This window comes from Methylocystis sp. L43 (assembly GCF_015709525.1).
Taxonomy (GTDB): Bacteria; Pseudomonadota; Alphaproteobacteria; order Rhizobiales; family Beijerinckiaceae; genus Methylocystis.
In genome coordinates, this window is the sequence record NZ_JADNRA010000015.1 from 1 (window position 1) to 55,185 (window position 55,185).

Genomic DNA, 55,185 nt, shown 5'->3' on the forward strand with positions numbered 1-55,185 from the left:
GGCGGAACGAATGCGATGACGCCGCCACAGCCGACAGTCTCACGCGCCATCTCGCCTGGCTCGACAAGGAGATCGAAGCGCTCGAGGACGGCATTCGCGCCGCCATTGCCGCCGACGAGTCCTTGCGCAAAGCCGAGCGGCGTCTGCGAAGCGTGCCCGGCATTGGTCCCGTCGCCGCCGTCACCTTGTTGGCGCTGATGCCAGAACTTGGGCGCCGCTCGCCAAAAGCCATTGCGGCGCTCGCAGGGCTTGCGCCCTTCAACAACGATAGTGGAAAGCGTCGTGGTCAGCGCATGATCAAAGGCGGGCGGACGCGTGTGCGCAAAGCCCTCTACATGGCGGCGCTGGCCGCCGCCAATTCGAAGACGCGTTTGGGCGATTTTGCCCGCAAACTACGCGCCGCCGGAAAACCGCCAAAACTGGTTCTCATTGCGCTCGCACGAAAAATCCTCGTTATTCTCAATGCCATCTGCCGCGAAAATGCGTCCTTCGCATGCTAACCAATACACAGTTGCCCGATCGCGCGTCATACGCGCGTCGGGAATGACAGGCGAGCGGAATGCGTCTGAGACGCTCGCGCCAGCGAACCTCGCTACGTGCCGACTTTGCGAAGCAGCGCCTCGAGCCCTTCGGGGAAAATCAGATCGTGCGAGACCGCGATCTCGTCCGCGCTCCACCAGCGCCAGCCGAGCACATGGATTTTTTCCTCCTCGGTCAGGTCGCGTGGCTCAATCGCGAAGCGTTCGGTGCGGATGAGATAATAGCGCTCCACCGCCTGATGCCAGTCGTCGCCGATCTCCATCGGAAATTCGCGCGTCGCGACGACCGGACCGGGATCGAGAAGCGAGAGGCCCGTCTCTTCATAGACCTCCCGACGCAGCGCCGACTTGAAGCTCTCGCCCTCCATGACCGCGCCGCCCGGCGTCGCCCAGAAGTGATGATGTCCGAGCGCCAGAAAATGCGGCGTGAGCCCACCGGCGTAGCGCATCAGCAGGACGTCGTTATCCTGATCGACGATCAAGGCGCGCGCGGCTTCGCGACGCGGCAGTTCACGGCCGTCCCATGGCGCGGCGATTTCGGCGCGTCCCTCCGGCGTCGCCCAGTCGACGAGCGACCATTTTCCGTCCTCATAGGCGATCCAATTCGGCGTGGCGTTGAGCACCGGATGCTCGCGCTTTTCGTCGAGCTTCTTGCCGGCGGCGAGGCGCCAGGCGATGTCGAGCACGCCGGCATGGGCGACGACCAGCACGGTCTCGCCGGCGCTCTCCTTGGCGATCTGGGTCAAGGCCTTGCGCACCCGCTCGGCGAAATGTTCCAGGCTTTCGCCTTGCGGCGCGGCGAAATCCGGCCGGCGAGTCAGATAGTTCGGATAGATGTCGGCGTGCGTCGCCTGCACTTCCGCATGGGTGTGGCCCTGCCAAACGCCGTCGTCTTTCTCGCGCAGCGCCGGGGTCTTGGCGACGTCGAGTCCCCGCGCGCCGGCGATCGGCCTCGCTGTCGCGAGCGCGCGGCGCAGGTCGCTCGAATAGACTCTGTCGAAATGCGCGCCGGCGAGCTCCTTCGCCAGGGCCGCCGCCTGCGCGCGTCCGCGGGCGTTCAGCGCAATGTCGAACTGGCCCTGAAAGCGCCTTTCGATATTCCAGTTGGTCTCGCCGTGCCGTGCGAGACACAGAAGCGTGCGGGGCATGTCGTTTCGGATTTAAGGCGCAGGAGTCGCTGTGCAAAGTCGCCGGGCGTCTACGCCCGCGGCGTCCGGCGTTCTAGGGCCTTGCAGTGCAAAAGTCAGTCCGCATTCGCGGGGTCGCGGCGAATAACCGCAAGCGCGTTGGCGCGCGCTGCGCAGAAGTGGCGGCTTTCCAGGCGGGAAAGCGCGGCATAAACTTATGGGATTAATGGCTTATTGGGCCATTTACCCAGATGCGGCGTGATCTAATGTCTCAGGCCGGTGGTGAATTCCCCCGCCCGCAGCCTTGCGGGCAGCGTTTCGGCGAAGGCCGCCACCGATTCCTCTCCATAGGTCGCCACCAGTTCGCGCAGCGCCGCGCAGAGGGCGGCATGCGCGAAGGAATCGCTTTCAATCCCCGCGAGAATCGCCTCGGCGAAGGCCTCGGTGACATAGGCGAGGGCGGCTCGGTGCTGGTCCCCGCCCAAGTCGTAGAGCGAGGCGACGTTCAATTCGTTCATGACGCCACTCTAGAGAAGCCGCCCGCGCCGCGCGAGGCGACGCTCGCCGAAAGGTTAATTTCGCACATCGGCGCTTAGAGCAGGTTCCGAAAAAGTTGACAGACTTTTTCGATGAGAACCTGCTCCAATATTTTGACTTTGAGCGATTCCTTATCGATCACATGATTCCATGCGATCGGGAAGCGCTCTAAGGGTTTCCGTAGCGATAGGTGATGTCGCGGGTCAGCCGGGAGGCCTCCGCCAGATAGCGGGAGATCACCGTCTTGGCGTTGGGCGTGCAGGCGCGATAGGTCAGCTCATAGCCGCGAAATCCGTGGTTGAAGGACGCCATGAGCCTCTGGCGGCGCGCGCCGTTGGGGGCGTCGGCGTCGAGCAGGGCCGACATCTTCCCCCGCCATTCCTCGCCGTCGCCCGACCCGCAGAGGTCGCGCAGGAAGGCCAGCGCGCCGAGGACTTCCGAGAGCCGCGTGATCTGCGGATCATAGGGCGGCGGCGGCCCCTCCGGTCCGCTCGGCGTCGCCGGCGCTCCGGTCGTCCCTGGCGCGCCGGGCGCCCCGGGCGCCTGCTGATTTTGGCGCTTCGTCTGGGTCTGCGCGGCGCCGTCCCGCTTGCGCGGCGGCGGACGCTCGGACCGCCGCGGCGCGCTGGGCGCGCGCCTGGCGCGGCGGGGGCCGTCGTAGCCGCCGCCGAAGAGGAAATCGAAAGGATCCTGCGCGGCGGCCTCGGCCGAAAAAAGCGCCGCGGCCGCCGCCACAACGAGCGCCGCCGTCGCGCGCTTTGCTTGCCCTGTCATGGATAGAGCCGCTCCTTTTGCCAATCTTGACCCGGCTCGGCCCGGAAAAAGCGGACGCGGTCGTGGAGCCGGAACGGCCGATCGGACCAGAATTCCATCGCGACCGGCGCAATTCGAAAGCCGCGCCAATAAGGCGGGCGAGGGATGCCGCCCAACGCATATTTTGCGGCGAAGACGGCGACGGACCTTTCGAGCGCGAACCGGCTTTCCAGCGGGCGCGACTGCTGGCTCGCCCAGGCGCCGATGCGAGAATCCCGCGGCCGGCTGGCGAAATATTCGTCCGCCTCGGCGTCGCTGACGCGGCTGACGGGTCCGCGCAGCCGCACCTGCCGGCGAAGCGACTTCCAGTGAAAAAGCCCCGCCGCCTGCATATTGGCCTCAAGTTGGCGCCCCTTGGCGCTCTCGGCGTTGGTGTAGAAGACGAAGCCCTCTGGCGTCCATTCCTTCAGAAGCACCATGCGCGCGTCGGGCAGGCCCTGAGCGTCGGCCGTCGCCAAGACCATCGCCTCGGGATCGTTCGGCTCCTTGAGTTGAGCCTCCTGGAACCATTGACCAAACAATGCGAAAGGTTCGGCGGCCTCGACAAAGTCACCCGACGTTAACGCGTTCAAGCGAGAATCCTTTCTCAAGCCGAGTCAAAGATCGGCGCTTCAAAGGTGGCGCTTTGCAGTTTCAGTGCGTCAGACATACCGCCGCTTGCGTCATTGCTCAAATGTCGCGCGGCGCAAAGCTCATTGTCCTGACGGCGACGGCCGGCAGCCTCGCCGGCTGCTCGATCGCCGTGCCCATGGCCTCGGACCCTTCCGTCATGTGGAATTCGGAACGCGTCGCCTCGGACGTCACAAGCGCGATTCCAAAGTCTCCTCCGAAACTGTCCGGCGCGCTCGATTCGGAAGATCAACGCCGCGCCATCGCCGCGCTAAGCACCGCGCTCGACCCGCAAGGAAGCGGGACGAGCGTCAATTGGGACAATCCGCAGAGCGGCGCCAAGGGCTCCTTCACCCCGGTGGGCCAGCCCTATCCGCTGGAAGGCAGGATCTGCCGCGCCTTTCATGGCGACGTCGTCGTGAAAGAGACTGAGGAAAGCTTTCAGGGCGCGGCCTGTCGCGAAAAAACCGCTGAATGGGCGCTCACCGAGGTGAAACGCTCCAGGAAAGGATGACATGTCGGCGCCCTTTGGCAAACGACTTATTGTGGCGACCATCGCCGCGCTCCTCGCGATTCCGGCGTTCTTTTTCGTCGCGCGCGCCATCACGGCGTGGCGGCAAGGCTACGACTGGGCGGAAATGGATTGGGACGACAAGGGCCATACGTCGATGACGGATTTCCTGCGCGCCGCTGACGTGGGCAAGCGGCCGATCGACGTCAATGGTCAGTCTTGCGTCGAATATTTCATCTACAGGGACGGGATCACGGTGAAGATCGTCTGTCCGCAACGCCGAAGCTAAAGCAACACGCCCGGATTGAGGATGCCGTTCGGGTCGAGCGCCGCCTTGATGGCGCGCATGGCGTCGAGCGCGACCGGATCTTTTGTCTCTCGTAAAAGATCGCGTTTTAGACGCCCAATTCCATGTTCGGCGGAAATCGAGCCGCCGAACTCATGCACGACGCCGTGGACGATGGCGTTGACCTCCGCCCAGCGCGCGATGAATTCCGCCTTGTCGGCGCCGATAGGCTGCGAGACGTTATAGTGGATGTTGCCGTCGCCCATATGGCCGAAGGGCACCGGCCGCGCCTGCGGGAAGGCGGCGCGCAGCCTTTGCCCCGCCTCCTCGATGAAGTTGGGAATTACATTCACGGGAACGGCGATGTCGTGCTTGATCGAGCCGCCTTCGCGCTTTTGCGATTCGGACAGGCTTTCGCGCAGCTTCCACAGCGCGCGCGCCTGATCCAGCGATTGCGCGAGGGTTGCGTCCTGGGCCAAATCCGCCTCGATCGCCGCGGTGAGAATCTCGGCGGCGGCGCGCTCCGCTTCGCCATCGGCGAAGGCGGCAAGCTCGATCAGCGCATACCAATCGTGCGGCTGCGCCAGAGGATCGCGCGTCCCGGGAATGTGACGCAGGACGAGTTCGAGCCCCACTCGCGACACGAGTTCGAAGGCGTGGAGCATCGGACCCGCGCGGCCTTTGACGAAGTTCAGCAGTTGCAGCGCCTGAGCGGGATCGCGAAGCCCGAGAAAGGCGACGGCGTGGGAGCGCGGTGAGGGGAAAAGCTTTAGCGTTGCCGCGGTAATGACGCCGAGCGTGCCTTCCGAACCGACAAAAAGCCGCGTCAGATCATAGCCGGTGTTGTCTTTGCGCAGCGCGCCGAGCGTCGAGAGCAGCCGGCCGTCGGCAAGCGCGACTTCGACGCCCAGCACAAGGTCGCGCATTGAGCCATAGGCGAGGACATGCACGCCGCCGGCGTTGGTCGAGAGATTGCCGCCGATGGTGCAGCTACCTTCGGACGCGAGCGAAAGCGGGAAGTAGCGGTCGGCGACCTGCGCGGCGTCTTGCGCCTGCGACAGCGTTACGCCGGCCTCGACCGTCATCGCGTCGGCCGTCCCATCGACGGCGCGAATCTGATTGAGCTTTTCCAGCGAAAGCACGACGGATGCGCCGCTTGGGTCGGGGGTCTGGCCGCCGACGAGTCCGGTATTGCCGCCTTGGGGCGTTACGGACGCGCCCGTTTCATTGCACAGCGCCAGGACGCCGGCGACTTCTTGCGGGCTTTTTGGCTTGAGAACGCAGAGCGCGCGGCCATGATAGAGGTCGCGAGGCTCAGCTAGATAGGGGGACATCGCCGTCGCATCCGTTACGACGGCCGCCTCGCCGACAATGGCCGCGAGACGAGAAAGCAAAAGAGGCGCGTCAGACCGAATGGCTGTCACAGCAGTAAGATGCGCCCTTTTTGTCGCGCTGTCTTAGCGATAGTGACGGCGGCGATCATCTTTGCGGCGGGCATAGACATAAGCGCGCATGGCGACCGGCGCGCTTGCGAGGACGATACTGCATAATGTCGCGGCGATAAGCGCATTCATCATGACGTTCTCCTTCCAGATCACGGAAATCATTTGAATTTCCGGCTACGCTGGATCACTCGCAAATCCTATGCCTGATTTGGGCGGCCGGCAACTGCTCAGGGCGGAGCCGCTGCGTCGCAATGTCGCTTCTTGACGCTCCTGTGACATTCTTGGCACGCAAGAGCGGCGCAGGCGCCGACAATTTCATCCAAGCAGCCGACGTTTCGCGGATTTGCGTCCACTCGACTTCTCAAAAACCGCCACGATCTCGACATGCGCCGCATAGCGGAACTGGTCGAGCGGCGTGATTTCCCGGATGACGTACCCGCCCTTGAGCAAAATTGCGGCGTCGCGGGCGAAACTTTGTGCATGGCAGGAGACGGCGACGACGATCGGAACGTCCGATCGCGCGATTTCAGCCGCCTGCGCGGCGGCGCCGGCGCGCGGCGGATCGAACACGACGGCGTCGAACCCATTGAGTTCGCTGGCGCTGAGCGGTCGCGTAAAGAGATCGCGGGCGACGCCTTCGAGTGTGCGCAGGCCTGGCGTCGCATGCGCCGCGCCGCGCATCGCCGCCAGTGCGCCGGCGTCTGTATCATAGGCTTTCACTTGCGCGCGCCGCGCCAGCCGAAGCGCGAAGGCGCCGACGCCGCAAAACAGATCGGCGACGTTTTGCGCTTTCGCCGTCGCGCTCAGAACGCGGGCCGCGAGCGTTTGTTCGCCGGCCTCCGTCGCCTGCAGGAAGGCGCCAGGGGGAAGCGTGAGCGTCGCTTCGCCGATTTTGATCTGCGGCGCCCGGCGGAGCGCGACAAGCTTGCCGTGATTCGTCAGCCGCGCGAGATCAAGCGCCTCAGCCGCGGCGAGCAGCGCGCCGGTTTCCGTCTCGGAGAGCGGCCCGCCGCCGCGCAGCTCGACGTCCAAACCGCCGAGGGTCGCCGTGACCGCGATGTCGAGCGGCTTGCCGCGCGACGCGAGAATCGCCGCGATCGCGCGGGCGGCGGGCAGCGCTCCGGCAAGTTCGGGCGCGAGCACTGGACAGGTCTCGATCTCGACGATTCGATGCGAGCGCGCCGCCATATAGCCGACGCGCGCCTTGCCGGCGTCGAACCGCGCATGGAAGGTCACGCGGCGCCGGCCGGCGCCATGCGCGTCGACGATCGGCGCGACGTCGAGCGTCAGCCCCGCATTTGCGAGCGCCGTCTCGACGAGACTGCGCTTCCACGCCGCATAGGCGTCGGCGCGCAGCGTTTGAACGGCGCAGCCGCCACAATCCTCAAAGTGCGGACAGATCGGCGCGATGCGCTGCGGCGACGCTTCGACGATGTCGACGAGGCGCGCGTGCTCGCCGTCGACCTCCGCCGTCACGGTCTCGCCGGATAGCGCATAGGGAATGAAGACGCGCCGCTCGCCAAGCAGCGCCACGCCCTCGCCGCGATTGCCGAGCCGCTCGATGACGAGTCGCTGCGGGCCAATCACCAAGCCCCTCACCTTACCTCTCCCCGCAAGCGGGGAGAGGGGACGGCAGGCGTTCCGCGAAATAATCGCGCGCTTGCTCTGTCCCGAAGGCGTGGCGCCGATATCCCTTCTCCCCGCTTGCGGGGAGAAGTGAGATGAGGGGCCGAGGGTTTGGCCTGACTTTCAAACAATCCGTTTGTCCTAACCAAACGTGGCGTGAACGAGAAACTCACGATTGCCGTCGCCGCCCTCGATCGGGGACGACACGACGCCCGAAACGCGCCAGCCAAGAGCTTCGATTTCGTCTTCGATACGCGCGCAGACTTGTGCGTGAATCTTCTCGTCGCGCACCACGCCCTTCTTCACCGCCGTGCGCCCGGCTTCGAACTGCGGCTTGATCAGCGCGACAAGATCGGCGCGCGGCCCCGCGAGCGAAAGAACATGCGGCAGCAGGACGCTAAGCGAAATGAAGCTTGCGTCGATCACGATCAGGCTCGGCGCCTCGGTCATATGCGCCGCCGTCAGCGCCCGCGCGTCCTGCCCTTCAAACGACGTGACACGCGGATCTCCACGCAGCCTTTCGTGCAATTGCCCGTGACCGACGTCGGCCGCGACGACATGGCGCGCGCCGCGATTCAGCAGTAAGTCGGTAAAGCCGCCCGTCGAGGCGCCGACGTCGAGACAGAAGCGCCCTTCGGGATCAACGCCGAAATGATCGAGCGCGTGGGCAAGCTTCACGCCGCCGCGCGACACCCAGGGGTAGGCCGCTTGCGCGACAATATGGGCGTCGGCGGCGATCGGCTCGGAGGGCTTTTTGACAATGCGTCCGTCGACGGTGACAAGCCCGGCTTCGATCGCCTCGCGCGCCTTGGCGCGACTCTCGAAAAGCCCTCGCGCGTGGAGAGCTGTGTCGGCGCGGCTCGCGGCCATCGTCATTCTCCCGTCTGCAGCAGCGTGCCGGCCCGCCGCGCGCTTTTCAGCAGCAGGCCGAACGCCGCCGATGCGGCCGCGAACAACACGACGTCGATCGCGAAGCCCTGCGCCAGCAGATCCCAGCGGACGACGTGATCGATCAATACGGCGCGCAGACCTTCGAACACATAGGTCGGCGGCAGCATCCAGGAGATCGGCTGCAGCCAGTTGGGCAGCGTGGTCACAGGATAATAGACGGCGCCGAGCGGCTGCACGAAGAACATCAGCGACCAGACGAGGTTTTCCGCGCCAAGTCCATAACGCAGCAGAATGCCGGAGACGAAGAGACCGATGCTCCAGGCGAACAACATCAGCACGACGAAGAAGGCGGCGAAAGCGATCCCGAGCGCCCAGAGATTGAAACCGAAGAACAGGATCGCAAAAATCGTGACGGGAAGCACGCCGACGGCGAGTCGAATGAGGCTCAAGGCCACAAGCGCGCCGACGAACTCCGCCGGCCGCAGCGGGCTCATCAGAATGTTGGGGAGATTGCGCGACCACAATTCCTCGATGAAGGAGAAGCAGAAGCCCTGTTGTCCGCGCAGCAGAATGTCCCACAGAAGAATGGCGCCGATCAGCGTGCCGGCGGCCTGCGCCGCGCCGCCGGGCGCCGCGAGCGCGCCGGCGCGCACGAGATAGGTCTGCAGAAATCCCCAGGTGAGGAGCTGGACGGTCGGCCAATAGATGATGTCGAGCACGCGCGTGTATGACGCGCGTAAGAGATAGGCGTAGCGCAGCACCATCGCGCCGATACGCTTGAAGGAAACATTCATGCCGGCGCTCCGTCCACGCGGCCGCGGGCGACGTCGAGAAACACTTCTTCGAGCGTGTCGCGGCCATAGCGCGCCAGGAGGTTCGCGGGCGAATCATCGTCGACGAGCGTCCCGTCCTTCAACATCAGCACCCGGTCGCACAGACGTTCGACCTCGCTCATATTGTGGGACGCGAGGAGGATCGCGCAATTATGCGTGCGCCGATGCGCCTCTAACCGCGCGCGCACCCAGTCCGCCGTGTCCGGGTCGAGTGACGCCGTCGGTTCGTCCAGCAGCAAGAGCTGCGGGTCGTTGATTAGCGATTTGGCGATGGCGACGCGCGTTTTCTGGCCTGCGGAAAGCCGTCCGGTCTGGCGGTCGAGAAAATCGCCAAGCGCCAGATCCTTTGCAAGCTGATCGATCTTCGCGTCGAGATCCTTGACGTCGTAGAGCATGCCGAAGACGCGCAAATTCTGTCGCACGGTAAGGCGATGGGGCATGTCGACATAGGGACTTTCGAAGTTCATCCGGCCGAGCGCGCCGTAGCGCTCGCGCGACATGTCGCAGCCGAAAGCGTGGACCGAACCTTGGGTCGGCTCGATCAGCCCCATCACCATGCCGATCGTCGTGGTCTTGCCGGCGCCATTGCCGCCGAGCAGGCCGGTGACGGAGCCGGCCTCCAGCGAGAAGTCGAGCGGACCGACCACCCGGCGCTTGTCGTAACTCTTCGAAAGGCCGGCGACGGCGAGCGTCGGCCTTGGCGCGACTGGATTTTGGGACATGGAGGTTATTAAGCTCGCCGCGGGCCGCCTCGCAAGGGCGTCACTTCTGACAGAAGGGACAATAAAACGTTGAGCGGCCGGACTGAACGACGCGCGTGATCGTCCCCTTGCAGCCCGGGGTCGGGCAGGCGGCGCCTTCGCGGTCGTAGACGCGGAAACTGTGCTGGAAGTAGCCGAGCGAGCCGTCGATCTGGCGATGATCGCGCAGCGACGATCCGCCCGCCTTCAGCGCATCGGTCAAGACATCCTTGATCGCCTCCGGCAGCCGCGCCAGCGCCGCCGTCGGCCGGCCGCTGGCGAGAACAAGCGATCCCGCCGCGCGCAGCGGCGAAATATGGGCGCGATGCAGCGCCTCGCAGACATAGATATTGCCGAGGCCGGCGATCAGGCGCTGATCGAGCAGCAGCGCCTTCGTCGGCGCCGCGCGTCCGCGAAAGGCCCGGGCAAGGAACGCGGCGTCGAGCGCGCCATTCAAAGGTTCGACGCCGAGGCCGCGAAAGAGCTTGTCTTCATCGATCGCATGCGTGGCGATGAGCAGCATGTAGCCGAAGCGGCGCGGATCGTTGTAGACGACGCGCCGCGCATGATCGAGATGCAAGACGACATGGTCATGCGCGGCGTTTTTGTCGCGCTTGTGGTGAAACGCGCCGGGCGTTTCTTCATCGATCCGAAACGAGCCGCTCATGCCAAGATGCATGATCAGCGAATGGCCGTCATCGAGATCGGCGAGGAGATATTTCGCGCGACGGCGAAGGTCGAGAACGCGCCGGTCCTGAAGACGCGCGGCAAAGCGTTCGGGGAAAGGAAAGCGCAGATCACGGCGCCTCAGCTCGACGCGCTCGATCGTCGCGCCGACGAGCGCGGGCGCCAATCCCCGTCGCACGGTTTCGACTTCGGGCAGCTCTGGCATGAAGTGGGTTGATCCCGTCAAAGCGCCGGCGGGCTGGGACGGCGCGGGCGTAGCCACCGGCTCGGCGACAGGCTATACCCTCCCCTTCCTTCCTCGTCACCCGAGCGCCTGATGATTGATCGAACTTCCGAGCGAGAGGGCTCGACCCATTTCGGCTATTCCGAGGTTCCCTTGAACGAGAAACAGGGCCTCGTCGACGACGTCTTCCACAAGGTTGCGCGGCGCTACGATATTATGAACGACCTCATGTCGGGCGGCATGCACCGGCTGTGGAAGGACACGCTCGTCGCCAAGGTCAATGCGCGGGGGCGCAAGGACTTTCGCCATCTCGACGTCGCGGGCGGCACGGGCGACGTCGCTTTTCGCATCTCCGCGAGCGCGGCGCATGACGCGGAAATCGTCGTGCTCGACATCAATGGCGACATGCTCGAAGTGGGCCGCGATCGCGCGCGCGAGCGCGGCGTTTCCGGCGTCGAATTCGTGCAGGCCAACGCCGAATCGCTGCCCTTTCCCGATGCGCATTTCGACAGCTACACGGTCGCTTTCGGCATTCGCAACGTGCCGCGCATCGACGTCGCCCTCGCCGAAGCCTATCGCGTGCTGAAGCCCGGCGGCCGCTTCCTGTGCCTTGAGTTTTCGCAGGTCGCCGTTCCGGGCCTCGACAAGCTCTACGAAGCCTATTCGTTCAACGTCATTCCGGCGATCGGCAAGCTTGTCGCGGGAGATTCTGAGCCCTATCGCTATCTCGTCGAATCGATCCGCAAATTCCCGAGCGCGGAAGAATTCGAACGGATGATCCGCAAGGCGGGCTTTCGGCGCACTGGCTTTGAGCGTTTGACGGGCGGCGTGGTGGCGATCCATTCGGGCTGGAAGAGCTGATCTCTAACGAGCGCGCTGTGAAAAATCGGGACCCGGTGACGCCGCGCTCTAATCTTTTAGTTTCGATCACGCTATTTCGGGCGATTCCGCCCAAATGCAGCGTGATCTAAAGAGCGGCGGCGTTCGTGATCCTTGGCGTCGGTCATTTCTATCGTCTGGCGCGCGCCGCCTACATCATGGCGCGCGAAGGCGTCTTTGCGCTCCTCGATCCGGCGCTGCTGCCGCCGGCGGCGGCGCCGCTCGTGCGCTTCGCCAATCTCTTCGCGGGCGGCAAGCGCGACGGGACCGGGCGAGCGCTGGTGCGCGCGCTGGCGCAAATCGGTCCCTCCTATGTGAAGCTCGGGCAATTTCTGGCGACGCGCCCCGACATCGTCGGGGGTGAGATCGCCGATGCGCTGACCGCGCTGCAGGACCGGATGGAGCCGTTCGGCCGCGACAAGGCCGTCGCGATCATCGAAAAGTCGCTGGGCCGCAGCATCGACGAGCTGTTTGTGTCTTTTGGCGAGCCTGTCGCCGCCGCCTCCGTCGCGCAGGTGCATGTCGCCCAGGCGCAATACAAGGAGGGCGTGCGCAAGGTTGCGGTGAAAGTGCTGCGGCCGGGGATCGAAGGCCGCTTCGCGCTCGATCTGCGCGACATGTATCGCGTGGCGCGGCTGGCTGAGCGCTATTCCTCGGAAGCGCGCCGGCTGCGCATGATCGAGGTCGTCGATACGCTCGCGCGCACCGTCAGGCTTGAAACCGACTTTCGTCTCGAGGCGGCGGCGGCGTCCGAATTCGCCGACAATGTCGCCGGCGATCCGGAGATTCACGTGCCCAGCGTCGATTGGAGCCGCACCGATCGCGAAGTGCTGACGCTCGAATGGGTCGACGGCGTTCCGCTCTCGGACATCGAGCGGGTCGCCGCTGAAGGTTACGACCTCAAGGCGATCGGCCGCAACGTGCTGCAGTCGTTCCTGCGCCATGCGATGCGCGACGGCTTTTTTCACGCCGACATGCATCAGGGCAATCTCTTCGTCGACAAGAGGGGACGGCTCGTCGCCATCGACTTCGGCATCATGGGACGGCTGGGCCTGAAGGAGCGTCGGTTCCTGGCCGAAATCCTCTACGGCTTCATCATTCGCGATTATAAGCGCGTCGCCGAGGTACATTTCGAGGCGGGCTATGTTCCGGCCAAGCATTCGATCGAAGAATTTTCGCAGGCGCTGCGCGCGATCGGCGAGCCGATGCATACGATCAACGCCGCCGATATTTCGATGGCGCGGCTGCTGACTCTGCTCTTCGAAGTGACGGCGCTCTTTGACATGCGCACGCGCACCGAGCTGGTGCTGCTGCAAAAAACCATGGTCGTCGCCGAGGGCGTCGCCCGCGCCTATGATCCCAAGCTCGACATCTGGAAGACCTGCGATCCGGTGGTGCGCTCCTGGATCGAGGAGAATCTCGGCGTCAAGGCGAAGATCGAGGACGCGAGTAGAAGTCTCACGGAGCTGGCGAAGCTCGCGACCCATCTACCCCGGACGTTGGCGGAGGCGGAGCTCGCCATCCACCGCGTGTCAGAAATGGCGGATGAAGGCGTCGAATTGTCGGACCGCTCACTTAACGCGCTTGAGGGGATGAGACGCCGATCGGACCGCTGGTTCGTGCTGGCGGTGATCGCTGTGGCGCTTTTAGCGATCTGGCTATTTTAAAGAGGCGAATTTAGCCAACGTCGCTAAGAGCGCAACTTGCCATCGAAGATCGACGCGCGCTCGAACGCATCCTGAAAGAGACCGTTGCGCGACTTGGCCTGACGCGAATGCCGCTCGACTGAGAACTCTCAGCTCAAACGAGGAGACGCCATGAACGCTCAACCGATGGAAATCGCCGAAAGCTGCCTGCGCGGGGCCGAAAGCAACAGCATGAGCTTTCCTGAAATCGTCGGGAAGCTGATGCAGGCAGGGTTTGAGAGCTACGCCATCGATTTCCGCCGCGCAACGGCGACTTATTACCTGACGGATGGCGAAAGCGTGGTTTTCTCCACGCCACGGCTCGAAGCGCCGATCGCTCCGACGCTCGACACAAACATTGTGCGGACCGCCATAAGGGAAGCCCAACAATCTGCGCCCGGCTACACATACTTAGGATTCTGTAAGAAGGTCATGGCAGGCGGTTGCGCAGGATATGTTGTGTCGTTCTCCGGTCGCCGCGCCGTATATTTTGGCCGCACAGCCGAGACGCATATCGAACACTTCCCTCAGTAGGGGGTCGATTCCGTCGCAGGCAATCCTTAGCTTTCGGCCGCTGCGCGGGCGCGTGCCGCCACTACGGCTTCGAAGCGCCGCCCGCGTTACATATGGGGGCGGCGCTCTGTTTGGTGAATACGCGGCCCGGCGCTACTTCACCCCGACCAGCTCCACGTCGAAGATCAGCCAGGCGTTCGGCGGAATGACGCCGCCGGCGCCGCGCGCCCCGTAGCCGAGTTCCGGCGGAATGACCAGCGTGCGCTTGCCGCCGACCTTCATGGTTTCGACGCCCTCGTCCCAGCCCTTGATCACTTGGCCCTGGCCGAGCGGGAATGCGAACGGCTCACCCCGATCGCGCGAGGAGTCGAATTTCTTGCCCTTCTCGCCATTGTTGTAGAGCCAGCCGGTGTAGTGCACGACCGCGGTCTGGCCGAGCTTGGGGGTCGCGCCCGTCCCGACCTTCGTGTCCTTGTACTGAAGGCCGGTTAGGCTTTTCGTCATCTGCTCTTCCGTGCGCGCTTCAACGGTGAGCGCGAGGCTCGCGACTGCGGCAAATGCGGCCAGAACCGTTTTGGAGACAAGGCGCATCTTTCGTTCCTCCAGCTTGTTTGAATCGCCGATCGAGCGCCTCAGGTCGAGGAAACCCGAACTTATTCCAGCACGCCAGTGTCGCGGGCGAGTTGCAGCAAATCCTTCTGCGGCCGCGCGCCGACGTGAGAAATGATCTCCGCCGCGGCGAGCGCGCCGAGCATGGCGCTGCGTTCATGCGGCAAGTCCTGCGTATAGCCGGCGAGAAAGCCGGCGGCGAAGAGGTCGCCGGCGCCGGTCGTGTCGACGACCGCATCGACAGAACAGGCCGGCGCGGCGAGGGCGCTCGCGCCATTCGCGACGACACAGCCCTTTTCCGACCGCGTGACGACGCCAAGAAGCCCGTCTTCGGCGCGCAGCGCCGCGAGGGCGGTCTCGAAATCGCCGGTCTGATAGAGCGCGTGCAATTCGCTTTCATTGGCGAAAACGATGTCGACGACGCGGTCGCGGATGAGAGAGAGAAATTCGCCGCGATAGCGATCGACGCAGAAACTGTCGGAAAGTGTAATCGCCACCTTGCGTCCGTTGGCGCGCGAGATCTTCGCCGCCTTCAGGAAGGCTTCCTTGGCGCCGGGCGGGTCCCAGAGGTAGCCCTCCATGTAGAGGACCTTCGCGCGCGCGACCGTCTCCTCGTCGATGTCCGTGGGGGCGAGCGCCTGACAGGCGCCCAGAAACGTGTTCATCGTGCGCTGGCCGTCCGGCGTCACGAAAATCAAGCAGCGCGCGGTCGCGGCGCCGTCGGCGGCCGCCGGCGTGTCGAAGGCGACTCCGGCCTTGCGGATGTCATGCGCGAATTCGCGTCCCGCGTCGTCTTCCTTGACCTTGCCGACGAATCCGGCGGCGCGCCCCAGGCTCGCAAGGCCCGCCATGGTGTTGGCGGCCGAGCCGCCGGAAATAACCGTCGTCGGGCCCATCGCCGTATAAAGCTCAGCGGCCCGCGCTTCGTCGACGAGCGTCATCGAGCCTTTGCGCAGTCCGGCCTGCAGCAAATCGTCGTCCTCGGCGCGCGCGATCGTATCGACGATGGCGTTGCCAATGCCCAGAACATCAAATGATAAGGTCATGAGCGTCGTTAATCCGTTTAGTGAATGGGCAATCGGGCGTCTGGCGCGCCGCAGGCGCGTTGTCTAGCATTGCGGCGCGGTCCCGTCGATCACATGCGAGGCATTCGCGAAATCCGCGAACTCAGGCGACCGAGCGCCGCGCCTTCCGAGTTTGGATTTGCGGCTAGCGGCTAATCGGCGACAGGATCACTTCGATGATGATGACGAACAGCGCCGCCGCGAAGAAAGCCGGCGCCGGGCGCAGCGACACGTGCCGGAACAGGAAGGCATACATGAACACCATCCAAATCAGAATCGGAAAGAGCAGAAAGCGCAGCAGCTTTTCGGTCGGCAAGGGCGGCGGCAGGGCGATGCCGAAGAGGAGGTGCAGGACAGTATAGATGAGCGCCGCAAGCCCGCTCATGATGGCCAGCGCGGTGGCGGTGCGCTGAAACTTTGCGTCTTCTTTCAGAACGCGCAGCAGGCCGTATGTCCCGCCGTAGAGAAGGACCACGCTCATCACGCCGTAGATCAGGCTCCCGAGCAGCGAGTGGTTGAACGATTGCGCGATCGCCTGAAGCACGCCATAGGCGCCGAAAGCGCCCCACATCAATTCGCGCGAATCCGGCAGCGAGAGCTGCGACGCTTCGAGATTGATCATCTTGAGCACGGTCTGCGGCGTCTGCTGATTGAGAAGCGGAATATTGATCGGCATGGAGAGCGTTTCCGTTTTTGGCGTGCGAGAAGGCGAAGGCCTTACCCGCATTGGAAGCGAAAAGCCGTGCGGCCCAGCGCGCAACAACAGCGCTGGCCGGGCCGCACGGCCAATTGGCGCCTCTCTAACACGCTTTGGCGGAGCGCGGAAATCCGGCGATTCTCATGGTGCAACGCAAACTGGCAGGCTAGGGCAGGCGCCGGCTCCAGTCCTCGCGCGCGACCACCTCGACGATGCGTCGAGCGGCGTCGCGCCAGGCGACGCGCAAGACCTGGTCCGGGTCGGCGACGCGGCCGCCGTCGAGAAAGTCGGCGATCGTCTCCGCCAGCGCCTTGGCGTTATTGACCTGAAAATAGAGCGCGCCGGCCCGTCCGACCTCGCGAAAGACCGGGATGTCGCTGCAGATGACCGGGCGGCCGCGGCGCGCCGCCTCGACGATCGGCAGGCCGAACCCTTCGGCATAGGACGGGAAGATCAGCGCCGCCGCGCGGTCGTAGAGAAACGAAAGCTCGTCGTCGTCCGCGTCGTCGAACCAGAACAGCCGACGGCCGAATTCCTTATGTCCGAGAATTTCGCTTGCCACCGCTTCTTCAAACCAGCCGCGCCGGCCGACGAAGACGATCCGGACGTCGCGGCCTCTCGCCCAGAGGTCTTCACAGGCGCGAAGGGCGACGCGCTGCCCCTTGCGCGGTTCGATCGTGCCGACGGCGAGAAAGACCGGCGCATCGCCGGCGACCGCCGCTTTGACCTTGTCGCGCGGCGCGGCGTCTGCGCGCAGCGCCAGATCGGAGCCGCAATGAAACCAGCCGATCTTCAGGCCGGGACGATGCGGCAGCCCTTGCGCAGCGACATAGTCGGCGAGTTCGTCGGCGACGGTTCGCGAAATCGCCAGGAAACTGTCGCTTTCGAGGAGCGCCTTGCGCAGCCAGGCGCGATAGCGCGGCACCGTCACTTCGTGGCAGGCGTGCGGATAAAGCTCGGGAATGAGATCGAAGATGCAGGTGACGACCTCGCCGCCCGCGTCCCGAATCTGCGCGAAAACCGGCGCGAGTTCGTCGAAGGCGTTCCAGCTGTCGGAAAGCATCAGAAAGCGATCGCCTCCGGTGATCGCGATCTCGGAGTCGGGCGCAGCGTCTGCGCCGACAAGTTCGGCGATGAAGCCATTGGCGGTCAGCAGACGGCCGCCTTCGCAGCGCACCGCCAGAACCGGCAGGTCGAAGCTTTCGCCGCTGTAGAGGCCGCGCGTCACTTCCTTGACGACGCGCTGAATGCCGGTGCCGGCGTCGCGCTTGATCGTTCCCGTCACGTCGACCAGCAACCGCCGCGCCGGCAGCGGCGCGCCTCGAGCGGGCGGAGCGCCCTGGTCGGAGGCCACTGGCGTCGTCGCGTCGGGCGGCGTCGGGCGAAAGCGCGCGACGAGACCGTTCGCGGCGTCGGCGAAGAACGCTTCGATCGGTCGGAGAAAGCGATAGATGTGGCCGGAGACCGAGTAGATCAGCCGATAGCGCTCATGGGTCAGATGCAGGAGTTCGGCGCGTAAATGATCGAGCTGAAATTCGAGCAGGCGGATGCGTTCGCGCTCCTGCTCGCGCTCCTGGTTTTCCTGCTCGCTCATGGCCGCTTGATCATGACGCCTTCGCGGCCTGCGCTTCCGCCGCGCGGGCGTCGTCGAGCAGCGCCTGCAGCATGTCGTCGATGTCGTGGCGCGGACGCCAGCCGGTCGCGTCGGTCAGTCGCGTCGCGTCGCAGGCGACGCTGGCGATGTCGCTTGCAGGGCGCAGCAGCGCCGAATCGACCTTGATCTCAAATGGCGCCTTGGCTCGTCCGCGCAGCCGCTCGAGCAGCGCTTCCATGCGATGCGCCCTTCCGGACGCGATGTTGAAGATCGAGACGGAGGCGGGCAGATCCCGCGCACTTGCGATCAGCCGCATATAGGCGTCGATCACGTCGCGCACATCGAGGAAATCGCGCGCCTTGGACAGATCGCCGACCTTGAGGCGGGGCTCGGCGCGTCCCGCCTCGATCGCCGCGATCTGCGCGGCGAAGGAGGCGAGCGCGAAGTTACGATTGCGCTGGCCCGGCCCGGAATGGTTGACCGGCCGCGCCACGATGAGCCGCCCTCGGGGCGCAAGCAGATCCGCGAGCGCGCTCTCGGCGGCGACTTTCGAGCGGCTGTAGACGTCGACCGGCCGCAATGGAGCGTCTTCGCTCAAGACGCCGTCACGAAAGCTTGCGCCATAGGCCGCCGCCGTCGAGGCGAAAAGAAAAACGGCCTCGGGGCAGTGACGGGCGACCGCCGCCCCGAGTGCGAAAGAGCCATGAAAATTCACCCGCCAAGTCAGTTCGGCGGCGTGCAGCGCCTGCGCGATCGACGATTGACCGGCGAGATGGACGATGAGATCGGGACGCAAGCGCGCGATGATCGCATCGATCGCCGCTTCGTCGACGAGATCCGCGATGGCTGCGGCGAAAGCCTCATGGCCGCCGCGTTCGCCGGGACGCAGCAGCAGCGAGCGCGTCGCCTGCGGATAGGCCTCGGCCAGGGCGGCGCAGAGGTGGCCGCCGACAAATCCGGCGCCGCCCGTCACCAAGATGCGCTCGAAGGCTGCCATCGCGGGCGCCCTTTTTCGGGTTAGGCCGACTCGCGCCGCAGCCGCTCGAGATCGGCGTCGACCATCTCGCAAATCATTTCGCGAAGATCGATCTCCGGCGTCCAGCCGAGAACCTGCCGCGCCTTGCTGGAGTCGCCAAGCAAAACGTCCACCTCGGCCGGACGGTAGAACGCCGGGTCGATGATGACGAATTTCTCCATGTCGAGGCCAGCGTGCTCGAATGCGATGTGGCACATATCGCGCACCGTGGTGGTGACGCCGGTCGCGACGACGTAATCGTCCGGCTTCTCCTGCTGCAGCATCAACCACATGGCGCGCACGTAATCCTTGGCGTGGCCCCAGTCGCGCTTGGCGTCGATATTGCCGAGCCGCAACTCTGTGGCGCGGCCGAGTTTGATCGCGGCGACGCCGGTCGTGACCTTGCGGGTGACGAATTCGACGCCGCGCAGCGGGCTTTCATGATTGAAGAGAATGCCCGAGGAGGCGTGAAGGCCGAAGCTCTCGCGATAGTTCACCGTGATCCAATGGCCGTAGAGCTTCGCCACCGCATAGGGGCTGCGTGGGTAGAAGGGCGTCTTCTCGCTCTGCATCGGCTCCTGGATGAGCCCGTACATTTCTGACGACGACGCCTGGTAGAAGCGCGCTTTGGGCGCGCCGAGCCGCATCGCCTCGAGCACGTTTGTCACGCCGACGCCGGTGACGTTTGCGGTGAGGAGGGGCTGGCGCCAGGAAGACGCGACATAGGACTGCGCCGCGAGATTATAGATTTCATCCGGCTGGATGTCCTGCACGGTGCGCAGCAGGCTGGAGAGATCGGCGAGATCGGCGTCGTGCAGATTGAGCTTGCCGCTGATGCCGAGCCAGCGCAGGCGATGGTCCTCGACGCCTCGGTGCGACGAGCGCCGCACCACGCCATGCACTTCATAGCCCTTATCGAGCAGAAATTGCGACAGATAGGCGCCGTCCTGTCCTGTAACGCCAGTCACCAGCGCGCGCTTGGTCATTAATGGTCCTATTCAAAAGGGGCCGGCCTCCGTGGCGAAGGCGAAACCTTCGCGGCGGCGCGGCCTTAGGGCAGTCTCGCGCAGCCGCGAGCGGCGCAAAAGGCGCGCGTAACGGAATTACAGAATCAGGGCGCCTGAAGCAAGAGCGTGGGCGGGAACAGGCCGGACGGCGGCAGGCGCCGCCGTCGGCAGTGTCGAGAATGGCGTTAGTCCGCTTACGCCGGCTTGTCGGGCGGCGGCAGCTTGCCTTCCGGCGTCGCCTTGTCGATCGCTTCCGGCAAATACTGGGCGAGCAGCGCTTTCGCCTTGTCGACGTCGATGCCGGCGTTCTTGGCGATTTCCATCAGCTTATCGGCGTTGACCACCTTGCTGATGTCCATCTCGCTGATCTTTTCATTGGGACCGAGGCCGACCCAGGAGTGGATCTGCTTCCCCAGGCCGGAGTTCTCGAAATTCTTGACGACGCCGTCGAGGCCGCCCTGCTTCTCCACATAATCCTTAATAAGGTTCAGGGCTTCAGCCCCGATCACGCCGCCAGCGATCGCTTTGAGCCAACTCATGACTATTCTCCCTTTTTAAAAAAGCGCGCGCTTTGCGCCGCGCTAGCTGAGATAAGGCGGGGCATAGGCTTTACAATGGCGGGGGATGGGCAGGAGATCGGGCAGGCGATCGCGACACAGCCTAAGCCATTCATTCAAATAGAAGATCCTCCCTGCGTTCGCCCCAGCGTCGGATTTCTTCCCAAATGTCAGGGGCGGTTTCGGCGTAGCGGAAAAGATGGCGGTCTTGCGCGTCGATCACGCCCTCGTCGACCAGGAAATCGACGTTAAAGGCGCGTCGCCAATAGTTTTCCCCCACGAGAATGATGGGGATCGGCTTGACCTTGCCGGTCTGCACCAGCGTGAGCGTCTCGAACAATTCGTCGAACGTGCCGAAGCCTCCGGGAAAGGCCACCAACGCCCGCGCGCGCAGCATAAAATGCAGCTTGCGCAGTGCGAAATAGCGGAAGCGCAGGCAAAGCGATGGCGTGACATAGCTGTTGGGCAGCTGCTCATGCGGGAGGGTGATGTTGAGCCCCACCGTCTCGGCCCCGGCGTCGAAGGCGCCGCGGTTCGCGGCCTCCATAATGCCCGGTCCGCCGCCGGTGACGATCGCGAGGCGCGGCCAGTCGCCGCTCTCGCGGGCGGCGCCAACCAGAGCGCCGAACTCGCGCGCGATTTGATAATAGCGCGAATTTTCGCACACGCGTTTCGCCACCGCGAGCTGTTTGGCGACGGCCGCGTCATTGGGATTGGCTGTCGCGCGCGCCTGCGCTTCGGCGAGGCGGCTTTCCGCTAAGGCGGGTTCGACGATGCGAGTCGAGCCGAAAACCACGATCGTATCGGTGACGCCATGGCGTCGCAGCAGCAGTTCGGCCTTGAGGTATTCGAGCTCGAGGCGCGGACCGCGCGCTTGGGCCGACGTCAGGAAATGAATGTCCTCGTCGGCCTTGCGATAGGACGGACTGGAGAGGATCGCCTGCAGCCGCTTGGCGGCGGCGAGGTCCGGGATGTGCGGCGCGGGGAGTGCGGACGGCGCCCGCCCATCGGGTTCAGGCCGAGAATTTCGCTCTTCATCGCTTGCGCTCAATCATACTCTCCTTTGGCGCCCATACTCTCCTTGGCGCTTTTCTTTATTTCCGGATAGGTCCGGCGTATATGACCCGCCGGACGCCGGACGGCGAAGATTGATCGAGGAGCAGGGCGGGAGCGCATGGCCGGGCATAGTCAATTCAAGAACATCATGCACAAGAAGGGCAAGCAGGACGCGATCCGCTCCAAGCTGTTTTCAAAGCTCGCCCGAGAAATCACCGTCGCCGCCAAGATGGGCCTGCCCGACCCGAACATGAACGCGCGGCTGCGCGCCGCCGTTCTCGCCGCCCGGGCGGAGAACATGCCAAAGGACAATATCGAACGCGCGATCAAGAAGGCGTCCGGCGCCGACGCCGAAAATTACGATGAAGTGCGTTACGAGGGCTATGCGCCGGGCGGCGTCGCCGTCATCGTCGAGGCGCTGACCGACAATCGCAACCGCACGGCGGGCGAGGTGCGCTCCTATTTCACCAAGGCTGGCGGCGCGCTGGCCGAGACCGGCGCCGTGTCCTTCATGTTTGACCGCGTCGGCCTCGTCGAGTTCGACAAGAAGGCGGCGACGGAAGATGCGATGATGGAGGCGGCGATCGACGCCGGCGCCGACGACGTCTCGACGGCCGACGAGACGCATGAAGTGATCACGTCCGTCGAATCGCTGCGCGACGTCGCCAAGGCTCTCGAGGAGAAATTCGGCGAGCCGCGCAAGGCGGCGCTCGTCTGGCGACCGCAGAACACGATCAAGGTCGACGATGATTCGGGCGAGAAGGTCCTCAAGCTCGTCGGCTTGCTCGAGGACAATGACGACGTGCAGAACGTCTACGCCAATTTCGAGGTCTCCGACGCGCTGGTCGCCAAGCTCTCGGGCTAATCCGGCGACGGGCGATGACGCCGATCCGCGCCGGGGTGAGAGATGCACAATAAGCGAGGCTATCACCACGGGTCGCTCAAACAGGCGCTGATCGACGCCGCTTTGGACATTCTCGCCGAAGGCGGAACATCGGCGCTGACGCTCACCGAGGCGGCGCGCCGCGCCGGCGTTTCGCCCGCCGCCCCTTACCGTCACTTCAGCGGTCGCGACGCGCTGATGAGCGAACTGGCGCGCCGCGGTTTCGAGACCTTTGGCGCACGGATTGAAACGGCATGGGACGAAGGCCGGCCCGACGCCAGAAGCGCGATGCGCGCCATGTGCGCCGCCTATCTCAAATTTGCGCGCGAAGAGCCCGGGCTCTACGCGGCGATGTTTGCGCAGGCGAAGACGCTTGCCGATCCGGGAGCGGGCGGCGCCGCCGACCATGCGCTGGAGATCCTTTGGCGCGCCGTGGTGGCCTGGCTGCAGCAGGCGGGCGCGCCGGCGCAGGGCGCGCGCTACGCGGCGCTGCAAATATGGTCGCTCGCCCATGGCGTCGCGATGCTGACCATCTCGGGTCATTTCGATCCCGTCAAAAGCGCGGATCCGGCGCTGGTGCTCGAGAGCGCCGCGCAAGGCGTCATGGAGAGCGCCGCTGCGCGCGCGAAAGCCGCGCCAGCTTAATCTCTTAATAAAGCGCGACCGGGCGCCAAATTACGCGCCGGCTTTAATCCTTCATTAACGTTAACGCCCTCAAATGACGCAAATCCTAATTGCGTGAGGGCTCCCGTGACGCAAGCGTCATCCCGACACATCCGCTTCAGAGGCAGGTCCTTTCCCGTCCTGACGCTGGAGCCCGAGCAGCCGATCGAAGGCTGGTTCGAGCAGCTCGACGCGCTGCTTGAGCAGTCGCCCGCGTTTTTCAGCCGGAAGTCGATCGTCATCGACCTCGCCAAGCTGACGATTGAGCGGCCACAACTCACCGAGCTCCTCGAAAATCTCACCCGGCGCGGCATACGCCTCATGGGATTGTCGGGGGTCGACCCGTCATGGGCCAGCGACGATCTGCCGCCGATTCTGGCCGGCGGTCGCGCTACCCCGCAACCGCCGCCGGACGTCAGCGCAACGCGCGCCAAAGACGCAAGCCCTGGAACGCTGTCCCCAAGCGAAGAAGCAGCCTTCGAGGATATCGCCAACGCGCTCGGCGCCGGCGGCGCACAGTCCGTCGATTCCAAATCGTCCGAGCCGCCGGCCCCCTCGGCTGCGCCGCTGATCCTGCTGGAGCCGGTGCGCTCCGGGCAGTCGATTTATCACCCGGACGGCGACGTGACCGTGATCGGCTCCGTCGCGTCGGGCGCGGAAATCATGGCGGGCGGCTCCGTGCATATCTACGGGACGCTGCGCGGCCGCGCGATGGCCGGCGCCTATGGCGAAAAACGCGCGCGAATTTTCTGCCGCAAGCTCGAAGCCGAGCTGCTCTCGGTTTGCGGCGTTTATCTGACCGCCGACGAGATCTCGGCGAATGTTCAGAGCCAATCCATCCAGGCCTGGCTCGAAAACGAGACGGTCAAGATCGCGCGGCTCGATTAAGAGAGGACGAACAATGGCCAAGACTTTGGTGGTGACCTCCGGCAAAGGAGGCGTCGGAAAGACAACGTCGACCGCGGCTCTCGGGGCCGCGCTGGCCCAACAGGGTCACAAGGTCGCGGTCGTCGACTTCGACGTCGGCCTGCGCAACCTCGATCTCGTCATGGGCGCCGAGCGGCGCGTGGTGTTTGATCTCATCAACGTCGCGCAGGGCGACGCGAAGCTGCATCAGGCGCTCATCCGCGACAAGCGCTTGAACAATCTCTATCTGCTGCCCGCGTCGCAGACGCGCGACAAGGACGCCTTGACCGAAGAGGGCGTGCAGCGCGTCATCAATGAATTGCGCGAGAAGTTCGACTGGATCGTCTGCGACAGTCCCGCCGGCATCGAACGCGGCGCGACGCTCGCGATGCGCTTCGCCGACGTCGCGGTGGTCGTCGCCAATCCGGAAGTCTCCTCGGTGCGCGATTCCGATCGCATCATCGGATTGCTCGACGCCAAGACCGAACGCGCCGAAAAGGGCGAACGCGTCGAGAAGCATCTGCTGCTGACGCGCTATGACGCGCAGCGCGCCGGCCGCGGCGAGATGCTCAGCGTCGACGACGTGCTCGAAATTCTCTCGATACCGCTGCTTGGGATCGTGCCGGAGAGCGAAGACGTCCTGCGCGCCTCGAACGTCGGCGCGCCGATCATTCTTCACAACGCCATGAGCCCCGCGGCGCGCGCCTATTCGGAAGCGGCGAAGAGGCTGTGCGGCGAAAAACTGCCGGTGAATATTCCCGCGGACAAGCGGGGACTCTTCGTTCGGCTCTTTGGTCGGAGGGCGGCATGAATATTTTCGGATTGTTCGGGCGTCGCGGCGCCACCGCGCCGGTTGCGCGCGAGCGCCTGCAGATCCTTCTCGCGCATGAACGCAAATCCGCGCGCGATTCGGATCTCATCGCCGTGCTGCACAAGGAAGTCCTCATCGCGATCTCCAAGCACATCAACGTCGACCCCGAAAAGGTCATGGTGAAGATGCATCGCAAGGAAGACATGTCGCTGCTCGAAATCGACATCGAGATCGAGCCGGCGGCGACGCTCGAAAGCGACGTGGCCTTCGTGGATGACGCCGTGCTTGAAGATGATCTGAGCGGCAAGGCGGCCTGATTTCCCGACGCGAAACGCGTGACGGCGCCGCGCCAATTTCTTGGCGCGGCGCTTTCCCTTGCGCCAATGTTAATGCATATTACATTGGTGTCGGCCCCGCTTTGGCGGCGGGCGGCCGTTGACCAACTGGAGCCCATCATGAGCTGCCATCGTTATTCTCGCATGTCGTCATCCGGAGAGGGCGGGGCGCCCTGGGGGCATCACGGACGAATGTCCTGGAGGCCCTACGAGATCGCAGCGGTGATCCTCGGCTTTTTCATCTTCTGGCCGCTCGGCCTCGCCATATTGGTCTGGAAGCTTTGGCAGCGCAGCCAGGGCTTTGAAGGCGATTTCTTCGCCTTCGCCCAGGAGCAGGGCGCGCGGGTGAAGGACGCCGTGAGCGGCGTCGCCCGGGAGGGTTCGGCCGCTTGGGGCGGTCCCGCCTTCATGCGCTCGACCGGCAATATCGCTTTCGACGAATGGCGCGAAGGCGAACTCGCGCGGCTTGAGGAAGAGCGCCGCAAACTCGCCGAAGCGGAGCGCGACTTCGCTGAACATATCGACCAGCTGCGCCGCGCCCGCGATCGCGAGGAGTTCGAATCCTTCATGCGCGGCCGCAAAGGCGAGGATAAAGGCGCGTAACGCGGGTTAAGGCTGCGCAAGCGCTGACCTGAACAGAAGAGGCGCAAATCGGCATTGTCCGATTTGCGCCTTCGCGCGCCGGCCTTTTCTCGCCTCGCCCGCGTTCTTAACGGGGAATGACGGACCGTTGGCGCGCTAGAAGACCCCCTCTGACGAATCCGGTCTTGCCCTGATAAGAGACGCGGCACCAGCCCCTGCCGAGTCCACTTCTGCAGCGAAGGACATCGACCTTTTTGCCGCCGGGAATCACCGTGATAACGGAGGAAAACATGCTGGCGCGCCGTTTTAGGCTGGCTGCGTCAGTCGTCACAACTGGCGCAACGATGACCTGCGATCCGGACGTCCCGAGCGCAGGCGCGTTCACCCACCCCGTCTTCGAACCATAGCGGACTTGGCACCAGCTGTGGCGCCAGCCCGGGTCGCAGCTCAACACCTGCACATCAGATCCGGCCGGAATCTGACCGATTCTACGCCATGACACGCCCGGTCCAGAGCGTAAGACGGCCGGACTTTGGGCGGTGGCGGCCTGAGCCACATCCTGGACAAGAAAAGCGACGAGGCCGACTGTCGCTGCAACGAGCATGTTTCTCATAGCGAACTCTCCCACTTACGGACGACAAGCTTCTTCCTACTCACGCCACACCGGCATATCAGGCGAGCGAAGGAGATTGGTCCGTTTGACGGTCCCTCAGCAATGCTCCAACTTGTTCTTTCGTTGTTCTGGAGACGAGAAAAGACAAGTGCAGCCCTTGACGTTTTTCAATTGGGATAAACCTAAAGCTTTTCTAGTGAGATTGCACAAACTTTTCGCCGGCGAAGCGCGACTCGCCCACGGTCGAGCGTTGCGCCGCTCCGCGATTTTGGATTCAAACCGCGTCAGCCTCGGTCGGAGACACGCCTCTACTGAATTGGCTCAGAACGGATCTGACGTCGCCACGTCCTGGTATGCTTCGAGCGCGAGCGACAGTCTTTTGTCCTCACCAACTGCAGGCTGCGCGATACGCCCGGCGGCAAAGGCGATCATGGGATCGGCGCCAGGCGGCAGATGACGCGCTTCATCAAGCAGGAACTCAGCTCTCGCCTGCTCATCGTGAATTTCGCCAAGGCAATTTTGCATCTGCTCCAAGCGTTCCAGGAGGCTTCGAAGCGCCTTCCGCCCGCTTACAAGTTTTGCGGCGGACTTGAAAAAGCCTGCCATATAACGAAGCTTCTTCGCCCGAATGCGAACTTTGTGCTGCGCCTCTGGATCGAGATCGCCAAGATTGCGCGCCGATTTTACAAATTTGCGCAGGCGCTTCTTCAAGGCGCGACCGGCAAAACGTCCAATCGGCTGACGCCAACGGCTTTCGTCGGCCCGCCACGATCCCTCCTCGATCCAGGCCGCCAGATCGATGAGAAGCATCCTCAATCGCGGCGAGTCCACGGCGGCGTTCACCCTGCCATGCGCGTCATCTCTCTTGGCGTCGGTGCGATCGGCGAGTTGGCGTGCGCCTGGACAGCCGCCCGTCTCATCCGCTGCTTCGAAGTCTTGCTGAAACACATCCAGATCACGCGCCTCGCCAAAGACATGGGCGATCCATTTGAGTTCATCATCGAGACGCTGATAATCAGGATCGTTAACGATCGGCTTGAAGAGCTGGAGAGCAGCCCGTAAGCGCCGCAGCGCGATCCGCCCTTGGTGAACGGCTTCGACTCGATCATCGCCTCTCAGGGCATGGGTATTGAGGATGAAGTCATGCAGGCAGGCGTGGCAGACGAGTTGGAACGCCTCGGCGCAGTTCATGCGCGTTGTCATTTTGGGTTGGCGTCCCTTGAACGCGCGACCCCACGCGTCCTTGGCCAGAAGATGCCCGCGCTCGGCTTTGCTGATCAAAGAGAGAGTGATGGGCGCGTCAGCGCAGAGAGCGCCAGCAAATTCGAACAATGTCTTGCGCTCGCCGCTTTTGAGCTCAAGCTCCAATTCGCTAAATCGCTGCGTGCGGCTTTCTGTTCTGATCTCGCCGATGTCGAGCGCGGCTTCCAGCTCGCTTTCATGCAAAGTTATCACTGAAGTTTCTCGTTCCACGTCAACGTCGAGATTGCGACGCAGATGGTCCCGCACCTTCGCTTTTCTAAAAAACCGCGCCAAGGGCGAGCGTCGAATGGTCGCCAGGTCAGGCGCGTCCCCTTCGGTCGCAGCTTCGAATTCATCCCGATCCAGCGTGGAGGGCTTCTCGCGCTTAACCGTCTGTATGCTTTCCTGCCCGTCTTGGCGCACACGCAACGTCACCGCGTGACGCCAGAGATAATCATCCGCCGTATCGAAATAATGCGAGACGAGGCGTCGCCGCGCTGTCGCTTCCTTTGTGTCCTCGCGGAGCGCCGCCTGTACAGCGGCTAAGGCTTCTGGAGGAAAAACGAATTTAAGTTCGGACTCGACATTATCCATGGAGAGACCTCCGACTCATACGAGCTAGGGTCGCCGCCGGCAGAGGGAAGCAAGGAGGAACGCGTATTTGGTTCAACGGATGCCGCTTTCCTGCAGAACGGCGGTGGCGAACGCGCGAGGCGCAAATCGGCACAGCTGATTTGCGTCGAAGAGCGGCTTATACAGAAGCGCGCAACTACGATGACTTATTGCGACTTATCCGTTATAGGTAGCAGATGTCCTTCGTCGAAGACGCTAGGACCGAGCGCCATGTCCAAGGCGTATTGCCAATACTAAAGGACGCTTGTGCCGAGGCGGGTCTTTCGAGCGACCTTCCTTGCCATATACGTCAACAGAAAGACCTTCAGCTTCAATGCGCCAGCCCACTCGTCCGTTCATAACGGCCTATAAAGGTCGGTCTCCCAAATCTCGCACTTCGAATCCGTGGAAGATCAACGAGCCTGAAAATGCGAGTGTGAGTCCAACGCTGAATGCCGCCAGCGCTTCGGCCGCTCCCGAGGTCGAACGTGACGCCTCATATTTGGCGGCGCTAAACGCGGCGGACGCGGTTTTCGGCGCCAAAGCGCCAGAACGTCCCCAAATTCTCTCGCCATCGACGGGCCTGCCGGGGCGCGTGCTCCCGAACCTGTTGCAAAACGAGGTCGTAAACGATCTTCCGGCGAGAGGCGCGTCAACTCGGACGCGTCGTGCGCGCCAGCCGGCCAAAGTTGCAGAGGCTGTTCCTGCGGAACCAAAAAAGGCGAAGCCGCAGGCCGCGCCGCTAACAGCAGTGACCCCGATATTCACGGCGCCGCGCGCAAAAGAACCGGAACCGGAAGTCATTCTCAATACATCGTCGCGGCCGATCAGGAAGATTCGCAGGAAATGGGTTTTGAAGACTGAACTCAAGGCCGGCGAAACATGGAAGCGGCGCTTGAGCAGATTTGCTCGCTGATCACGCTCCTTTTGCAGCCGCGCTCATGAGCAGCGCATTCCGTCCAGCTTTCCGTGCGTGTGGATCGCCCGCCACAGTCCTCAAATATTTGAGCATTAACCACACTTCTCGACCCTGAATTAACGGCCCGGCGCCCATCCTCGCGGCATGGTCCGCCGCGCCCATCCATCGTTGCTCGTGCCGGCGCTCGTCGCGGCGACGCTTTCCGCTTGCTCGATCGGGCAGAAGCCTCAGCGGCCGGCCTGGCGCACCCAGGCTGAAAACGCCTGTCTCGCGGAAAGACGCGTCAACCCTTCCGAGTTCATCGCGCTCGCGCCCGAAGTCGACGGTCCGGGCATTTGCGGCCTCACCAAGCCGTTCAAAGTGACGGCGCTGCAGGGCGGGGCCGTTTCGTTCAACGCGACCGCCACCCTCGACTGCTCGATGGTCGCCGAACTCGACGCCTGGCTCGCGGATGCCGTCCAGCCCGCCGCCCAGGCGCGCTTCAGACAGCAGGTGGTTCAGATCAATTCAATGGGCTCTTACGCCTGCCGCGGCATGAACAATCAGCGGGGCGCGCAGCTTTCTGAGCATTCCTTCGGCAATGCGCTGGACATCGGCGGCTTCGTGCTCGCCGACGGCCGCGAGATCACCCTTGTGCGCGACTGGCGCCACGGCGACGAACAGACGCGGGCCTTCCTGATGGACGTGCATCGCGGCTCATGCGGGCATTTCTCGACGGTGCTGTCGCCGGGCTCCAATGCCTTTCACTACAACCATATTCATGTCGATCTGGCGATGCACGGCCGCTCCGGACGCAGCATCTGCAAGCCCGAGCCGCAAGAGACGTTGCCGCCGCCCGACCTGTCGCCGCTGATCGCCCAGGGGCGCGCGCCGCCTGCGCCGGATGACGAGACTGATAATGACACGACGGGCAAGCCGCCGCTCGCCGCGTTCGAAGGACCTGGAGTCGGCGCGCGGGACGGGTTCGGCCCTGTGGCCGGACCTGAGGCCTATGCGCCGCCGCCGCTTCCGCCGCGCCGCGGCGGCATCGGCCAGCTCATCGAAGATCCGGATCAGACGTCGAGCATCGGCCGCCGGCGACGACTATAAATCTTCCCGCGTCAGTCCTGTTCGTTTGGCTATCCTCGCCAACATTCGTGGCCCGATCTCCTCGCCATCGTGAAACGCAAATATGAAATCAGGAAACCCACTTTTGGCATACGTCCGGTGAGAGCCGGCGGATCGCTTTTCCGTCCAACCTTTTCTTTCTAGCGCTGCACGAAGACGCTTCGCCTTTACGCTCGGCCATGGCGTCATGCAGCCGCGAAAGTAATATGAATCGGCTCAGTCGGGCGTTCGCCATGTTCAATGCGGTCTGCGATGACGCGCAGGGCCAGCGCCTCCACCTGAGCGATGGCCTCCTCCCGGGTCGTGGCGTATTTCAACGCGCCGGGAATTTCCAGGATTTCGGCGATCCAGCGGCCGTCCACCTCCTGCTCGGTCTCCACAGTCAGCTTCATCGCCCTTCCTCAGCGCTTGCTCGCGCCCACATTGACGAGCCGCAGAACGAGCCACGCCGGCACGACGAAAATGGCGCCGGCGAGCACATAGCTGACAAGCTCCCTCACCGCGCCGAAGCCCAGCTGATAGATGCGGTCGAAGAACGCCTGCACGCCGCGAAAAATGTCGATCGGCCGCAGTTCGAGCCACATCAGCAGGGCGCCGACGACGAGCGAAATGACGAACAACCGCGCGAGAATGTTGAGCGGCGAGCCGCCGAGGAAATTTTCAAGCGTGTTGTTCGACGCCATCTGGTTGGTTTCCTGTGAAATTTTATCGGAGTTCGGCAGAACCAGCACGTCATGCGCGGCCTCTGGCCGCTCAGGCCGGGGCGGCTTGTCGAGATGCGGCCAATTGGCGAAGGGTCCCTGATCAGCCACGGGGGCGCTCCTGCGGACGCGTCGTCACTCTGGTCCTCACGGAGCGCCTCCGGGCGAGGTCTCTTCGCGGAACAGGCGCATTATGCGGCGCAGAAAGCGCTCGGTAAAGGAGAGCGCGCGCTCGAATTCCTCTTCGCTCGGCGCCATGTTCGGCCTGGCCGCCGGGGGAACGGGCGCACCCTCGGCGCGCGCTTTGAGCGCGGCGTTCTCCTTGCGCAGACGGTCGATCTCCGCCTCAAACGCGGTGCGCTCCTCGGCGCCCAGCCGACACGCCGTGACGCCGTCCTTGACCGAACAATAGGACAGGGCGCCGGTCTCCTTGTTCAGCCGGACATAGCCGCCCTCGGCAGGGGTGAGCGTGAAGCGCTCGCCTTCCGGCGCGATGATGGGCGGCGGCGTTTCGGCGGCCGCCGGCGCTCCGAAGGACGCGGCGAGGACAATCGCGAGGAAGAGATGCTGTGCTTTGCCCATGGTCGCCGCTCTTAAGGGGAAGCTTGCTCGCACATGGGCGTTTGTCGTTCGCGCGTCAATGGCGGGCGCGCGCATCGGCCGCGCTTGAATGGCTCGGCCGGCTCGGCCATATAGCTGAAGCCGGAGCGCTTCACGGGCTCTGGCCGAAGAGGCGCCAACAGGGCTTCAACGACATGTCGCGTCCGCCGCTCAATTCGCCGTTCCTGCTCGGCTTCGATGAGATCGAAAGGGCGCTCGACCGCGTCGCCCGCACCGCCTCCGACGGCTACCCTCCCTATAATATCGAGCGCATTCCGCGCGTCGAGAGCGCGCCGGAGCGGCTTCGGATCACACTGGCCGTCGCGGGCTTCACCCGCGACCAGCTCGACGTCTCGCTCGAAGAGAATCAGCTTGTCATCCGCGGGCGGCAAACCGAGGATCGAGAGCGGCATTTCCTGCATCGCGGCATCGCCGCGCGGCAGTTTCAGCGCGCCTTTCTCCTGGCCGAAGGAATGCAGGTGCTCGGGGCCGATCTCGTCAATGGGCTGCTCTCCATCGACCTGGCGCGGCCCGAGCCGGCGCGGGTCATCAAAAAGATCGAAATCGCGGCTCGCGACTGAGCGACTTCCCGATCACATTGCCCGCCTTCTCGCCAGGATCGACGCCCAGGATCAACGCCCAGGCGACAAATGTCGTCGCCGTCACCGCTTGCCGACGCCATTTGCTTGAGAGCCTGCGCAGAAAGCCCTATCAGGTGTCATGTTCGAGCTAGCCGTCGCGCTTGTGTTGATAGTCATCAACGGGATTTTCTCGTTGTCAGAACTCGCGATCGTTTCGTCGCGCAAAGTGCGGCTGAAGACTTTGGCCGCCGAAGGGCGCCGCGGCGCCGCCGCCGCCCTGGCGCTGGCGGAAAATCCGGGACGCTTCCTCTCCACCGTTCAGATCGGGATCACGCTCGTCGGAATCCTCGCGGGCGCCTTTTCAGGCGCCGCGCTCGGTCAGCGGCTTTCGCAAGAGCTGCGCGCGCTGGGTCTATCGGACAGTGCGGCGGATTGGATCGGCTATGGCGGCGTCATCGGCGTCATCACCTATCTTTCCGTCGTGATCGGCGAATTGCTGCCCAAGAACATCGCGCTGCGCCATGCGGAAGCCATCGCCTGCCGCATGGCCGCGCCGATGGCGTTGCTTTCCACTCTGGTCACGCCGGTGGTCTGGCTGCTCGATGAGTCGACGAAGCTGATCTTGCTGTTCGTCGGCCAGGCCAACGAGCTTCAGTCCTGGGTCACCGATGAGGAAATCAAGACCTTCGTCGCCGAGGCGCATTCGGCGGGGGCGATCGAGGCCGACGAACAGCAGATGATCGCGGGCGTGCTGCGGCTGGGCGACCGCGCCGCGCGGGCGCTGATGACCCCGCGCACGGAGGTGGACTGGCTCAATCTCAGCGAGCCGGAGAACATTCTGCGCGAGAGGCTCATCGAGACGTCCCATGCGCGCCTGCCGGTCAGTCGGGGCGATATGGACGACATGATCGGCGTCCTGCTGATCCGAGACCTGCTGGGACCCGCGCTGCGCGGCGAGCCGCTCGACCTCGAATCCCATGTCCGGTCGGCGCCGGTCGTGCCCGATTCGATCGACGCGCTCGACGCCCTGAATGTTCTGCGCGAAGCCGAGACGCCGATGGCGCTCGTGCACGACGAATATGGCCATTTCGAAGGCGTTGTGACGCCCGCCGATATTCTCGACGCCATCGCCGGCGCGTTCAGGTCCGACGAGGGGCATGAGGAGCCCGAGGCGCTTCAGCGCGAAGACGGCAGCTGGCTACTCGCCGGCTGGATGCCGGTCGACGAAATGGCCGAGCTTTTGCACGTTGCGCTGCCCGAGAACAGGAGCTTTGAAACGGTGGCCGGCCTTGTCCTCGATGGGCTCATTCGGTTTCCGACTCTCGGCGAAACGGTGGAGAAGCTCGGATGGCGCTTCGAAGTCATCGATCTCGACGGACGCCGTCTCGACAAGGTGCTGGCGTCAAAGCTCCCCACCGAGGGCCACAACGGCGCACGCACGAGAGAATCTAACGGCTGAGTTGCGGGAGGGGTCGTCGCGTTCGCCCGGGCGGCAGGCGCGCCGGCGGCGCGCCTCTGTCGTGGGCAGGTTAGTGCAGGCTCACCATCTGCAGATGATTTTCACGAGCGTTGCCGATGCAGCCTTCTTCCGAATCCGCAAGCACGATCGGCGCGCCATCCGCACCGAAAAGCGCAAAGATCGTCAGCCCCGGCGCGATCTGCGGCGCCTGCGGGTAAAGCCGGTTGACGTCTTCCGAGCGCATCGATCGCACATAAGCGATGAGGCCATCGCCAAGATGCGCGAACTGCTCGGGCGTCAGCGGAGACTCTCTGGTTTCGGTCGCGGTTTTCATTTCCATCTCTACCTCCAATGGCGGTCCTTTCGCCCCCGCCGACGGCGCCCATTAGGCGGCGCGCCGTCCGAAATTAGATGGGGCATGATTTGGAGATTTTGAAGGGGTCGCGGCTACAGGCCGAGCGCCAGCCGTGCAGGATCTTCGAGCAATTCCTTGACTCGCACCAGGAACGTCACGGCTTCTTTTCCATCGACGACACGGTGATCGTAGGACAGCGCCAGATACATCATCGGCCGCGCTTCGATCTTGCCGTCAACGACCACAGGGCGTTCCTGAATCTTGTGCATGCCGAGAATGCCCGATTGCGGCGCATTCAGGATCGGCGTGGACATCAGCGAACCATAGACGCCGCCATTCGAAATCGTGAAGGTGCCGCCCTGCAGATCGGCGATGTCGAGGGCGCCCTCGCGCGCCCTGCGACCGAGCTCCGCAATGGCGCGTTCGATCTCGGCGAGCGACAGACGGTCGGCGTCGCGCACCACCGGGACGACGAGTCCCTTCTGCGTGCCGACGGCGACGCCGATGTGGCAGAAGCGCTTATAGATGATGTCCGATCCGTCGATCTCCGCATTGACGCTCGGCACTTCTTCCAGAGCCTGGCAGCAGGCCTTCACGAAGAAGCCCATGAAGCCCAGCTTCACGCCGTGCCGCTTCTCGAACGCCTCCTTGTAGCGTTTGCGCAATTCGATGAGCGTCGACATGTCGACTTCATTGAACGTCGTCAGAATGGCGGCGGTGTTTTGCGCTTCTTTCAGACGACGCGCGATCGTCTGACGCAAGCGCGACATTTTCACCCGTTCTTCGCGGTGGCCGTCTTCCTGCGGAACGGGAGCGCGAGGCGGCGGCGCCTCGACTCGCGCTTCCTGGGAAGCATGCTCTTGCGCGCGGGCGTCTTGCGCGGGCTGCGGGGCAGCCGCCTGACGTGCGGCGAATTGAACGACGTCGGACTTCAGCGCCTGACCGCGCTTGCCGCTGCCGGGAACCTGAGCGATGTCGATTCCCTGTTCAACGGCGATCTTGGCGGCGGAGGGCGCTGGGGGCATCGTCGTCGCGAGCGGCGTCGACGCCGACTTAGGCGCAGGCGCGGCGGGGGCGGGCGCTGGTTTGGGCGCCGCGCTTTTGCCGGCGGTTTCGCCGCTCTTCGCCGGCGCCGCGGCGCCCTCGGCGATCTGACCGAGCAGCGCGCCAGGGCCAACGGTTTCGCCCTCCTTGGCGACGATCTCGGCGAGCACGCCGGCGGCGGGGGCGTTGACTTCGAGCGTCACTTTGTCGGTTTCGAGTTCGGCGAGCGCCTCGTCGGCGCGCACCGCATCGCCCGCCTTCTTGAACCAGCGGCCGATCGTCGCTTCAGTCACCGATTCGCCCAAGGTCGGCACGCGTATTTCAGCCATCGGCTCTCTCTTCGCTCGCGTCGCGTCTCAAGGCGCGAACGCTTCCTCCAGGAACAATCTCAGCTGTGCGAGGTGCCGGGACATGGTGCCCGTGGCCGTCGACGCCGAGGCGGCGCGTCCAACGTAGCGGGCGCGCCTCGACTTGCCGCCGATCTGCGTCAGCACCCATTCGAGATAGGAGTCGACGAAGGACCAGGCGCCCATGTTCTTGGGCTCTTCCTGGCACCACACGACGTCGGCCTCCTTGAAGCGCCCGAGCGCCGCGACGAGACCCTTGAGCGGAAAAGGATAGAGCTGCTCGACCCGCAGCAGATACACGTCGTCGACGCCGCGTTTCTCGCGTTCGTCCAGGAGATCGTAATAGACCTTGCCCGAACACAAAATGACCCGGCGAATGTTTTCGTCGGCTTTGAGGACGAACGTCTCGGTCGGCGACGTTTCGGCGTCGTCGAGGAGCAGCCGCTGGAAGCTCGAGGCCATGCCCATTTCGCCGAGCCGCGAGACGGCGCGCTTATGGCGCAGAAGCGATTTCGGGGTCATCAGCACCAGCGGCTTGCGGAAGCTTCTGTGCAGCTGACGGCGAAGGATATGGAAGTAGTTCGCGGGAGTCGTGCAATTGGCCACCTGCATATTGTCTTCGGCGCACAGCTGCAGATAGCGCTCGAGCCGCGCGGAGGAATGTTCCGGGCCCTGGCCTTCGTAGCCATGCGGCAGAAGGCAGACGAGTCCCGACATGCGCAGCCACTTGCGCTCGGCCGATGAAATGAACTGGTCGAAGACGACCTGCGCGCCATTGGCGAAATCGCCGAATTGCGCCTCCCACAACACCAGCGCGTCCGGTTCGGCCAGCGAATAGCCATATTCGAAGCCGAGCACCGCCTCTTCAGAAAGCATCGAATTGACGACTTCGTAGCGGCCCTGGCCTTCGGCGATGTGATTGAAAGGCAGATAGCGCGCTTCATTCTCCTGATCGATGAGCACGCTGTGACGTTGCGAAAAGGTGCCGCGCTCGCTGTCCTGTCCGGAGAGCCGCACATTGTAGCCTTCATAGAGCAGCGAACTGATCGCCAGCGCTTCGGCCGTCGCCCAGTCGATCGGCCCGCCATGTTCGATGGCCGCCTTCCGATTGTCGAGAAAACGCTGGATCGTGCGGTGCGCGTGAAAATCAGGCGGCGTCGACGTGATCTCGGCGCCGATGTGCTGCAGCGTCTCGAGCGCCACGCCGGTCTGTCCGCGCCGCTCGTTCTCCGAGAGTTGCCAGCCTGATTTCTTTCCCGCCCAGCGGCCGTCGAGCCAATCCGCCTTGTTGGGCTTGTAGCTCTGGCCCGCTTCGAACTCTTCGTTGAGCCGCGTGCGCCAGTCTTCCTTCATGCGATCGACGTCTTCGCGAGTCGTCACGCCTTCCGCGATCAGACGGTCCGCATAGATATCGAGCGCCGTGCGGTGCGCCCGGATTTTCTTATACATCAGCGGCTGGGTGAATCCCGGCTCGTCGCCCTCATTATGGCCGAAGCGGCGATAGCACCACATGTCGATGACGACGGGCTTTTGGAACTGCTGGCGGAATTCGGCGGCGACGCGCGCGGCGAAGACGACGGCCTCGGGGTCATCGCCGTTCACGTGAAGAATCGGCGCCTCGACCATCTTCGCGACATCGGACGGATAGGGCGAGGACCGCGAGTAGCGCGGATAGGTGGTGAAGCCGATCTGATTATTGATGATGAAGTGGATCGAGCCGCCGGTGCGATGCCCCTTCAATCCGGAAAGCCCGAAACATTCCGCGACGACGCCCTGGCCGGCGAAGGCCGCGTCGCCGTGGATGAGGAGCGGCATCACCGAGCGGCGGTCGCCGTCGGCGCAATGATGCTGATCCTGCTTCGCGCGCACTTTGCCGAGCACGACCGGATCGACAATTTCGAGATGTGACGGATTGGCCGTGAGCGAGAGATGCACCTTGTTGTCGTCGAACACGCGATCCGACGACGCGCCGAGGTGATATTTGACGTCGCCCGATCCTTCGACTTCATCGGGCAGGAAGGAGCCACCTTTAAATTCGTGAAACAGAGCCCGGTGCGGCTTCGCCATCACCTGCGAAAGCAAGTTGAGACGGCCGCGGTGGGCCATGCCGAGAACGATTTCCTGCACGCCGAGCGCGCCGCCGCGCTTGATGATCTGCTCCAGCGCCGGAACAATGGATTCAGCGCCGTCGAGACCGAAGCGCTTCGTGCCGGTGTATTTGACGTCGAGGAACTTCTCGAAACCTTCCGCCTCGACGAGCTTGTTGAGAATGGCGCGTTTGCCTTCCTGCGTGAAGACGATCTCCTTCTTCGGACCTTCGATGCGCGCCTGCAGCCAGGCCTTCTCCTCCGGATTGGAGATATGCATGAATTCGAAGCCGATCGTCCCGCAATAGGTGCGGCGCAGGATCGTGACCATTTCAAACAGCGTGGCGTATCGCATCCCCAACACGCCATCGAGGAAGATTTTGCGCTCGTAGTCCTCGTCGGTGAACCCGTAGGTCTGCGGATTGAGTTCGCCGTGGTCGTAGCGCTGCTCCAGCCCGAGCGGATCGAGATTGGCGTGCAGATGGCCGCGCATGCGATAGGCGCGGATCATCATCAGGGCGCGCACGGAGTCGCGCGTCGCCCGCAACACGTCCTCGCCGCCGGGCGTCGGCGCGGGGACAGGAGCGACTGGCGATTTTGCAGGCGCCGGCGCCTCGCCGACGATCGCGTTCACCCACTCGCCGTTTTGCGGCTGCGGCCAATCGCGCCGCGCCCAGCTCGGGCCGTCGGCGACGATCTTCTCCTGTGGTCGCAGGCCCATCTCAGCGAAGAAATTGCGCCAATCGGCGCTGACCGAGGAGGGATCGGCCTCATAGGACGCAAGCAGGCTCTCCAGATAGCCCGCGTTCGCCCCCTGCAGAAAGGATGTCGAAGCAAGAAAATCATTTTGCGGCGAGCGCGCGCCCACCGGAGCGGCGGGTCCGGCGCCGCCATTGGTTTCAAAACGCGCCATCTCAATCTTTCCCAAAAGCGCCGGCGCTCAAAGCCCGACGACTTTCGAAGCGATGAGCGGGCGAGCCGCTAGCCCTTCAGCGCTTCGACCAAAGTCTTTCCCAGCCTGGCAGGCGAGGGCGACACTTTGATGCCCGCCGACTCCATGGCTGCGATTTTACTTTCGGCGTCGCCTTTGCCGCCCGAGACGATCGCGCCCGCATGGCCCATACGGCGGCCGGGAGGCGCGGTACGGCCCGCGATGAACCCGACCATTGGCTTCTTGCGGCCGCGCTTCGCCTCGTCTTTCAAGAATTGGGCCGCGTCTTCCTCCGCCGCCCCGCCGATCTCGCCGATCATGATGATGGACTTAGTTGCCTCGTCTGCGAGAAACAACTCCAGCACTTCGATAAAATCCGTGCCTTTGACGGGATCGCCGCCGATGCCGACGGCGGTCGTTTGACCTAAGCCTTCGCGCGTCGTCTGGAACACCGCCTCATAGGTGAGCGTGCCGGAGCGCGACACGACGCCGACCGAGCCGGGCGAGAAAATATTGCCGGGCATGATGCCGATCTTGCTCTCGCCGGCGGTGACGACGCCCGGGCAGTTCGGGCCGATCAGCCGGGACTTGGAGCCGCAAAGCGCGCGCTTGACGCGGATCATGTCCTGAACCGGCACGCCCTCGGTGATGCAGACGATGAGCGGGATCTCCGCCTCGATCGCCTCGCAGATGGCGTCGGCCGCGCCCGGCGGGGGCACATAGACCACGGACGCGTCGGCGCCGGTCTTTTCGCGCGCCTCAAGGACCGTGTCGAAGACCGGAAGATCGAGATGGATCGAGCCGCCTTTGCCGGGCGAGACGCCGCCGACCATTTTGGTGCCGTAGTCGAGCGCCTGGACGGAATGGAAGGTGGCGGTCTTGCCGGTGAAGCCTTGGGTGATGACTTTGGTGTTCTTGTCGATCAGCACGGACATGAAGCGCAAATCCCGAGAGCAAGCGAAAACGGCGCGCGCGCCTTTGAATAAGCGAAAAACCGGAGCCGCCGCCCGTCGTCGCCCGCGCGGAACCTATTGACAAAAGCTCAGCCGCACAAGGCGGCGAAGGCCCCTGCGACAGGGGGCCGCGTCGCGCTCTCACCCGTCTGTTTTGGCGCGCCAAGCCTTTACGTTGGATGAACCAAAAAAAAGCCGGCGGTCACCCGCCGGCTTTTTTGTCGAAAGGACTTCGCCTCAGTGCGGGGCGGCGCCCAGGCTGGATACGTCGACCTTCACGCCCGGCCCCTGGGTGGAGCTGAGCGCGACGCGCTGAATGTAAGTGCCTTTGGCGCCCTGCGGCTTCGCCTTGGCCACGGCGTCGACGAAAGCCTTGATGTTCTCGACGAGCTTGCCGTCATCGAACGAGGCCTTGCCGACCGTGCCCTGCACGATGCCGGCCTTCTCGACGCGAAACTCGACCGCGCCGCCCTTTGAGGCCTTCACCGCCCCGGCGACGTCCATCGTCACCGTCCCGACCTTCGGGTTCGGCATCAGGCCGCGCGGGCCCAGCACCTTGCCGAGACGGCCGACGAGCGGCATCATGTCCGGCGTCGCGATGCAGCGGTCGAAGTCGATCGTTCCGCCCTGCACCGTCGTGACGAGATCCTCGGCGCCGACGACGTCGGCGCCCGCCGCCGTCGCTTCATCGGCCTTGGCGCCGCGCGCGAAAACCGCGACGCGCAGGACGCGGCCGGTGCCGTTCGGCAGATTGACGACGCCGCGCACCATCTGGTCGGCGTGTTTGGGGTCGACGCCGAGATTCATGGCGATTTCGACAGATTCGTCGAACTTGGCCTTGGCGCGCTCGCGCACGAGCTTCACCGCCTCGTCAATCGCATAGAGCTTGGTGCGTTCGATGCCCTCGCGGGACTTGGCAATACGTTTTCCGACATGCGCCATGGTCTTACTCCACCACCTCAAGGCCCATCGCGCGGGCGGAGCCGGCGATCATCGACATCGCGGATTCAATCGAAGCGCAGTTGAGATCGACGATCTTCTTTTCCGCGATGTCGCGGATCTGCGCCTGTGTGATCTTTCCGACGACGTTGCGGCCCGGCAATTTGGAGCCGGAGGCAGGCTTCTTGCCGATCTTGAGGCCCACCGCCTTCTTCAGGAAGAAGCTGACCGGCGGCTGCTTCATTTCGAAGGTGAAGGAGCGGTCCTGATAGGCGGTGATGACGACGGGGATGGGCGTCCCCTTCTCGATCTGTCCCGTCTTGGCGTTGAACGCCTTGCAGAACTCCATGATGTTGAGGCCGCGCTGGCCGAGCGCGGGACCGATCGGCGGCGACGGATTGGCCGCGCCAGCCGGCACTTGCAGTTTGATATAGCCGGCGATTTTCTTCGCCATTTGCTTTCTCCAACGATTGGCGCCCGCCGCGATTTTTCACGCGTCGGCGCCGGTTGCAGTTCGTGGTCCGGCCTGGACTCCCCGATGGCGTCGGGGCAGACCCGCCACGTTGGTTTTCGTTTCCATTGGAGGGAACGAAAAAAGCCCTCGGCGAGAGGGCTAGCGACTTATACTGACGAGACTGGGAAAAGCAACTGATTGCTGCTGACGCGAGCCTCAATGCCCCTCGGGCGTGAGGCCTACATGCTCTTCGAGCCGGCGCAGGCGCTCTTCGAATTCGGTCAGCAGAACGCCGTGCCCAATTTGCGAGGAATGATATTCCATCACCGAGCGGCGCAGTCCGGAAATCTGGTCGCTCAGGCGCTTCTCCTGCGCCTTAAGGCGCTCATCGATGCGCTCTTCGAGATTCATCAGGTCGGAGGCGACATCCGCGCGCAGCGAATGGATCTCGGAGCGAACATCAGCAATATCGCTCCGCGTCGCCATGACGTCGCGAATGGCGGAAACTTCGCCGCGAAGGCCGTCCACCTTCCCGTCGATCTTGCGCAGCAGCGCCAGCGTAAAATTTTCGGGCTCGTCGCTCATCGCGGCTTCCATCGACTGCGGAGATGCGCCGACCCAACATAGCGCCGCATTGCGCCTTTGTCTTCGGCTACCCACCTCCATCGAGGAAAGGAAGCCTGCATGTCAGATTACGCAAAGCGCCTCGCCTTCATGGCCGCCGGACTCGCGGCGATGATCTTCTCCAATTTATACATGGAAGAGACGCTGCTCGGCTGGGCTGGCCTGCTCGCGGGGATCGGCTTCTATTATTATGGATGGCGTGGCGTTTGCCCGGCGTGCCGAGCTCAGCGTTGCGCCGTGGCGCCCCCTGAGCGGAAAGATGCGCCCGCGGACGGCGGCGCCAAGGGAGAAAGCGGGCCGGACAGCGCGGCCGCGCATTAGGCCTTATACCTTCTCCACCTGGGCGAACTCCAGCTCGACGGGAGTCGGCCGGCCGAAGATTGACACGGCGACCTTGAGGCGCGAACGCGCCTCGTCGATTTCCTCGACGAGGCCGTTGAAAGAGGCGAAAGGCCCGTCGGCGACGCGCACCGTCTCGCCCACCTCGAACATGATCGTCGGCTTTGGCCGCTCGACGCCATCCGCGACCTGGCCCTTGATGCGCAGGGCCTCTTCCTCGCTGATCGGCATCGGCTTGTTGTCGGCGCCGAGAAAGCCCGTGACCTTCGGCGTATTCTTGATGAGCGAGAACACCTGATCGGTGAGTTCGCATTTCACCAGCACATAGCCGGGGAAGAATTTGCGCTCGGCGGAGACCTTGCGTCCGCGCCGCACTTCCATGACCTGTTCGGTCGGGACCAGAATCTCTTCGAATTGGTCGGCGAGTCCGCGCTGCGCCGCGCCCTCGCGTATCGCCTCGGCGACCTTCTTTTCGAAGTTCGAATAGGCGTGAACGATGTACCAGCGCATGCTCATAGCGGCGCGACTAGCTCCAATTGTCTATCGACCGACGCCCAGCATCAACCCGACGCCGAAACGCAGCGCCGAATCGACGACGACGAAAAAAAGGCTTGCGAATAGCACCATCAGGATGACGAGGCCGGTCGTGATGAGCGTCTCACGCCGCGAAGGCCAGGTGACCTTGCCCGCCTCGGCGCGGACTTCCTGCAGGAATTGAAACGGATTGACCATTCGGCTACCGGGCTGTGCGGGGGCGTGCGATCCACCCCTCGGAACTCACGTCGCGAATGACTCGCGCCGTAAAACGATCGCGGCGCGGGACCTGCCGGCCGCGCGCCACGAATTCAAGCGGCTTATAGCCCCTTAGCGCCGCGCCGCCAAGCGAAAAACGCGTGAGCCTCGATCCACCGACGCCGGGTCGTCCTGCCGCTCACGGCGTCGCGTCGGCAGGTTGGCGGGCGGCGCTGGCCTTCGCCAGCTCGACGAGATCGGGCGGCAGCAATCGCGCCTCCTCTTCGGTGATGGACGCCACCCTCGCCGCGAGGTTCGAGCCGAGGCGCGCCATCGCTTCTTTCAGGTTTGGAGGATCGTAGGAACGATTGGCGCCATAGATGTTGCAGCTGCGGCCGAGCTTGGCCAGCACGCTCCAATGGACCTTCTCATTGACCTGTTCCTCGGCGGGATCGCCGCCGGAGCTGAAAAAACTGTTGGCGGGCGCTCCGGCCGGAAACATCTCGCGGCTGCGCGGAAAATTCCTGTCGATCGGAAATTTCTCGGCCGAGTCGGGAATGTTCCCGTCGATATCCGGTTTCAGCGTGCGCCTGATCGCCGCTTCGTCGAAGGAGAGTCCGGTGAGCGCCTGCGTGCGCGCAATCATCCAGATCAATGCGATGTCCGAAAGGCCAGATTCCGGATAGCCGCCGCCGACGTTGCAGTGGACGCCCGGAAACCAGTTCTGCTCGATGTTGGAGGGGCGCGGATCTTTCTTCTTCACCGTCCAGAAAGTCGGCGTAAAGGGACGGCGGCGCTCGTCGACGCCGATCGCGTGCAGCGCGTGGTCGACATGCGGACCGAGCTGCGTGTCCTCAAAACCGCCGAACACCGCCAGCGTGAAGTAGCGGCCGAGCGGCGCAAGCCCGCTGAAACCGGCGGGCACGCCATATGAGCCGACGGTGTCGAACACGCCGAGCAGCTTGATGCGATTGTTCGCCTGAACGTCGGGACCGCTCGGCGGCGCGCCGAGCCGCGACGCCTTTTTCGCGCTCTTGTTGGCCTGCACGATGTCGAAAATGCTTTTGTCTGTCGTCTTTCGGATGCCGCAGTCGCCAATCAGCCCGGCCAAGGCGCGGGCGGCATAGGCGCCGCGCGAAAAGCCGTAGATATACAGCTCCTGATCGTCCCGATAATTGTCGACGACCCAATTGTAGGCGTTTTGCACGATGGTCCGCAGGCCGAGGCCGGCGGCGCCGCCGACGATCTTGAATCCTTCAGCGCCGACGCCGGAGAAATAGCGGACGTTCTGTTCGACGCCGTCCGCGCCCTTCGGCGGGATGAGCTTCTCGGAGACTTTCTCGTCCCAGGACTTCTTGCAGATGTTGGTGAAATCGCGCGGCGTATTCCATGTGCCGTCGAGCAAGACAATGTTGCGAATCATTTTTCCTCCAATACGCACGCGAAGCCTAAACAATTGCGAAGACATAAGCGCCGTGGCGCGTTTGGATCGTGACGCTCTTTGGCGGCCTTCGCAAGCGAACAGGAAATATTTGCCCAGCAAGCCCGCTCCCCGCTATGAGAAGCGAAACCTCAGCCAAGCATTGGAGAAACGGATGCGCGCAGGTTTGCTTTTCTTCGCCGCATGCGCCGCGGCGGGCCTTGCCGGCTGCAACGCCGCGCGCCAACCGCAGATCGTTCCTCCCGGACCAGCAGGCCCGCCGCCGCGGATGGGCGAATCGCCTCCGCCGGACGCCCCGGGCTGCGCCGGCGCGGTCGCGCGCTATCGCTCCGTCATCGACAATGATCTCGCGATGGGACACGTCAACAACAGCGTCCATGCTCAGATCTCGAATGAGATCGGCGAGGCGGCGTCAGCCTGCTCCAACGGTCAGGATGGCCGCGCGATGTCGCTCCTGCGCGCGTCGAAATCGCGTCACGGCTATCCAGGGTGAGCCGCGCGCCCCCTGCGACATCAGCTTGGAAGCGCTCCAGACTAGATTGATTGACCTCATGTTTTGGCCTTCTTACTTTCGATGTGGACGCGGCGGGACCGTCGGCGCTCAGCGAACTCGGGAGATGCGGTTTTTGAAGCGCGATTATTTTCTGGGGGTCCTCGTGGCCTCGGCTTTGAGCATCTCCAGCGCCGCTGCGGCTGAAAACGCCTTCACGCTCACGATCAAGGACCACCGCTTCGAACCGGCCGAACTTCGCGTTCCAGCCAATCAGTCGGCGACGCTGACGGTGAAGAATCTCGACGCCACGCCCGAAGAGTTTGAAAGCAAGAGCCTGCGGATCGAGAAGGTGATTCCCGGCAATAGCGAAGCGACCTTCACGCTTCGGCCGCTGAAGGCCGGCCGCTACAAATTCGTCGGCGAGTTCCATGAGGACGCCGCCAAGGGCGAGGTCATCGCGGAATAGGCATGCTCGGCGCGCTCATCATCGTCTTTCGCGAGGCCATCGAGGCCGGTCTCATCGTCGGCATCGTTCTGGCCGTGACGCGCGGCGTCGCCGGCTCGCGCGGCTTCGTCGCGGCCGGCGTCGGAATCGGCGCGCTCGGCGCGATTATCGTCGCCGCCTTCGCAGACAGGCTCTCGCAGGCCTTCGCCGGCAGCGGCCAGGAACTCTTCAACGCGGCGATCCTTGCGATCGCGGTCGTCATGCTCGTCTGGCACAACATCTGGATGGCGCAGCACGGGCGCGAGCTGGCGCAGAACCTTTCCGACGTCGGGCGGGCGGTCGCGCGTGGCGACCAGACGCTCTTCGCGCTGACCGCCGTCGTGGGACTCGCCGTGCTGCGCGAAGGCGCCGAAGTGGCGCTGTTTCTCTACGGCATTCTCGCATCGGGCGAATCCGGCTGGGACGTCTTCGCCGGCGGACTCGCCGGACTGGCGCTCGGCGCGGTGACGAGCGTCGCGACATTCTATGGGCTCCTCGCAATCCCGCCGCGCCGCCTGTTCGCCGTAACGACATGGCTTATCACGCTGCTCGCCGCCGGCCTCGCGGCGCAATGCGTCGCTTTTCTGCAGCAGGCGGGCTTTGTGACGGCGCTCTCCGACACCGCCTGGGACTCATCGTGGCTTTTGTCGGATAAGAGCATCGTCGGCCGGGTGCTGCACACGCTGATCGGTTACGCCGACCAGCCTTCCGGCATGCAGGTCGCGGTGTATCTCGCGACGCTCGCCGTCATCGTCGCCGCCACGAAATTTTTTGCCGCGCGGCCGCCCTCGGCCTCGGTGGGCGCTCCGGCGGAGTAGCGCCGGTCGCCGGCGCGGCGAGCGATCGCCGTCTCAGCCGCCGCCAAAGAGATCCTCAAAAATGCTTCTTTCCGGCGCCCCGCGCCTCTGCCGCGGCCGTTCGATCGAGCCGACCGTGGGGATGTCTTCCGGCGGCAGAAGATCGTCGATCGCGCGCGGCGGCGACCTGGGCGGAGCATCGCGCGGCGCGGGCGACGCCTCCGCTACGGGCGGTTGGTCGAGCGAGTCGCCGGGAATATGCGCAGGCGGTCGCGGCGCCGGCGCCATTCTGGCGGATGGCGGCCGGGGCGCGGGCTTCGACTCCCCGGTGAACAAGCCGATGAGGTCATCCATCGGCTTGGCGATCTCCTCGGGGAGCGCAATGTTCTCCGACCGCCATGCGCCTGAGGGCAGCCCGGCGACGGGCTGGCCCTTCAAGGCGACGCTCATGAAGCGGCTCCAGATTTCGACCGGCAGATTGCCCCCTGAGGCTTTTTTGGTCGGCGAGTTGTCGTCATTGCCGAGCCAGACGCCCGCCACCAGGCGGCCGGTGTAGCCGACGAACCACGCGTCGCGGAAATCCTGGCTCGTGCCGGTTTTGCCCGCGGCGTCCCATCCCGGAAGCTCCGCCTTGCGGGCGGTGCCGGTGAGCAGCGTCTCCCGCATCATGTCGTTCATCATCGCCACATATTGCGGCGCGATGACGCGGCCGAGCGATGCGTTCTTGCGCTGATAGAGAGTCTTGCCGGCGGCGGTCTTCACCTTGAGAATGACATGCGGCTGGACGCCGATCCCGCCATTGGCGAAGGGCGTATAGGCGGCGACGAGCTCCAACGGCGTCACCTCCGACGTGCCGAGCGCGATCGAGGCGTTCGCCTGCAGGTCGGACTGGACGCCGAGGCGATGCGCGGTCTTGGCCACGGCCTTGGGGCCGACTTCGAGGCCGACGCGCACGGCGACGGTGTTGAGCGACAGCGACAGCGCCTTGGTGAGGGTGACGGGCCCGAGATACTGGCGGCTGTAGTTTTCGGGCCGCCAGCCTTTGACGTCGAGCGGACCATCCTCGCGCACCGACTCAGGGGTAAGTCCCTGTTCGAGCCCCGTCAGATAGACAAAGGGTTTGAAGGCGGAGCCGGGTTGGCGTTTCGCCGAGACCGCGCGATTGAACTGGCTGGCCGAATAGTCGCGTCCGCCGACGAGGGCGCGAATCGCGCCGGTGGGATCGAGGGCGACGATCGCGCCCTGAGCGACGCCGAATTTCGCGCCTTTCTCGTCGAGCTCTTGCTTGAGCGCGCCTTCCGCCGCCATCTCCAAGCGCGCGTCGATCGTCGTCGTGACGACGATGTCTTGGTCGATGGCCCCGATGGTGTCGTCGAGCATGTCCATGACATAGTCGGCGGCGTAATTGATCGACCCGGCGCCGATGTCCTGGCGGGCGCGCGCCGGATGCGAAAGCGCCGCCTTCGCCATCGCTTCGGTGATGTGGCCCTCCTGCGCCATGGCCGCGATCACCTGCGCCGCGCGTTCGGCCGCCCCATCCGGATTGCGGTCTGGGGCGAGCTTGCTCGGCGCCTTCATCAGCCCTGCGAGGACGGCGGCTTCTGACAGGGTGATGGTCTTCGCGCCATGGCCGAAATAGCGCTCGGCGGCGGCTTCGACGCCATAGGCGCCGGAGCCGAAATAGACGCGGTTGAGATAGAGCTCGAGGATCTGATCCTTGGAATATTTGCGCTCTAGCCAGAGGGCAAGGATCGCCTCCTGGATCTTGCGCGAGATGGTTCGCTCCTGAGTCAGGAACAGATTTTTGGCGAGCTGCTGCGTCAGGGTCGAGCCGCCCTGCATGCCGCCGCGCCCTGTGACGTTGCGCACGATGGCGCGGCCGATGCCGATCGGATCGACGCCCCAATGCGAATAGAAGCGGCGATCCTCGATGGCGATGAAGGCTTTGGGGACATAGGGCGGGAGGTCCGCGAGCCGGACCGCCGCGCCGCCGGTGTCGCCGCGGTTGGCGAGGAGTTCGCCGTTCACGTCGAGGATCGCGATATTGGGCGGGCGCTTGGGCACCGCGAGCTGGTCGATCGGCGGCAGGCGCGCGCCGTAATAGACGGCGAGGCCGCCACCGGCGATGGCCCCCCAGAGCGCCAGCGTGAAGCTCCAATAGATGAGCGCGCCAAAGAGCGAGCGCGAGCGGCGCCGCGGCTTCTTGCGGGCGCGCGCACGGGGCGGCGGGCGGCGCTCGGCGCGCAATTCGCCGTCTTCGTCGTCGTCGAACCGCGGTTCGCGACGCTTGTCGATGCGCGCCATCGGAGTGCTCGCCTGTCGCCGCCGCAGGGGCCGAAATGCCTGATGAAGCGTAACGAAGGCCGTTTAAGGGCCGGTTAAGGGCGGCGTCCTAATGCCGTCCAGCATTTGAGCGCGGTTAGGCTGTGGCCGAACCGACACAGGTAAGGAAAAATGAAGCAATCATCTTACGCCGCGCTAGACGCAGGCGCCTCTCCTGCTAACGTTAAGCTAATTTACTAAAGAGTGCATACTCTGCGGCTCGCGCCCAGAGCTAAGCTCTGGGGGGATCGCCGATGCGCCACATGCGCCGAACGCCAGCTATTTTCAGCGTCGTCTTCCTCGGCGGGGTCTGGGCGTCTGTCGCGCTCGCCCAACAGGCGCTGCCGACGATCGAGGTCGGCGGCGCTCGGCGGCAGGCAAGCGCTGCGCGGCCCGGCCCACCCGGTCCAGGCCGCGCGCTCGCGCCCGCGCCCGCGCAACAACCGTCCTCGACGCTGCTTGCCTTGCGCGACGCTCCGCGCGTTCCGAGCGCCATGCAGCCGGCGCCGGGCGCGGAGATCGCAACCCTCTCGCGCGCGCAAATCGATAAATCGGTCAATTCGCTGACGACCATGGGCGTGGTGAAATATATGCCGAGCGTCACCGTGCGCGAGCGCTTTATTGGCGACCGCAACGGCATACTGTCCCTGCGCACGAACAGCACGCTCGCTGGCGCGCAGACCATGGTGTTCGCCGACAACGTGCTGCTGTCGAATTATCTCGGAAACAGCCCCAGCTTTCCGCCGCGCTGGGGGATGGTTTCGCCTGCCGAAATCGAGCGTGTGGACATCATGTACGGGCCGTTTTCGGCGGCCTACCCGGGCAATTCAATCAGCGGCGTTATGACGATCACGACGCGGATGCCGGAGAAATTCGAGGTCCATTATCAGGGCGACGGCGCGTTTCAGAACTTCGGCATCTTTGGCGCCAAGGAAAACAACCTCTCAGGCCATATGAATTTGTTGATTGGCGATAAGATTAACAATTTGAGATATTGGGTCGGTTACGACTGGCTCGACGCGCGCGGTCAGTCCGCTGATTTTACGGTCGCCAACCCGACGGTAGGGAGCGGCGGAACGCCCGTCATCGCCAAGGGATGGTTCGACGTTGACCCGCAAGGGCGCCCGCGCCTCATTGCCGCGCTGAACGGTCGCGACCATTCGCAGCAACATCTTGGCAAGGTCAAACTCGATTACGAGTTCCTACCCAATGTGCACGCCAAATATCAGACGGGCTTGTGGTCTTTCGTCTCCGACGCGGTTGTGACTCCCTTCCTGCGTCGCGCCGACAATGGCGCAGAATTCTATAATTCGCCAAGTAACGCCGTGCAGTTCGGCCCTTGGCGTTTCAATCTGCCGGCCACAAATCCGACGCACGCCAACGCCAGCCATCTGATGCAGGCGGCGTCGTTGGTAAAGAAGGATGGCGGCGTTTTCGATTTCGACATCACCGGCACGTCCTATAATTTCCTCCGGGACTATCGCCACGCCGCCGTTCGCTATGGCGTGCAGCCGGGCGGCACGAATGTCGTGCAAACCGGCACATATTGGCGCACGCTTGACGCGCGCGGCACGTGGCGTCCCGAATGGGATCTTTTCGGCAAGCACGAAGTGTCGATGGGCGGCCATTGGGATGTTTATTCGCTGGCCTCGACGCAGACCAATACGCCAGTCTTCACTGACACGTTCTTCACCTCGATTCAGGCGGTTAACACCGGCAAGACGTCAACTAAGGGCGTCTATGTCCAGGACGCATGGCGCTTTCATCCCGACTGGCTGATCAGCGCCGGAGGGCGCGGCGACTTCTGGGAAGCCTTCAACGGCATGAACCAGACGCTGACGGGCTTCAACACCTTCGGCGTTCGAGCGGCGCCGACTTTCTTCACCAATCGTTACAAGCAGTCCTTCTCGCCGAGCGGCGGACTCGTATGGAATGTGTCGCGGGATTTTGTGATGCGCGGCGCGATCGGACGAGCCTACCGCTATCCGACGGTCAATGAATTGTTCCAAAACCTCGTGACCCCGAACGCCATCACCATCGCCAATCCCGATCTTCAGCCCGAGATTTCGACGGTCTATGAGCTGAGCGGAGAATATACGCTTGAGAACCTGTGGGGGTCGATCGGCTGGGCGCGGCCGCGCGTCACCCTATTCATGGACGATCGCTGGAACTCCATCGCCAACCTCATCGATCCGGCTCTTCGAACCAGCGCCAATGTCAATGTCGACAAGGTGCGTTTCCGCGGCGTTGAGGGCGCGATCGACATGAAGGACTTCTTGACGGAACGCCTCGACATTAATGGCAGCGTGACCTTCACCGACGCGAAAACCCTATCCAATTGGCGCCAGCCCAATACGCAGGGCATGCAGTTCCTGCGCATTCCGCGCATCCGCCTGCGCGGTCTTGCCGTCTATACGCCGCCGTGGGAGCCCAATCTCATCCTGTCGGCGGGCGTGCGATACCAAACCGCCGCCTTCAACAACCTCGACAATTCTGACTTCAACCATGACGTGCTTGCCGGCGGCTCCAGTTCGTTCCTGTTTTTCGACGCCAAGGCGAGCTACCGGCTTACGCCCGAGTGGACGCTCGCGGCGGGCGTCGACAATATCGGCCGCTATAAGGCCTATGCCTTCCACCCCTATCCGCAACGCACCTATTATCTGAGCTTGCGATACGACTTCGCCGAAAAGACTCCAGGCGGTTTCATGAAATCCCTGCCGGGTCTAAATGCTTTGTGACGACGTCATTGCGCAGCGCCCGGCCGAAATTCGTGGACGAACCCCCGGCGGCGCGTCACCCGCCCTTGCGCTTCGCGTCCTGCCGCGCCAAAGTCTTCGCCCCGGCGCGGCGGCCTGCCGCGCCGCAATAATATGCGGATTTTCCGGCGATGAAGGTCACCATCGAGAGAGCGGCGCTGTTGCGGGCGCTCGGCCATGTTCACCGCGTGGTGGAGCGACGCACGACCATTCCGATCCTGGCGAACGTGCTGCTGTCCGCCAAGGACGGGGCGCTGACCCTCAAGGCCACCGACCTCGATCTTGAGATTACCGAGAAGACCGCGGCGGAGGTCTCCCAACCCGGCGCGACGACGCTGCCGGCGCATACGCTCTATGACATCGTGCGCAAACTGCCGGAGGGCGCGCAGGTCTCTTTGGAGGCCACCGGCGACGCGGGACAGCTGACGCTGCGCTCGGGGCGTTCGCGGTTCAACCTCTCCAGCCTTCCCGAGAGCGATTTTCCCGACGTCACCTCCGGCGACTTCAGCCACAAGTTCGCGCTCGCGCCGGCGGATCTCAAGCGGCTGATCGAAAAGACGCAGTTCGCCATCTCTTCCGAAGAGACCCGCTACTACCTCAACGGCATCTATCTCCACACACTTGACGTCGAGGGCCGGCCGATGCTCCGGGCCGTCGCGACCGACGGCCATCGTCTGGCGCGGCTGGAGCTTCCCGCGCCCGAAGGCAGCGCGGGCATGCCGGGAATCATCCTGCCGCGCAAGGCCGTCACCGAAGTGCAGCGTCTCATCGAGGATGCGCAGGGAGAGGTTTCAGTCGAGCTTTCGATCAACAAGATGCGGTTCACCTTCGGCGACGCGCTGCTGACGACGAAACTGATCGACGGCACATTTCCAGATTACGGGCGCGTCATTCCCGCCGGCAATGACAAGCGGCTCACTGTGGAGCGCGACGTCTTCGCCAAGGCGGTCGATCGCGTTTCGACGATCTCCTCCGAGCGCGGCCGCGCCGTCAAACTCTCCCTCTCCGACAGCAAGCTCGTGCTGTCCGTCACCAATCCAGACCAGGGCTCGGCGGTTGAAGAACTTGAAGCCGACTATGACGGGCCGCCGCTCGATATCGGCTTCAACGCCCGCTACCTCCTGGACATCACCCAGCAGCTCGACAGCGACACGGCGCTGTTCAAGCTCGCCGACCCCGGCTCGCCGACGCTGGTGCAGGACCGCGACGGGGCCACTGCGCTCTACGTCTTGATGCCGATGCGCGTTTAAGTCTGGGAACGACGCCTTTAAGTCTTGGAGAGACGCGTTCGGCCCGTTAGGGTCGGCGCGTGCTTGTTGAATTCTCTCGCCTCTGGCCGTGGCTTCTCGCCTGTTTCGCCATCGGCGCCGCCGCCGGGGCGTTGACTCGGCGCGCGCCTGAAAATGGCCTCGTCGCCCGCTGGCTGGTGTGGACCGCGCTCGCTTTCGGGGTCGGCGTGCTCATCGTCCGGCTCGGCGCGCTCGACGCCGCCGCGCCTTTGGTCGAGGGCGCGCTCGCGGCCTATGCGGCATTGATTATTGGCGCCGCGCTCGGCGCCTTGGCGCGGCGCCGGTCGATCCGGGCGCATGAGGGCTGGGCCGTAGGGCTGGTCGCCGCCTCGCTCCTCTGGGTCGGAGCGGTCGTGATCGGCCAGTCCGACCGCGAACAGGGTCGCCGCTTCGCCGCGCCGCCAAAAAGCGCGGACGCCGACATGCCGACCGCGCCGTCCCAGCCTGCCGACGATACGGCGACCGCCGACGCGACCATATCCCCCGTCCACGCACAAGGGCCAAGCGCGCCGGCCACGGCCGTATCCGGTGGCATGACGCTCGTCGACTGCCAGACGGCCCTTGAAGCCTCTTCGACGCCCGGCGTGCTGGTCTTTCGCAAAGGCAGCGCGCAACTCACGCCGTCAGCAACGCGCGCGCTCGACAAGGCGGCGACGATCATTCGCCGGTGCCCGGAAAACGCGACGATCGCGGTCAGGGGCCATGTTCGCGGTTCGGGCGCGAAAGCGCCCAATGACGCGCTGGCGCAACGGCGCGCGCAGGCGGCGACCGGCTATCTCGAGGGTCAAGGCGTCGGCGGGCGCCGCCTCGTCGCATCCCGCGGCGATCCGGAGCAGGCGGAAAACCGCGCCCTCACCTTTGAGGTTCGATGAGCAGCGCTCGGCGCCGCAACTTCAGGCGCCGGCGCGCCCGGTGGCGCCAAATTCCAATTCTACGTAAAAAAGCGGCCTCTAAGACCGCCTGGCCGAGAACCCGGTCCGCCGCGAAAGGATCGCCTTGAACGCTTTTGATCCGCCCAAGGCCGCCCATAAGGCCGTCGTCGCCGCGCTGCGCGACGACGTGCAGCGGCGTCTCACTTATACGGTCGGCAAGGACAACGCCGACGCAAGTCCGCGCGACTGGTTCGTCGCGACCGCGCTTGCGACCCGCGATCGGCTCGTTCCTTCTTGGCTCGCTTCGACGAAGCGCAATTATCAGGAAGACCGGCGGCGCGTTTATTATCTCTCTCTCGAATTTCTCATTGGCCGTCTGCTCATCGACACGCTGACGAATCTTGGCCTGACCCAGGCGATGCGCGACGCGCTCGCCGAACTTGGCGTCGATCTCGATATGCTGCGCGCGCTGGAGCCCGATGCGGCGCTCGGCAATGGCGGGCTCGGGCGCCTCGCCGCCTGTTTCATGGACAGCATGGCGACTCTCGAAATCGCCGCCATGGGATATGGCATTCGCTACGACCACGGGCTGTTTCGCCAGACGCTCAAGGACGGCTGGCAGCACGAATATCCCGAAGACTGGCTCTCCTTCGGCAATTCCTGGCAGTTCCCGCGGCCGGAAATCACCTATGACGTCGGCTTTTTCGGCCATGTTGAAAGTTCGCGCCTCGCCGACGGCATGCTGGCGCATGTGTGGCGGCCGGGCGAGACCATCGTCGCCGTCGCCTATGACACGCCTGTCGTCGGGTGGCGCGGCAAACATGTCAACACGCTGCGGCTGTGGTCGGCGAGAGCGCCTGACGCGCTGCGCCTCGACGCCTTCAACCAGGGCGATCATGTGGGCGCGCAATCGGAGCAGGCGCGCGCCGAAGCGATCTCCAAAGTTCTTTATCCAAGCGACTCGACGCCCGCGGGACAGGAGCTGCGGCTGCGGCAGGAATATTTCTTCGCCTCGGCCTCGCTGCAGGATCTGATCCGCCGTCACCTGAGGCAGACCGGCGACATCCACAGGCTTGCCGACAAGGTGGCGATACAGCTCAACGACACGCATCCGGCGATCGGCGTCGCCGAGCTGATGCGGCTTCTCGTCGACGTCCACGGCGTTGAATGGAAGGAGGCCTGGCGCATCACCCAGGCGACCTTCTCTTACACCAATCACACGCTTTTGCCGGAAGCGCTCGAAACCTGGCCGGTGCAGCTGATGGAGCGGCTGCTGCCACGCCACATGCAGATCATCTATCTCATCAACGCCATGCACCTCGACTGCCTGCGCGCCAAGGGCGCGAGCGACGCGGCGACGCTCTCCTCCGTGTCGCTCATCGACGAGCATAACGGACGGCATGTGCGTATGGGCCATCTGGCGTTTCTGGGTTCGCACAAGGTGAATGGCGTCTCGGCGCTGCATAGCGCGCTGGTCAAGGAGACGGTGTTCAAGGATTTCCACCGGCTCTACCCCGACCGCATCGTCAACAAGACCAACGGCGTCACCTTCCGCCGCTGGCTACTCGAGGCCAATCCGCCGCTGTCGCGATTGCTCGCCGACACGATTGGCGCTGGCGTTTTCGATGAGCCGGAGCGACTGATCGAGCTTGAGAAATTCGCCGACGACGCCGAGTTCCAGAACCGATTTGCGGCGGCCAAGCGCGAAAACAAGGCGCGCCTTGCGACGACGATCTTCGAGCGCGTCGGCGTCAGAGTCGATCCTGCCGCACTCTTCGACGCGCAGATCAAGCGCATTCACGAATATAAGCGCCAGCTTTTGAACGTGCTTGAAGCCGTCGCGCTCTATCAGGACATCGTCGCGCAGCCCGCCCGCGAATTTGCGCCGCGGGTGAAGATCTTCGCCGGCAAGGCGGCGGCGAGCTATCATCAGGCGAAGCTCATCATCAAGCTCGCGAACGATGTGGCGAAGGTCGTGAACGCCGATCCGGCGACGCGCGAGCTTTTGAAGATCGTGTTCCTGCCGAATTACAATGTGAGCCTCGCCGAGACGATCATTCCGGCGGCTGATCTTTCCGAGCAGATTTCGACCGCCGGCATGGAGGCGTCCGGCACCGGCAATATGAAATTCGCGCTCAACGGCGCGCTCACCATCGGCACGCTTGACGGCGCCAATGTCGAAATCAGGGAGCGCGTCGGCGACGACAATATCTTCATCTTCGGCCTCACGGCGCAGGAGGTCGAGCAGAGCCGTGCGAAGGGCATCGACGCGCGCGAGACCATCGCCGCGAGTCCCCGTCTCGCCGAGGCGCTGCGGGCCATCGCCGCCGGCGTCTTTTCGCCCGACGATCCGCATCGCTATGCGCAGC

The 55,185-nt window shown here is 64.1% G+C and carries 59 protein-coding genes (1 of these 59 only partly in view); 23 read left to right on the forward strand and 36 right to left on the reverse strand.

Features of this window, described 5'->3' with window-relative positions; translation table 11 throughout:
* Positions 1-500, forward strand: a 500-nt coding sequence (locus IYX23_RS02015; protein ID WP_196398817.1) for a transposase, incomplete at its 5' end; no start/stop codon positions are given.
* Positions 501-592: 92 nt separating this feature from the next.
* On the opposite strand, the gene IYX23_RS02020 is transcribed toward IYX23_RS02015, so the two are convergent.
* The 4 genes from IYX23_RS02020 to pdxH form a co-directional block, all read right to left on the reverse strand.
* Entirely contained in the window at positions 593-1,687 is a 1,095-nt protein-coding gene (locus tag IYX23_RS02020; RefSeq protein WP_196391881.1) for a histidine phosphatase family protein, read from the reverse strand.
* A 242-nt stretch (positions 1,688-1,929) separates the two neighbouring features.
* A complete protein-coding gene (locus IYX23_RS02025) occupies positions 1,930-2,184 on the reverse strand; it encodes a hypothetical protein (RefSeq protein WP_014891510.1) in 255 nt (84 codons plus the stop codon).
* 187 nt (positions 2,185-2,371) lie between these two features.
* Positions 2,372-2,977: a TIGR02301 family protein gene (locus tag IYX23_RS02030; protein ID WP_196391880.1), complete on the reverse strand. Its 606-nt coding sequence runs from the start codon at positions 2,975-2,977 to the stop codon at positions 2,372-2,374.
* The gene (pdxH, locus tag IYX23_RS02035; RefSeq protein ID WP_196391879.1) at positions 2,974-3,588 is read right to left on the reverse strand and encodes a pyridoxamine 5'-phosphate oxidase; all 615 of its coding nucleotides are present in this window, start codon (positions 3,586-3,588) and stop codon (positions 2,974-2,976) included. Before pdxH ends, IYX23_RS02030 begins: the two co-directional genes overlap by 4 nt.
* A gap of 101 nt (positions 3,589-3,689) precedes the next feature.
* On the opposite strand from pdxH, the gene IYX23_RS02040 reads away from it, so the two are divergent.
* Positions 3,690-4,139, forward strand: a complete 450-nt coding sequence (locus tag IYX23_RS02040; RefSeq protein ID WP_196391878.1) for an RT0821/Lpp0805 family surface protein — start codon at positions 3,690-3,692, stop codon at positions 4,137-4,139.
* A gap of 1 nt (position 4,140) precedes the next feature.
* Positions 4,141-4,425 (forward strand): hypothetical protein, encoded by a 285-nt coding sequence (locus tag IYX23_RS02045; RefSeq protein ID WP_196391877.1) that lies wholly within the window; start codon positions 4,141-4,143, stop codon positions 4,423-4,425.
* Here IYX23_RS02045 and IYX23_RS02050 read toward each other — a convergent pair.
* From IYX23_RS02050 to mutM, 7 genes are all read right to left on the reverse strand, one after another.
* Positions 4,422-5,756, reverse strand: a complete 1,335-nt coding sequence (locus tag IYX23_RS02050) for an FAD-binding oxidoreductase (RefSeq protein ID WP_246716419.1) — start codon at positions 5,754-5,756, stop codon at positions 4,422-4,424. The two genes, IYX23_RS02045 and IYX23_RS02050, sit on opposite strands and share 4 nt — an antisense overlap.
* A 123-nt stretch (positions 5,757-5,879) precedes the next feature.
* A complete protein-coding gene (locus IYX23_RS02055; protein ID WP_196391875.1) occupies positions 5,880-6,029 on the reverse strand; it encodes a hypothetical protein in 150 nt (49 codons plus the stop codon).
* Positions 6,030-6,182: 153 nt separating this feature from the next.
* Positions 6,183-7,451, reverse strand: coding sequence for a methyltransferase (locus IYX23_RS02060; RefSeq protein ID WP_196391886.1), 1,269 nt, complete (start codon positions 7,449-7,451; stop codon positions 6,183-6,185).
* A gap of 183 nt (positions 7,452-7,634) precedes the next feature.
* Positions 7,635-8,363 carry a TlyA family RNA methyltransferase gene (locus IYX23_RS02065; RefSeq protein ID WP_246716420.1) on the reverse strand — a complete coding sequence of 243 codons (729 nt, stop codon included), beginning with the start codon at positions 8,361-8,363 and terminating at the stop codon, positions 7,635-7,637.
* 2 nt (positions 8,364-8,365) lie between these two features.
* Entirely contained in the window at positions 8,366-9,178 is an 813-nt protein-coding gene (locus IYX23_RS02070; protein WP_196391873.1) for an ABC transporter permease, read from the reverse strand.
* Positions 9,175-9,939, reverse strand: coding sequence for an ABC transporter ATP-binding protein (locus IYX23_RS02075; protein ID WP_196391872.1), 765 nt, complete (start codon positions 9,937-9,939; stop codon positions 9,175-9,177). Before IYX23_RS02075 ends, IYX23_RS02070 begins: the two co-directional genes overlap by 4 nt.
* Before the next feature lie 40 nt (positions 9,940-9,979).
* Positions 9,980-10,849 (reverse strand): bifunctional DNA-formamidopyrimidine glycosylase/DNA-(apurinic or apyrimidinic site) lyase, encoded by an 870-nt coding sequence (mutM, locus tag IYX23_RS02080; RefSeq protein ID WP_196391871.1) that lies wholly within the window; start codon positions 10,847-10,849, stop codon positions 9,980-9,982.
* 108 nt (positions 10,850-10,957) lie between these two features.
* Between mutM and ubiE the strand changes: the two genes are divergently transcribed.
* The 3 genes from ubiE to IYX23_RS02095 all read left to right on the forward strand — a co-directional run bounded on the left by ubiE (position 10,958) and on the right by IYX23_RS02095 (position 13,965).
* The gene (gene ubiE, locus IYX23_RS02085; RefSeq protein WP_196391885.1) at positions 10,958-11,728 is read left to right on the forward strand and encodes a bifunctional demethylmenaquinone methyltransferase/2-methoxy-6-polyprenyl-1,4-benzoquinol methylase UbiE; all 771 of its coding nucleotides are present in this window, start codon (positions 10,958-10,960) and stop codon (positions 11,726-11,728) included.
* Between the two features lie 125 nt (positions 11,729-11,853).
* Positions 11,854-13,413, forward strand: a complete 1,560-nt coding sequence (ubiB, locus tag IYX23_RS02090; RefSeq protein WP_196391870.1) for a 2-polyprenylphenol 6-hydroxylase — start codon at positions 11,854-11,856, stop codon at positions 13,411-13,413.
* A 150-nt stretch (positions 13,414-13,563) separates the two neighbouring features.
* Positions 13,564-13,965 (forward strand): DUF1398 family protein, encoded by a 402-nt coding sequence (locus IYX23_RS02095; RefSeq protein WP_196391869.1) that lies wholly within the window; start codon positions 13,564-13,566, stop codon positions 13,963-13,965.
* A gap of 132 nt (positions 13,966-14,097) precedes the next feature.
* On the opposite strand, the gene IYX23_RS02100 is transcribed toward IYX23_RS02095, so the two are convergent.
* The 8 genes from IYX23_RS02100 to IYX23_RS02135 all read right to left on the reverse strand — a co-directional run bounded on the left by IYX23_RS02100 (position 14,098) and on the right by IYX23_RS02135 (position 21,538).
* Positions 14,098-14,535: an FKBP-type peptidyl-prolyl cis-trans isomerase gene (locus tag IYX23_RS02100; RefSeq protein ID WP_196391868.1), complete on the reverse strand. Its 438-nt coding sequence runs from the start codon at positions 14,533-14,535 to the stop codon at positions 14,098-14,100.
* A gap of 62 nt (positions 14,536-14,597) precedes the next feature.
* The gene (locus IYX23_RS02105) at positions 14,598-15,599 is read right to left on the reverse strand and encodes an adenosine kinase (RefSeq protein WP_018406556.1); all 1,002 of its coding nucleotides are present in this window, start codon (positions 15,597-15,599) and stop codon (positions 14,598-14,600) included.
* Between the two features lie 163 nt (positions 15,600-15,762).
* Positions 15,763-16,293 carry a hypothetical protein gene (locus tag IYX23_RS02110; RefSeq protein WP_196391867.1) on the reverse strand — a complete coding sequence of 177 codons (531 nt, stop codon included), beginning with the start codon at positions 16,291-16,293 and terminating at the stop codon, positions 15,763-15,765.
* 187 nt (positions 16,294-16,480) lie between these two features.
* Entirely contained in the window at positions 16,481-17,908 is a 1,428-nt protein-coding gene (locus IYX23_RS02115) for a glycosyltransferase family 1 protein (protein ID WP_196391866.1), read from the reverse strand.
* Positions 17,909-17,918: 10 nt separating this feature from the next.
* Positions 17,919-18,905: a GDP-mannose 4,6-dehydratase gene (locus tag IYX23_RS02120; RefSeq protein ID WP_196391865.1), complete on the reverse strand. Its 987-nt coding sequence runs from the start codon at positions 18,903-18,905 to the stop codon at positions 17,919-17,921.
* 20 nt (positions 18,906-18,925) lie between these two features.
* Positions 18,926-19,909: a GDP-mannose 4,6-dehydratase gene (gene gmd / locus IYX23_RS02125; RefSeq protein WP_196391864.1), complete on the reverse strand. Its 984-nt coding sequence runs from the start codon at positions 19,907-19,909 to the stop codon at positions 18,926-18,928.
* A 215-nt stretch (positions 19,910-20,124) separates the two neighbouring features.
* Positions 20,125-20,469 (reverse strand): YidB family protein, encoded by a 345-nt coding sequence (locus tag IYX23_RS02130; protein WP_196391863.1) that lies wholly within the window; start codon positions 20,467-20,469, stop codon positions 20,125-20,127.
* Between the two features lie 130 nt (positions 20,470-20,599).
* On the reverse strand, positions 20,600-21,538 hold the full coding sequence (locus IYX23_RS02135) for a TIGR00730 family Rossman fold protein (RefSeq protein ID WP_196391862.1): 939 nt from the start codon (positions 21,536-21,538) through the stop codon (positions 20,600-20,602).
* Positions 21,539-21,661: 123 nt separating this feature from the next.
* Between IYX23_RS02135 and IYX23_RS02140 the strand changes: the two genes are divergently transcribed.
* From IYX23_RS02140 to IYX23_RS02165, 6 genes are all read left to right on the forward strand, one after another.
* Entirely contained in the window at positions 21,662-22,408 is a 747-nt protein-coding gene (locus tag IYX23_RS02140) for a YebC/PmpR family DNA-binding transcriptional regulator (protein ID WP_196391861.1), read from the forward strand.
* Between the two features lie 42 nt (positions 22,409-22,450).
* Positions 22,451-23,071 (forward strand): TetR/AcrR family transcriptional regulator, encoded by a 621-nt coding sequence (locus IYX23_RS02145; RefSeq protein WP_196391860.1) that lies wholly within the window; start codon positions 22,451-22,453, stop codon positions 23,069-23,071.
* Between the two features lie 105 nt (positions 23,072-23,176).
* Positions 23,177-23,977 carry a septum site-determining protein MinC gene (gene minC / locus IYX23_RS02150; protein WP_196391859.1) on the forward strand — a complete coding sequence of 267 codons (801 nt, stop codon included), beginning with the start codon at positions 23,177-23,179 and terminating at the stop codon, positions 23,975-23,977.
* 13 nt (positions 23,978-23,990) lie between these two features.
* The gene (gene minD, locus IYX23_RS02155) at positions 23,991-24,806 is read left to right on the forward strand and encodes a septum site-determining protein MinD (protein WP_018406567.1); all 816 of its coding nucleotides are present in this window, start codon (positions 23,991-23,993) and stop codon (positions 24,804-24,806) included.
* Positions 24,803-25,123, forward strand: coding sequence for a cell division topological specificity factor MinE (gene minE / locus IYX23_RS02160; RefSeq protein ID WP_196391858.1), 321 nt, complete (start codon positions 24,803-24,805; stop codon positions 25,121-25,123). Before minD ends, minE begins: the two co-directional genes overlap by 4 nt.
* 210 nt (positions 25,124-25,333) lie before the next feature.
* Positions 25,334-25,744: a DUF2852 domain-containing protein gene (locus tag IYX23_RS02165; RefSeq protein ID WP_246716421.1), complete on the forward strand. Its 411-nt coding sequence runs from the start codon at positions 25,334-25,336 to the stop codon at positions 25,742-25,744.
* A gap of 106 nt (positions 25,745-25,850) precedes the next feature.
* Here the strand turns inward: IYX23_RS02165 and IYX23_RS02170 are convergent, their stop codons facing one another.
* Both IYX23_RS02170 and IYX23_RS02175 read right to left on the reverse strand, forming a co-directional pair.
* Positions 25,851-26,336, reverse strand: a complete 486-nt coding sequence (locus tag IYX23_RS02170) for an SH3 domain-containing protein (protein ID WP_196391857.1) — start codon at positions 26,334-26,336, stop codon at positions 25,851-25,853.
* A gap of 321 nt (positions 26,337-26,657) precedes the next feature.
* The gene (locus IYX23_RS02175) at positions 26,658-28,172 is read right to left on the reverse strand and encodes a CYTH and CHAD domain-containing protein (protein WP_196391856.1); all 1,515 of its coding nucleotides are present in this window, start codon (positions 28,170-28,172) and stop codon (positions 26,658-26,660) included.
* A 1,081-nt stretch (positions 28,173-29,253) separates the two neighbouring features.
* On the opposite strand from IYX23_RS02175, the gene IYX23_RS02180 reads away from it, so the two are divergent.
* Complete coding sequence (locus tag IYX23_RS02180; protein WP_196391855.1) at positions 29,254-30,198, forward strand: extensin family protein; 945 nt, start codon at positions 29,254-29,256, stop codon at positions 30,196-30,198.
* Here the strand turns inward: IYX23_RS02180 and IYX23_RS20420 are convergent.
* From IYX23_RS20420 to IYX23_RS02200, 4 genes are read right to left on the reverse strand one after another with little or no spacing between them, the layout of a single operon-like run.
* On the reverse strand, positions 30,193-30,405 hold the full coding sequence (locus tag IYX23_RS20420; RefSeq protein WP_083909727.1) for a type II toxin-antitoxin system HicA family toxin: 213 nt from the start codon (positions 30,403-30,405) through the stop codon (positions 30,193-30,195). The genes IYX23_RS02180 and IYX23_RS20420 overlap by 6 nt on opposite strands.
* Positions 30,402-30,608: a type II toxin-antitoxin system HicB family antitoxin gene (locus IYX23_RS02190; RefSeq protein ID WP_196391854.1), complete on the reverse strand. Its 207-nt coding sequence runs from the start codon at positions 30,606-30,608 to the stop codon at positions 30,402-30,404. Before IYX23_RS02190 ends, IYX23_RS20420 begins: the two co-directional genes overlap by 4 nt.
* A gap of 9 nt (positions 30,609-30,617) precedes the next feature.
* Positions 30,618-31,028, reverse strand: a complete 411-nt coding sequence (locus tag IYX23_RS02195) for a DUF6460 domain-containing protein (RefSeq protein ID WP_196391853.1) — start codon at positions 31,026-31,028, stop codon at positions 30,618-30,620.
* A 36-nt stretch (positions 31,029-31,064) separates the two neighbouring features.
* Entirely contained in the window at positions 31,065-31,499 is a 435-nt protein-coding gene (locus tag IYX23_RS02200) for a hypothetical protein (RefSeq protein WP_196391852.1), read from the reverse strand.
* A gap of 173 nt (positions 31,500-31,672) precedes the next feature.
* Between IYX23_RS02200 and IYX23_RS02205 the strand changes: the two genes are divergently transcribed.
* Both IYX23_RS02205 and IYX23_RS02210 read left to right on the forward strand, forming a co-directional pair.
* Positions 31,673-32,098: an Hsp20 family protein gene (locus tag IYX23_RS02205; RefSeq protein WP_026222679.1), complete on the forward strand. Its 426-nt coding sequence runs from the start codon at positions 31,673-31,675 to the stop codon at positions 32,096-32,098.
* Positions 32,099-32,237: 139 nt separating this feature from the next.
* Positions 32,238-33,557 carry a hemolysin family protein gene (locus tag IYX23_RS02210; RefSeq protein ID WP_196391851.1) on the forward strand — a complete coding sequence of 440 codons (1,320 nt, stop codon included), beginning with the start codon at positions 32,238-32,240 and terminating at the stop codon, positions 33,555-33,557.
* 70 nt (positions 33,558-33,627) lie between these two features.
* Here IYX23_RS02210 and IYX23_RS02215 read toward each other — a convergent pair whose 3' ends face one another.
* From IYX23_RS02215 to IYX23_RS02245, 7 genes are all read right to left on the reverse strand, one after another.
* Entirely contained in the window at positions 33,628-33,897 is a 270-nt protein-coding gene (locus IYX23_RS02215) for a DUF1150 domain-containing protein (protein WP_196391850.1), read from the reverse strand.
* 107 nt (positions 33,898-34,004) lie between these two features.
* On the reverse strand, positions 34,005-35,285 hold the full coding sequence (gene odhB, locus IYX23_RS02220) for a 2-oxoglutarate dehydrogenase complex dihydrolipoyllysine-residue succinyltransferase (protein WP_196391849.1): 1,281 nt from the start codon (positions 35,283-35,285) through the stop codon (positions 34,005-34,007).
* 27 nt (positions 35,286-35,312) lie between these two features.
* Positions 35,313-38,303, reverse strand: coding sequence for a 2-oxoglutarate dehydrogenase E1 component (locus IYX23_RS02225; RefSeq protein ID WP_196391848.1), 2,991 nt, complete (start codon positions 38,301-38,303; stop codon positions 35,313-35,315).
* A 68-nt stretch (positions 38,304-38,371) separates the two neighbouring features.
* Entirely contained in the window at positions 38,372-39,256 is an 885-nt protein-coding gene (gene sucD / locus IYX23_RS02230; RefSeq protein WP_196391847.1) for a succinate--CoA ligase subunit alpha, read from the reverse strand.
* 255 nt (positions 39,257-39,511) lie between these two features.
* Entirely contained in the window at positions 39,512-40,216 is a 705-nt protein-coding gene (rplA, locus tag IYX23_RS02235; protein WP_196391846.1) for a 50S ribosomal protein L1, read from the reverse strand.
* Positions 40,217-40,220: 4 nt separating this feature from the next.
* Positions 40,221-40,667, reverse strand: coding sequence for a 50S ribosomal protein L11 (rplK, locus tag IYX23_RS02240; RefSeq protein WP_014891468.1), 447 nt, complete (start codon positions 40,665-40,667; stop codon positions 40,221-40,223).
* A gap of 216 nt (positions 40,668-40,883) precedes the next feature.
* Positions 40,884-41,252 carry a hypothetical protein gene (locus tag IYX23_RS02245; protein ID WP_246716422.1) on the reverse strand — a complete coding sequence of 123 codons (369 nt, stop codon included), beginning with the start codon at positions 41,250-41,252 and terminating at the stop codon, positions 40,884-40,886.
* Between the two features lie 99 nt (positions 41,253-41,351).
* Here IYX23_RS02245 and IYX23_RS02250 point away from each other — a divergent pair, with 99 nt between their 5' ends.
* A complete protein-coding gene (locus IYX23_RS02250) occupies positions 41,352-41,612 on the forward strand; it encodes a hypothetical protein (protein WP_196391845.1) in 261 nt (86 codons plus the stop codon).
* Positions 41,613-41,615: 3 nt separating this feature from the next.
* Here the strand turns inward: IYX23_RS02250 and nusG are convergent, their stop codons facing one another.
* The 3 genes from nusG to IYX23_RS02265 form a co-directional block, all read right to left on the reverse strand.
* Positions 41,616-42,146: a transcription termination/antitermination protein NusG gene (gene nusG / locus IYX23_RS02255; RefSeq protein WP_018406586.1), complete on the reverse strand. Its 531-nt coding sequence runs from the start codon at positions 42,144-42,146 to the stop codon at positions 41,616-41,618.
* Positions 42,147-42,170: 24 nt separating this feature from the next.
* Positions 42,171-42,362 carry a preprotein translocase subunit SecE gene (secE, locus tag IYX23_RS02260; protein ID WP_018406587.1) on the reverse strand — a complete coding sequence of 64 codons (192 nt, stop codon included), beginning with the start codon at positions 42,360-42,362 and terminating at the stop codon, positions 42,171-42,173.
* Between the two features lie 199 nt (positions 42,363-42,561).
* Positions 42,562-43,785: a DUF2235 domain-containing protein gene (locus IYX23_RS02265; protein ID WP_196391844.1), complete on the reverse strand. Its 1,224-nt coding sequence runs from the start codon at positions 43,783-43,785 to the stop codon at positions 42,562-42,564.
* A gap of 172 nt (positions 43,786-43,957) precedes the next feature.
* Between IYX23_RS02265 and IYX23_RS02270 the strand changes: the two genes are divergently transcribed.
* From IYX23_RS02270 to IYX23_RS02280, 3 genes are all read left to right on the forward strand, one after another.
* On the forward strand, positions 43,958-44,296 hold the full coding sequence (locus IYX23_RS02270; RefSeq protein ID WP_196391843.1) for a hypothetical protein: 339 nt from the start codon (positions 43,958-43,960) through the stop codon (positions 44,294-44,296).
* Positions 44,297-44,420: 124 nt separating this feature from the next.
* Positions 44,421-44,762, forward strand: a complete 342-nt coding sequence (locus IYX23_RS02275) for a cupredoxin domain-containing protein (protein ID WP_196391842.1) — start codon at positions 44,421-44,423, stop codon at positions 44,760-44,762.
* Between the two features lie 2 nt (positions 44,763-44,764).
* Positions 44,765-45,598 carry an FTR1 family protein gene (locus tag IYX23_RS02280; protein WP_196391841.1) on the forward strand — a complete coding sequence of 278 codons (834 nt, stop codon included), beginning with the start codon at positions 44,765-44,767 and terminating at the stop codon, positions 45,596-45,598.
* 33 nt (positions 45,599-45,631) lie between these two features.
* On the opposite strand, the gene IYX23_RS02285 is transcribed toward IYX23_RS02280, so the two are convergent.
* Complete coding sequence (locus tag IYX23_RS02285) at positions 45,632-47,881, reverse strand: penicillin-binding protein 1A (protein ID WP_196391840.1); 2,250 nt, start codon at positions 47,879-47,881, stop codon at positions 45,632-45,634.
* A 281-nt stretch (positions 47,882-48,162) separates the two neighbouring features.
* On the opposite strand from IYX23_RS02285, the gene IYX23_RS02290 reads away from it, so the two are divergent.
* The 4 genes from IYX23_RS02290 to IYX23_RS02305 form a co-directional block, all read left to right on the forward strand.
* Positions 48,163-50,637, forward strand: a complete 2,475-nt coding sequence (locus IYX23_RS02290; RefSeq protein WP_196391839.1) for a TonB-dependent receptor — start codon at positions 48,163-48,165, stop codon at positions 50,635-50,637.
* Positions 50,638-50,786: 149 nt separating this feature from the next.
* Positions 50,787-51,905: a DNA polymerase III subunit beta gene (gene dnaN, locus IYX23_RS02295; protein WP_196391838.1), complete on the forward strand. Its 1,119-nt coding sequence runs from the start codon at positions 50,787-50,789 to the stop codon at positions 51,903-51,905.
* A gap of 59 nt (positions 51,906-51,964) precedes the next feature.
* Positions 51,965-52,816 carry an OmpA family protein gene (locus IYX23_RS20585; RefSeq protein ID WP_196391837.1) on the forward strand — a complete coding sequence of 284 codons (852 nt, stop codon included), beginning with the start codon at positions 51,965-51,967 and terminating at the stop codon, positions 52,814-52,816.
* Between the two features lie 175 nt (positions 52,817-52,991).
* Positions 52,992-55,185, forward strand: the 5' portion of a protein-coding gene (locus IYX23_RS02305) for a glycogen/starch/alpha-glucan phosphorylase (protein WP_210330446.1). It continues 209 nt past the right edge of the window; the window shows 2,194 of its 2,403 coding nt (coding positions 1-2,194); its start codon is at positions 52,992-52,994; its stop codon lies beyond the right edge, outside the window.

Coding starts and splice junctions, on each gene's coding strand:
- IYX23_RS02020 (WP_196391881.1), bottom strand. CDS start 1,687: ATGCCCCGCACGCTTCTGTGTCTCGCACGGCACGGCGAGACCAACTGG.
- IYX23_RS02025 (WP_014891510.1), bottom strand. CDS start 2,184: ATGAACGAATTGAACGTCGCCTCGCTCTACGACTTGGGCGGGGACCAG.
- IYX23_RS02030 (WP_196391880.1), bottom strand. CDS start 2,977: ATGACAGGGCAAGCAAAGCGCGCGACGGCGGCGCTCGTTGTGGCGGCG.
- IYX23_RS02040 (WP_196391878.1), top strand. CDS start 3,690: ATGTCGCGCGGCGCAAAGCTCATTGTCCTGACGGCGACGGCCGGCAGC.
- IYX23_RS02045 (WP_196391877.1), top strand. CDS start 4,141: ATGTCGGCGCCCTTTGGCAAACGACTTATTGTGGCGACCATCGCCGCG.
- IYX23_RS02050 (WP_246716419.1), bottom strand. CDS start 5,756: ATGTCCCCCTATCTAGCTGAGCCTCGCGACCTCTATCATGGCCGCGCG.
- IYX23_RS02055 (WP_196391875.1), bottom strand. CDS start 6,029: ATGATTTCCGTGATCTGGAAGGAGAACGTCATGATGAATGCGCTTATC.
- IYX23_RS02065 (WP_246716420.1), bottom strand. CDS start 8,363: ATGGCCGCGAGCCGCGCCGACACAGCTCTCCACGCGCGAGGGCTTTTC.
- IYX23_RS02070 (WP_196391873.1), bottom strand. CDS start 9,178: ATGAATGTTTCCTTCAAGCGTATCGGCGCGATGGTGCTGCGCTACGCC.
- IYX23_RS02075 (WP_196391872.1), bottom strand. CDS start 9,939: ATGTCCCAAAATCCAGTCGCGCCAAGGCCGACGCTCGCCGTCGCCGGC.
- mutM (WP_196391871.1), bottom strand. CDS start 10,849: ATGCCAGAGCTGCCCGAAGTCGAAACCGTGCGACGGGGATTGGCGCCC.
- IYX23_RS02095 (WP_196391869.1), top strand. CDS start 13,564: ATGAACGCTCAACCGATGGAAATCGCCGAAAGCTGCCTGCGCGGGGCC.
- IYX23_RS02100 (WP_196391868.1), bottom strand. CDS start 14,535: ATGCGCCTTGTCTCCAAAACGGTTCTGGCCGCATTTGCCGCAGTCGCG.
- IYX23_RS02105 (WP_018406556.1), bottom strand. CDS start 15,599: ATGACCTTATCATTTGATGTTCTGGGCATTGGCAACGCCATCGTCGAT.
- IYX23_RS02110 (WP_196391867.1), bottom strand. CDS start 16,293: ATGCCGATCAATATTCCGCTTCTCAATCAGCAGACGCCGCAGACCGTG.
- IYX23_RS02115 (WP_196391866.1), bottom strand. CDS start 17,908: ATGAGCGAGCAGGAAAACCAGGAGCGCGAGCAGGAGCGCGAACGCATC.
- IYX23_RS02120 (WP_196391865.1), bottom strand. CDS start 18,905: ATGGCAGCCTTCGAGCGCATCTTGGTGACGGGCGGCGCCGGATTTGTC.
- gmd (WP_196391864.1), bottom strand. CDS start 19,909: ATGACCAAGCGCGCGCTGGTGACTGGCGTTACAGGACAGGACGGCGCC.
- IYX23_RS02130 (WP_196391863.1), bottom strand. CDS start 20,469: ATGAGTTGGCTCAAAGCGATCGCTGGCGGCGTGATCGGGGCTGAAGCC.
- IYX23_RS02140 (WP_196391861.1), top strand. CDS start 21,662: ATGGCCGGGCATAGTCAATTCAAGAACATCATGCACAAGAAGGGCAAG.
- IYX23_RS02145 (WP_196391860.1), top strand. CDS start 22,451: ATGCACAATAAGCGAGGCTATCACCACGGGTCGCTCAAACAGGCGCTG.
- minD (WP_018406567.1), top strand. CDS start 23,991: ATGGCCAAGACTTTGGTGGTGACCTCCGGCAAAGGAGGCGTCGGAAAG.
- minE (WP_196391858.1), top strand. CDS start 24,803: ATGAATATTTTCGGATTGTTCGGGCGTCGCGGCGCCACCGCGCCGGTT.
- IYX23_RS02165 (WP_246716421.1), top strand. CDS start 25,334: ATGTCCTGGAGGCCCTACGAGATCGCAGCGGTGATCCTCGGCTTTTTC.
- IYX23_RS02170 (WP_196391857.1), bottom strand. CDS start 26,336: ATGAGAAACATGCTCGTTGCAGCGACAGTCGGCCTCGTCGCTTTTCTT.
- IYX23_RS02175 (WP_196391856.1), bottom strand. CDS start 28,172: ATGGATAATGTCGAGTCCGAACTTAAATTCGTTTTTCCTCCAGAAGCC.
- IYX23_RS02180 (WP_196391855.1), top strand. CDS start 29,254: ATGGTCCGCCGCGCCCATCCATCGTTGCTCGTGCCGGCGCTCGTCGCG.
- IYX23_RS20420 (WP_083909727.1), bottom strand. CDS start 30,405: ATGACGCCATGGCCGAGCGTAAAGGCGAAGCGTCTTCGTGCAGCGCTA.
- IYX23_RS02190 (WP_196391854.1), bottom strand. CDS start 30,608: ATGAAGCTGACTGTGGAGACCGAGCAGGAGGTGGACGGCCGCTGGATC.
- IYX23_RS02200 (WP_196391852.1), bottom strand. CDS start 31,499: ATGGGCAAAGCACAGCATCTCTTCCTCGCGATTGTCCTCGCCGCGTCC.
- IYX23_RS02205 (WP_026222679.1), top strand. CDS start 31,673: ATGTCGCGTCCGCCGCTCAATTCGCCGTTCCTGCTCGGCTTCGATGAG.
- IYX23_RS02210 (WP_196391851.1), top strand. CDS start 32,238: ATGTTCGAGCTAGCCGTCGCGCTTGTGTTGATAGTCATCAACGGGATT.
- IYX23_RS02215 (WP_196391850.1), bottom strand. CDS start 33,897: ATGGAAATGAAAACCGCGACCGAAACCAGAGAGTCTCCGCTGACGCCC.
- odhB (WP_196391849.1), bottom strand. CDS start 35,285: ATGGCTGAAATACGCGTGCCGACCTTGGGCGAATCGGTGACTGAAGCG.
- IYX23_RS02225 (WP_196391848.1), bottom strand. CDS start 38,303: ATGGCGCGTTTTGAAACCAATGGCGGCGCCGGACCCGCCGCTCCGGTG.
- sucD (WP_196391847.1), bottom strand. CDS start 39,256: ATGTCCGTGCTGATCGACAAGAACACCAAAGTCATCACCCAAGGCTTC.
- rplA (WP_196391846.1), bottom strand. CDS start 40,216: ATGGCGCATGTCGGAAAACGTATTGCCAAGTCCCGCGAGGGCATCGAA.
- rplK (WP_014891468.1), bottom strand. CDS start 40,667: ATGGCGAAGAAAATCGCCGGCTATATCAAACTGCAAGTGCCGGCTGGC.
- IYX23_RS02245 (WP_246716422.1), bottom strand. CDS start 41,252: ATGAGCGACGAGCCCGAAAATTTTACGCTGGCGCTGCTGCGCAAGATC.
- IYX23_RS02250 (WP_196391845.1), top strand. CDS start 41,352: ATGTCAGATTACGCAAAGCGCCTCGCCTTCATGGCCGCCGGACTCGCG.
- nusG (WP_018406586.1), bottom strand. CDS start 42,146: ATGAGCATGCGCTGGTACATCGTTCACGCCTATTCGAACTTCGAAAAG.
- secE (WP_018406587.1), bottom strand. CDS start 42,362: ATGGTCAATCCGTTTCAATTCCTGCAGGAAGTCCGCGCCGAGGCGGGC.
- IYX23_RS02265 (WP_196391844.1), bottom strand. CDS start 43,785: ATGATTCGCAACATTGTCTTGCTCGACGGCACATGGAATACGCCGCGC.
- IYX23_RS02270 (WP_196391843.1), top strand. CDS start 43,958: ATGCGCGCAGGTTTGCTTTTCTTCGCCGCATGCGCCGCGGCGGGCCTT.
- IYX23_RS02275 (WP_196391842.1), top strand. CDS start 44,421: ATGCGGTTTTTGAAGCGCGATTATTTTCTGGGGGTCCTCGTGGCCTCG.
- IYX23_RS02280 (WP_196391841.1), top strand. CDS start 44,765: ATGCTCGGCGCGCTCATCATCGTCTTTCGCGAGGCCATCGAGGCCGGT.
- IYX23_RS02285 (WP_196391840.1), bottom strand. CDS start 47,881: ATGGCGCGCATCGACAAGCGTCGCGAACCGCGGTTCGACGACGACGAA.
- IYX23_RS02290 (WP_196391839.1), top strand. CDS start 48,163: ATGCGCCGAACGCCAGCTATTTTCAGCGTCGTCTTCCTCGGCGGGGTC.
- dnaN (WP_196391838.1), top strand. CDS start 50,787: ATGAAGGTCACCATCGAGAGAGCGGCGCTGTTGCGGGCGCTCGGCCAT.